General features: G+C 47.3%; 44 protein-coding genes, 2 tRNA genes and 1 pseudogene (1 of these 47 running past the window's edge). 36 read left to right on the top strand and 11 right to left on the bottom strand.

Annotated features, from left to right (window positions below):
• Window positions 1–56: 56 nt before the first annotated feature.
• Window positions 57–224 (top strand): IS66 family insertion sequence element accessory protein TnpA, encoded by a 168-nt coding sequence (gene tnpA / locus ACLTOQ_RS12440; protein ID WP_412319568.1) that lies wholly within the window; start codon window positions 57–59, stop codon window positions 222–224.
• Window positions 225–393: 169 nt separating this feature from the next.
• Here tnpA and ACLTOQ_RS12435 read toward each other — a convergent pair.
• Both ACLTOQ_RS12435 and ACLTOQ_RS12430 read right to left on the bottom strand, forming a co-directional pair.
• Window positions 394–466 (bottom strand) — tRNA-Thr (locus ACLTOQ_RS12435).
• Window positions 467–564: 98 nt separating this feature from the next.
• A tRNA-Thr gene (locus ACLTOQ_RS12430) sits at window positions 565–637 on the bottom strand.
• Window positions 638–936: 299 nt separating this feature from the next.
• Between ACLTOQ_RS12430 and ACLTOQ_RS12425 the strand changes: the two genes are divergently transcribed.
• The gene (locus ACLTOQ_RS12425; protein WP_412269912.1) at window positions 937–1,689 is read left to right on the top strand and encodes an endonuclease/exonuclease/phosphatase family protein; all 753 of its coding nucleotides are present in this window, start codon (window positions 937–939) and stop codon (window positions 1,687–1,689) included.
• Window positions 1,690–1,880: 191 nt separating this feature from the next.
• Window positions 1,881–2,204 carry a hypothetical protein gene (locus ACLTOQ_RS12420; protein WP_412279818.1) on the top strand — a complete coding sequence of 108 codons (324 nt, stop codon included), beginning with the start codon at window positions 1,881–1,883 and terminating at the stop codon, window positions 2,202–2,204.
• Between the two features lie 231 nt (window positions 2,205–2,435).
• On the opposite strand, the gene ACLTOQ_RS12415 is transcribed toward ACLTOQ_RS12420, so the two are convergent.
• Window positions 2,436–4,202, bottom strand: coding sequence for a DUF6669 family protein (locus ACLTOQ_RS12415; protein ID WP_412319567.1), 1,767 nt, complete (start codon window positions 4,200–4,202; stop codon window positions 2,436–2,438).
• Between the two features lie 73 nt (window positions 4,203–4,275).
• Window positions 4,276–5,307 carry a glycoside hydrolase family protein gene (locus ACLTOQ_RS12410; protein ID WP_412319566.1) on the bottom strand — a complete coding sequence of 344 codons (1,032 nt, stop codon included), beginning with the start codon at window positions 5,305–5,307 and terminating at the stop codon, window positions 4,276–4,278.
• A 205-nt stretch (window positions 5,308–5,512) separates the two neighbouring features.
• Between ACLTOQ_RS12410 and ACLTOQ_RS12405 the strand changes: the two genes are divergently transcribed.
• The 6 genes from ACLTOQ_RS12405 (at window position 5,513) to malQ (ending at window position 13,061) form a co-directional block, all read left to right on the top strand.
• Window positions 5,513–5,824 (top strand): hypothetical protein, encoded by a 312-nt coding sequence (locus ACLTOQ_RS12405; RefSeq protein WP_412279821.1) that lies wholly within the window; start codon window positions 5,513–5,515, stop codon window positions 5,822–5,824.
• Entirely contained in the window at window positions 5,722–6,438 is a 717-nt protein-coding gene (locus ACLTOQ_RS12400) for a carbohydrate kinase family protein (protein WP_412319569.1), read from the top strand. The genes ACLTOQ_RS12405 and ACLTOQ_RS12400 overlap by 103 nt, the downstream gene beginning before the upstream one ends.
• On the top strand, window positions 6,435–7,799 hold the full coding sequence (locus ACLTOQ_RS12395; protein ID WP_412319565.1) for a glycoside hydrolase: 1,365 nt from the start codon (window positions 6,435–6,437) through the stop codon (window positions 7,797–7,799). The genes ACLTOQ_RS12400 and ACLTOQ_RS12395 overlap by 4 nt, the downstream gene beginning before the upstream one ends.
• A gap of 200 nt (window positions 7,800–7,999) precedes the next feature.
• Window positions 8,000–8,992, top strand: a complete 993-nt coding sequence (locus tag ACLTOQ_RS12390; RefSeq protein WP_337673257.1) for a LacI family DNA-binding transcriptional regulator — start codon at window positions 8,000–8,002, stop codon at window positions 8,990–8,992.
• Window positions 8,993–9,071: 79 nt separating this feature from the next.
• The gene (locus tag ACLTOQ_RS12385; protein ID WP_117962601.1) at window positions 9,072–11,381 is read left to right on the top strand and encodes a glycogen/starch/alpha-glucan phosphorylase; all 2,310 of its coding nucleotides are present in this window, start codon (window positions 9,072–9,074) and stop codon (window positions 11,379–11,381) included.
• A gap of 210 nt (window positions 11,382–11,591) precedes the next feature.
• On the top strand, window positions 11,592–13,061 hold the full coding sequence (gene malQ / locus ACLTOQ_RS12380) for a 4-alpha-glucanotransferase (protein WP_021915102.1): 1,470 nt from the start codon (window positions 11,592–11,594) through the stop codon (window positions 13,059–13,061).
• 113 nt (window positions 13,062–13,174) lie between these two features.
• Here the strand turns inward: malQ and ACLTOQ_RS12375 are convergent, their stop codons facing one another.
• Entirely contained in the window at window positions 13,175–13,615 is a 441-nt protein-coding gene (locus ACLTOQ_RS12375) for a CYTH domain-containing protein (RefSeq protein ID WP_337562855.1), read from the bottom strand.
• Between the two features lie 279 nt (window positions 13,616–13,894).
• On the opposite strand from ACLTOQ_RS12375, the gene ACLTOQ_RS12370 reads away from it, so the two are divergent.
• The 10 genes from ACLTOQ_RS12370 to codY all read left to right on the top strand — a co-directional run bounded on the left by ACLTOQ_RS12370 (window position 13,895) and on the right by codY (window position 26,053).
• Window positions 13,895–14,446: a DJ-1 family glyoxalase III gene (locus ACLTOQ_RS12370; protein ID WP_412319564.1), complete on the top strand. Its 552-nt coding sequence runs from the start codon at window positions 13,895–13,897 to the stop codon at window positions 14,444–14,446.
• Between the two features lie 13 nt (window positions 14,447–14,459).
• Window positions 14,460–14,870, top strand: coding sequence for a CBS domain-containing protein (locus ACLTOQ_RS12365; protein WP_021915105.1), 411 nt, complete (start codon window positions 14,460–14,462; stop codon window positions 14,868–14,870).
• Between the two features lie 198 nt (window positions 14,871–15,068).
• Window positions 15,069–16,886, top strand: a complete 1,818-nt coding sequence (lepA, locus tag ACLTOQ_RS12360; RefSeq protein WP_021915106.1) for a translation elongation factor 4 — start codon at window positions 15,069–15,071, stop codon at window positions 16,884–16,886.
• Window positions 16,887–16,890: 4 nt separating this feature from the next.
• A complete protein-coding gene (gene hemW, locus ACLTOQ_RS12355) occupies window positions 16,891–18,183 on the top strand; it encodes a radical SAM family heme chaperone HemW (protein WP_412319563.1) in 1,293 nt (430 codons plus the stop codon).
• A gap of 14 nt (window positions 18,184–18,197) precedes the next feature.
• Complete coding sequence (locus ACLTOQ_RS12350; protein ID WP_412319562.1) at window positions 18,198–19,247, top strand: tRNA dihydrouridine synthase; 1,050 nt, start codon at window positions 18,198–18,200, stop codon at window positions 19,245–19,247.
• A 168-nt stretch (window positions 19,248–19,415) separates the two neighbouring features.
• Window positions 19,416–20,048, top strand: coding sequence for an RNA polymerase sporulation sigma factor SigK (gene sigK / locus ACLTOQ_RS12345; RefSeq protein ID WP_337598303.1), 633 nt, complete (start codon window positions 19,416–19,418; stop codon window positions 20,046–20,048).
• 176 nt (window positions 20,049–20,224) lie between these two features.
• On the top strand, window positions 20,225–21,793 hold the full coding sequence (locus tag ACLTOQ_RS12340; RefSeq protein WP_412319561.1) for a YifB family Mg chelatase-like AAA ATPase: 1,569 nt from the start codon (window positions 20,225–20,227) through the stop codon (window positions 21,791–21,793).
• 57 nt (window positions 21,794–21,850) lie between these two features.
• Window positions 21,851–23,071: a DNA-processing protein DprA gene (gene dprA / locus ACLTOQ_RS12335; protein ID WP_412319560.1), complete on the top strand. Its 1,221-nt coding sequence runs from the start codon at window positions 21,851–21,853 to the stop codon at window positions 23,069–23,071.
• Window positions 23,072–23,152: 81 nt separating this feature from the next.
• Window positions 23,153–25,237: a type I DNA topoisomerase gene (topA, locus tag ACLTOQ_RS12330; protein ID WP_117962627.1), complete on the top strand. Its 2,085-nt coding sequence runs from the start codon at window positions 23,153–23,155 to the stop codon at window positions 25,235–25,237.
• A gap of 21 nt (window positions 25,238–25,258) precedes the next feature.
• Window positions 25,259–26,053: a GTP-sensing pleiotropic transcriptional regulator CodY gene (codY, locus tag ACLTOQ_RS12325; RefSeq protein ID WP_412319559.1), complete on the top strand. Its 795-nt coding sequence runs from the start codon at window positions 25,259–25,261 to the stop codon at window positions 26,051–26,053.
• 438 nt (window positions 26,054–26,491) lie between these two features.
• Here the strand turns inward: codY and ACLTOQ_RS12320 are convergent, their stop codons facing one another.
• Window positions 26,492–27,799 carry an IS30 family transposase gene (locus ACLTOQ_RS12320; protein WP_412319097.1) on the bottom strand — a complete coding sequence of 436 codons (1,308 nt, stop codon included), beginning with the start codon at window positions 27,797–27,799 and terminating at the stop codon, window positions 26,492–26,494.
• Window positions 27,800–28,168: 369 nt separating this feature from the next.
• Between ACLTOQ_RS12320 and rpsB the strand changes: the two genes are divergently transcribed.
• From rpsB to ACLTOQ_RS12265, 11 genes and pseudogenes are all read left to right on the top strand, one after another.
• Window positions 28,169–28,930, top strand: coding sequence for a 30S ribosomal protein S2 (gene rpsB, locus ACLTOQ_RS12315; RefSeq protein WP_021915115.1), 762 nt, complete (start codon window positions 28,169–28,171; stop codon window positions 28,928–28,930).
• A 53-nt stretch (window positions 28,931–28,983) separates the two neighbouring features.
• Entirely contained in the window at window positions 28,984–29,910 is a 927-nt protein-coding gene (gene tsf, locus ACLTOQ_RS12310) for a translation elongation factor Ts (RefSeq protein WP_117962634.1), read from the top strand.
• Between the two features lie 262 nt (window positions 29,911–30,172).
• On the top strand, window positions 30,173–31,843 hold the full coding sequence (locus tag ACLTOQ_RS12305) for a cobaltochelatase CobT-related protein (protein ID WP_412319558.1): 1,671 nt from the start codon (window positions 30,173–30,175) through the stop codon (window positions 31,841–31,843).
• 9 nt (window positions 31,844–31,852) lie between these two features.
• A complete protein-coding gene (locus ACLTOQ_RS12300) occupies window positions 31,853–32,587 on the top strand; it encodes a hypothetical protein (protein WP_021915118.1) in 735 nt (244 codons plus the stop codon).
• Window positions 32,588–32,874: 287 nt separating this feature from the next.
• Complete coding sequence (locus tag ACLTOQ_RS12295) at window positions 32,875–33,093, top strand: DUF5348 domain-containing protein (RefSeq protein ID WP_021915119.1); 219 nt, start codon at window positions 32,875–32,877, stop codon at window positions 33,091–33,093.
• A 98-nt stretch (window positions 33,094–33,191) separates the two neighbouring features.
• Window positions 33,192–34,349: pseudogene (locus ACLTOQ_RS12290) on the top strand (AAA family ATPase); the annotation flags it as partial.
• Window positions 34,350–34,663: 314 nt separating this feature from the next.
• Window positions 34,664–35,401 (top strand): hypothetical protein, encoded by a 738-nt coding sequence (locus ACLTOQ_RS12285; RefSeq protein WP_021915121.1) that lies wholly within the window; start codon window positions 34,664–34,666, stop codon window positions 35,399–35,401.
• 20 nt (window positions 35,402–35,421) lie between these two features.
• Window positions 35,422–36,060: a hypothetical protein gene (locus ACLTOQ_RS12280; protein ID WP_021915122.1), complete on the top strand. Its 639-nt coding sequence runs from the start codon at window positions 35,422–35,424 to the stop codon at window positions 36,058–36,060.
• A gap of 245 nt (window positions 36,061–36,305) precedes the next feature.
• Window positions 36,306–36,758, top strand: coding sequence for a hypothetical protein (locus ACLTOQ_RS12275; RefSeq protein WP_021915123.1), 453 nt, complete (start codon window positions 36,306–36,308; stop codon window positions 36,756–36,758).
• 174 nt (window positions 36,759–36,932) lie between these two features.
• Window positions 36,933–38,300, top strand: a complete 1,368-nt coding sequence (locus ACLTOQ_RS12270) for an AAA family ATPase (protein ID WP_021915124.1) — start codon at window positions 36,933–36,935, stop codon at window positions 38,298–38,300.
• Complete coding sequence (locus tag ACLTOQ_RS12265) at window positions 38,284–38,982, top strand: HNH endonuclease (RefSeq protein WP_021915125.1); 699 nt, start codon at window positions 38,284–38,286, stop codon at window positions 38,980–38,982. The genes ACLTOQ_RS12270 and ACLTOQ_RS12265 overlap by 17 nt, the downstream gene beginning before the upstream one ends.
• A gap of 187 nt (window positions 38,983–39,169) precedes the next feature.
• On the opposite strand, the gene ACLTOQ_RS12260 is transcribed toward ACLTOQ_RS12265, so the two are convergent.
• Both ACLTOQ_RS12260 and ACLTOQ_RS12255 read right to left on the bottom strand, forming a co-directional pair.
• Window positions 39,170–40,387 carry an IS256 family transposase gene (locus ACLTOQ_RS12260; RefSeq protein ID WP_412319120.1) on the bottom strand — a complete coding sequence of 406 codons (1,218 nt, stop codon included), beginning with the start codon at window positions 40,385–40,387 and terminating at the stop codon, window positions 39,170–39,172.
• A gap of 213 nt (window positions 40,388–40,600) precedes the next feature.
• Window positions 40,601–42,175 carry an IS1182 family transposase gene (locus ACLTOQ_RS12255; protein ID WP_412319557.1) on the bottom strand — a complete coding sequence of 525 codons (1,575 nt, stop codon included), beginning with the start codon at window positions 42,173–42,175 and terminating at the stop codon, window positions 40,601–40,603.
• Between the two features lie 253 nt (window positions 42,176–42,428).
• Between ACLTOQ_RS12255 and holA the strand changes: the two genes are divergently transcribed.
• The 3 genes from holA to ACLTOQ_RS12240 all read left to right on the top strand — a co-directional run bounded on the left by holA (window position 42,429) and on the right by ACLTOQ_RS12240 (window position 44,634).
• On the top strand, window positions 42,429–43,424 hold the full coding sequence (gene holA / locus ACLTOQ_RS12250; RefSeq protein ID WP_117962795.1) for a DNA polymerase III subunit delta: 996 nt from the start codon (window positions 42,429–42,431) through the stop codon (window positions 43,422–43,424).
• Window positions 43,421–43,972, top strand: a complete 552-nt coding sequence (locus tag ACLTOQ_RS12245) for a hypothetical protein (RefSeq protein ID WP_412319556.1) — start codon at window positions 43,421–43,423, stop codon at window positions 43,970–43,972. The genes holA and ACLTOQ_RS12245 overlap by 4 nt, the downstream gene beginning before the upstream one ends.
• Before the next feature lie 215 nt (window positions 43,973–44,187).
• A complete protein-coding gene (locus ACLTOQ_RS12240; protein WP_117962791.1) occupies window positions 44,188–44,634 on the top strand; it encodes a GatB/YqeY domain-containing protein in 447 nt (148 codons plus the stop codon).
• Window positions 44,635–44,851: 217 nt separating this feature from the next.
• On the opposite strand, the gene glmS is transcribed toward ACLTOQ_RS12240, so the two are convergent.
• Complete coding sequence (gene glmS / locus ACLTOQ_RS12235) at window positions 44,852–46,678, bottom strand: glutamine--fructose-6-phosphate transaminase (isomerizing) (RefSeq protein ID WP_118495981.1); 1,827 nt, start codon at window positions 46,676–46,678, stop codon at window positions 44,852–44,854.
• Window positions 46,679–47,000: 322 nt separating this feature from the next.
• On the opposite strand from glmS, the gene ACLTOQ_RS12230 reads away from it, so the two are divergent.
• The 3 genes from ACLTOQ_RS12230 to ACLTOQ_RS12220 are packed head-to-tail and all read left to right on the top strand — an operon-like array spanning window position 47,001 to window position 49,122.
• Window positions 47,001–47,948 carry an adenosine deaminase gene (locus ACLTOQ_RS12230; protein WP_308728664.1) on the top strand — a complete coding sequence of 316 codons (948 nt, stop codon included), beginning with the start codon at window positions 47,001–47,003 and terminating at the stop codon, window positions 47,946–47,948.
• Between the two features lie 47 nt (window positions 47,949–47,995).
• The gene (locus ACLTOQ_RS12225; RefSeq protein WP_117962785.1) at window positions 47,996–48,547 is read left to right on the top strand and encodes an HD domain-containing protein; all 552 of its coding nucleotides are present in this window, start codon (window positions 47,996–47,998) and stop codon (window positions 48,545–48,547) included.
• Complete coding sequence (locus ACLTOQ_RS12220) at window positions 48,544–49,122, top strand: hypothetical protein (protein ID WP_412319555.1); 579 nt, start codon at window positions 48,544–48,546, stop codon at window positions 49,120–49,122. The genes ACLTOQ_RS12225 and ACLTOQ_RS12220 overlap by 4 nt, the downstream gene beginning before the upstream one ends.
• Before the next feature lie 229 nt (window positions 49,123–49,351).
• Here ACLTOQ_RS12220 and ACLTOQ_RS12215 read toward each other — a convergent pair whose 3' ends face one another.
• Both ACLTOQ_RS12215 and ACLTOQ_RS12210 read right to left on the bottom strand, forming a co-directional pair.
• Entirely contained in the window at window positions 49,352–50,455 is a 1,104-nt protein-coding gene (locus tag ACLTOQ_RS12215) for a glycoside hydrolase family 130 protein (RefSeq protein ID WP_412319554.1), read from the bottom strand.
• A gap of 333 nt (window positions 50,456–50,788) precedes the next feature.
• Window positions 50,789–51,637, bottom strand: partial view of an ammonium transporter gene (locus ACLTOQ_RS12210; RefSeq protein WP_412319553.1) — the final stretch only. 945 nt of this gene lie beyond the right edge of the window; only the last 849 of its 1,794 coding nucleotides appear in the window; its start codon lies beyond the right edge, outside the window; the stop codon is at window positions 50,789–50,791.

Below are 51,637 nucleotides of genomic sequence, written 5' to 3'. Positions count from 1 at the left end.
GGTGGCTCTCAAAGTCCGGACAGGTGGCTCAGAGATCCCCGGAATAATCAGAATGGATGAAACTGGTGACTGAGTGCAGGCAGAGCGGTCTGACGGATGCGGCATGGTGTACTGAGCACGGGATCTCTCCCAGTTCTTTTTACAATGCGGTTACGCGTCTTCGTAAAAGAGCCTGCCAGATACCGGATCCGGTTGGAAAAGCCAATACCCTTGACTTTACATAACAAAATCCCTAAAAACCATGTGGACACAGAGTGAAATCTGGATTTTCCACCACAAATCACCATTTGCACACCGTAATACACCGGTCTGATATCAATAGAATGCACGCTCTGCGAGCATTCTATTGTCATGAACTAAAAAGCACCTCAGATTCCTCTGAGATGCTTGAAAAGCTGCTGACGGGAATCGGACCCGTGACCTCCGCACTACCAATGCGACGCTCTACCGACTGAGCCACAGCAGCATATGAAATTGTAGCAGTCACTGTTAGATATCTTATCAGACAAAAACGAATCTGTCAATAAGAAACTGCTTTATTCTGTTCTTTAAAAGAAACAGAAGAGCTGCTGACGGGAATCGGACCCGTGACCTCCGCACTACCAATGCGACGCTCTACCGACTGAGCCACAGCAGCTTATGAAGTGTGAACCATCATATGTTTCACAGCGAATAAAAGTCTATCATAAGATAAGCGTTGTGTCAATTAGAAAAATGTAATTTTTGGAGATTTTTTGTTCTTTTATCCACATTGCATTTCCGAAGGGACAGGGATATAATTGTTACAGTTCACTCGTGCCATTTTATGAGAAAAAATGAGCTGCGAAGCAGCGGAAAGCATCGAAGATGCGCTTTTGCGAATGGTGCGAGTGAACTGTAACATATAATCGAAATCATAAGAAAAGACTCGAAAAAGGGGAAATGGGAGGATTCATCATGAAACTGGTGACATTTAACATCCGCTGTGATTTTGGACAGGATGGGGAGAACAATTTTGAATACCGCAAGGATTTGATTTTAAAGAAAATCGCGCAGGAGAAGCCTGATATGATCTGCTTTCAGGAAGTGCTGCCGCATATCGCAAAATGGCTGAAAGAAAACCTGACAGAGTATTATGTAATCGGCTGCGGACGCAGCCCGGAGCTGAGAGACGAGCAGGTCAGCATCGCATACCGCAAGGACCGCTTAAACCTGATGGAGATGCAGTCTTACTGGCTGTCTGAGACGCCTTATGTGCCTGCATCCCGCTACGCAGAGCAGAGCATCTGCCCCAGAATCTGCAACGAAGCGCTGTTTGAGGATCTGGAAACCGGAAAGGTATTCCGCATTGTAAACACCCATCTGGATCATATCGGCGCACAGGCGAGAATCCTGGGACTTCGTCAGATCCTGGAAAAATTAAAGACCGAGAAACTCTATCCCGACGCAGCGACGATGATCACCGGCGACTTTAACGCAGAGCCTCAGGATCCGGAATTCGAAATCTTAAAAGAGTATCCGGAATACACTAACGTAACCGAGCATATCGGAATCACCTATCATGGATTCACAGAAGAGGATCATCCCTGCAGCATTGACTTTTTGCTGGTGAAGGGCGACATCAAGACCGGCGAGCCTGTGAAGTGGACAGACAAAGAGGGCAACGTATGGCTGTCCGATCATTATCCGGTTTGTGTGGAAGTAGAGTAAAGATGTTGTTGGGGTCAAAAAGTATTTTGACCCCTTTGATACCGGATTGCTCCGTGCGCAGCACTTGACATAAACTCGTTATGCGCAAAAAGCGTGCGCAGAAATAGAAATGAGAGGAAAAGATAAAAGGATTTTGCAGAGCCGGGCGCAGTAAAATTTGATAGAAATGCAAAATAATCGGAGGCATTATTATGACAGAAAAAATCGTCGGACTGATATCGTGTCTTTTATGCGCGGTTCCGTTTTTGATTATCGGGATCTTTGAAAAAAACAGCAAAGAGCCCATCACTTTCTGGAGCGGAGATAAAACGTTAAAATCGAAGGTAAAAGATGTCACGGCTTACAATCTGGAAATGGGGATGCTGTATCAAAAGTGCGCGTTTGCATTTATGCTTTCCGGGATCTGCTGCCTGATTTCGTTAGGCTTTGGAATTGTGATGCTTGTTTTGGACTGCACGGCAGGGGTTTATCTGATGTATCGAAGCTATAAAAGAATTCTGGAACGGAATTCGTAATTGACAGCGCCTGCAGGAAAGCGATGGCTCAAATACATGACCGCCGATACGTTGCATACCTGCGCAATGAGGGGCGAATTGTCAGATCCTAAAACCGTCCGATCCGGTGAAAATCAGACGAAAATAGAGAGCGCCCGCTTACGCTGTGTTTTTCACAGAATAAGCGGGCGTTTTTGAAATGTCGCTGTCGCAGCGTAGGGCAGCGTTTTAAAAGCTGTTTTCCAAAGAACCTCAATCCCTGTAAAGAACCGGGCTGACGCAGAGCAGTCCTTCGATTGCAGGAAGCGCGTCGATTCCTTTCAGCTGCCCGGCAGCAGAGCTGGCATCTGCAGCGCTGCCGCAAGATGTCGAAGCAGCAACATGCGCAGCGTTGGATACAGTTGCCGCACCGTTAATTCCCGGAGCTTCGTACAGCAGCGGAATGATCGGATCGGTTCCGGAGAGCTGGTTGAGGGAAACGCGTACCGGTTTGTCGAGCGAAACGCTCGTTGTGAATGTTTTGTCTTTTCCTTTTAAAACGACCTGAGCTGTTTTTGGAACAGCAAATCCGGTCTTGTGGGCATCTGTAAACGTCAGAAGCAATTCGTTTGTTTCCGGGAGAACCTCCGTCAGCAGCAGAGCGCCTTTGGAAACCCAGGTGCGGTGCGTGTGAATGGCGGTATCGAGCTCGGAAGCGATGTTGTCGCCGCTTTTGCCTTCGATGTAGGTTGCATAGCAGCCTGCCAGCTTCGCACGGTTGTGTAAGTCCATGCCGCTGGTCGCGGTGATTTGATAGCCTGAAAAAATCAGGGACATCCAGAGATTCGTGCCGCGTTCGTTTACTTCGTGGAGCGATTCCGGATTGTTGAAAATCTCGATAAAGTCAACCTTTGAGTAGTCCGAGATGGTCATTTCAAAGCGGCAGCCGCGGGCAAAAGGATCGCCATAGGAAAACGGATGCGCGATGCCGACGAGCGCGCCTTTTTCGCGGGCAGCTTCGAACAACAGCTCGGGACGGTGCTGGTCGATCGAGTTCCAGGGAACATATTTTGCGAGGTTTAAGCAGAGGATATGCCCGAAATAAGTCGTATATTCCATGCCGCGGATCAGGCTGATCGGATAATGCTTTTCTTCCAGCAGCTGTTCGATCTTTTTCTGACCGGAGGTGGTGTTGTGGTCGGTGATGGCGAACGCATCGACATGGTCGGCTGCCAGATATTCCGTCAGCTCCTGACAGGTTAAGCTGCCGTCGGATTCGACCGTGTGGTTGTGCAGCTCAAGGCGTTTGAAGCGGGTGGATGCAGTGACGGTATTACCAGCAGAAGAACTGCCAGTTGTGCTCGAATCGCCAGCCGTGGCAGCAGAGCCAGCGCCGGAGACGCCCGAACTGCCAGCCGTGGCAACAGCGGAGGCAGGAGCACTCTCAGCGTCGCACGAGTTGTCAGCGCTCCCGGCAGCATTCGAAGCCCCCGCATTTCCTGCTGCAGTCTTTACCGTATCCATTAGATTAAAGTTCGGTGCGATTACACCCTGTCCGACCGGATGTCCGGAAACGGTCAGCGTGTACTGCGTGTTGTCCAGCAGCACGTTGAAAACAAGGACGGTCACTTTTAAAACGCCGGAAAAGGTGTCCTGTGCCAGACAGCCGTCGCTTGTGAATTCTTTTGTGTATAACATGTGGCGGTCCGTCAGCTGGCGGTGGATGCAGCCGATGAAATTGTCGTTTAATTCCGCCATTGTGTGAATTTCTGTTTTCATTTCGTGCAGAATGGTCTGCCTGAACTCCTCGACGGGATAGATCGGGGCGTCGTATTTTGCAGTGCAGAGCGTCTGAAGTCTGTCAATGAGCTCAGGCGTAACGTCGCTTTCACTGTAGAGCCGCTTGTCAAAGCTAAAATGAATGTCCAGCTCGTCATAGACCTGATCGAGGCTGATGGTGTAGGTGATCTGTCCTACAAAGCCTGAGTCCAGCATGCCGCCGACACGGTAAATTTGTTGATAATTCTGATCGGTTGTCATACGTTCCTCTCCAAAATGTATAGTTGCAGTCAGACGCTTCCAAGACAGATGCGGAAGCGTGTCAGCTCGGCGCTTAGCGCAGCGGAATCACCATGTTCCAGGTTCTGGAAAACTGGTAGGGTGCAGGACCTTTCCCGGTTGCCAGAAACAGATGCGTGGGATGGTTATTTTCATCAAGCAAAAAGTAAGGGCGTTCGCAGTTTGCCTGATCGGTCTGTCTGCCATCGGACCAGGTAACGTGGCGGGAGTAAACGACGGGATTTTCGGCGAATTCCCAGTGAATGCAGTCGGCGCTTTCAGCGTACAGGCCTGCACCCCAGATGCCGCTGATGCCGGGACCTCCGTTTTTGAAGTCGTCTTTGATCAGCAGGCGGAATTTTCCGTCCTCGTACCACAGGTACGGATCTTCCAGATGGATGTTCGGGTCCTCGAAATTAAAAATCGGGTCGTCCAAAATCCGTTCAAAGGGACCATCCGGGCGGGGCGCTTTTGCGACACCGATTTTTAACGGACCGTTTGCGAAGGAACGCGATTTGTAGAGCATGTAGGTCGTTCCGTCGGGCTGGATTGCGACTGCAGGATTGGTCGTTGCAGTGCAATCCCAGTGGGAGCAGTCTCTGGGAGAAATCAGCGGCTCATCGCACCGCGTCCATGGGCCAAAAACAGACGGTGCGGTTGCAAGACCGATTCGTTTGCGGTTCCAGACCTCGGTAAAACGCGAGCTGTCCACCTCGTCACCGGGACCGGGAATCGGACCGCCGAAGGTCGTTCCCATATAATAAAGGTAGTAGGTTTGATTCCATTTACGGATGTACGGATTGTGCACGTTCATGCCGTCAAAAAAAGTGCGTCCCCGGCGTCCGAGCACGACCTCCTGAAAGGTATAGGGACCTTCCGGATTTTTGCTGGAAGCCCGGACGATTTCGCAGTTAAACAGCCAGTTTGCACCAAAGCCGAGATCTTTCGGCCAACGGGACGCAAACATGTGATAGGCTCCGTCTTCCCCCTGTACGACGGAGCCGCACCAGATCCAGTAGCCCGGGTCGGAATAACCGCCGCCGACCGGAGCCGGCAAAAGCGCGTTCTGATAAGGATTCTGTACCATATTCTTTTTTATAAAACCTCCCTGTAAATGCTTCGATAGCCCATTTCAATACAATGGAACTCTGATCTCTTTTCCTTAGCGTATAGAGAATTTTTGGAAAAGTCAAGGGATTGTCTGCCCTGAGATGCTTTTGGTTTTCCCGGTGCTTTATGGTATGCTGAAAAAGAATGAAAAATAGAGATGGAGGGGACTATGAAGGGAAAAAATGGGACGTCTATGTTTAAATATAGACCTTGTTGTTCCGGGCGTTTCCAGTCTGCCAAAGCCCGGGCAGGAGGATGAAGTGCCGGTTATGGATACCTATGTAGGCGGCGGCGCGGCGCTGTTTGCGCTTGGCATTGGAAAGCTCGGTCTGCATCCGGAATTTCAGGGAGAGGTCGGGGACGATTGCTACGGGGAGCTGATCCGCAAAGAATTTGCCGCAAAAATATCGACGACAGCTTACTTGAAACGAGCAGGACGGAGAAAACCGGTATTTCGATCAGTTTTACCAATGAAAAGGATCGGTCGTTTCTGACGTATCGCGGCACGAACGCGGGAATTTCCATCGACAAGGTGGATATCGAGGGCGTGAAAAACGCTTCGCATATCCATATGACAGGCTACGAGGGAAGCAAAAACCACGCGGCGTATCTTTCTTTATTAAAACGCGTCAAAGCAGAGACGGAGGCGACCGTTTCGTTCGATCTGGGCTGGGATCCAACCGGGGAATGGAATCCTCAGATCAAGGAGCTGTTTCCGTATATCGACGTGCTGTTCATGAACGAGACAGAAGCGATTCACTATGGCAGGACGAAGACCGCACAGGAAGCGGCACGGGAGTTTGCGAAGGATTGCGACAGGGTGGTCATCAAGCTCGGCAGCAGCGGTTCTCTTGCAATCGAAAACGGAAAAGAGGTCTTTCTCCCGGCGTACCGGGTAAAGGCTGTGGATACGACTGGCGCAGGGGATTCGTTTAATGCGGGCTTCGTATACGGATTTCTGACCGGAAAAGGTCTGGAAGAATGTCTGGCCTGCGGCAATGCCTGCGGCGCGTTAAACGTGACAGCGTACGGCGGCAACACCGGATTTCCGGACAAAGAGGGACTGAAGGAATTTATGGGAAAAAAGAAAGTGGAGGAAACAAAATGAAAATCGCAGTCATCGGGGGAGCAGGCGCCAGAACCGTCATTTTTATCAACGGCCTGCTGGCAAGATACAAGGCACTTCATATTGACGAGGTAGCGCTCTATGACATCAATCAGGAGAAACAGCAGATCATCACAAAGCTATGCCGCCATGTGGTAAACAGAAATCACAAGGATCTGATTGTAACGGAATCTGCGGATGTGCGTAAGGTATTGCAGGACGCGGATTATGTGGTAACAACGCTGCGCGTCGGCGGCGACCATTCCCGTGTTATGGATGAAACAATCGCATTAAACGCAGGCGTAATCGGACAGGAAACGACCGGTGTCGGTGGATTTTCGATGGCAGTGCGCACGATTCCGATTTTGCTGGAGTACTGCAGGCTGATTAATGAAATTGCACCGAACGCATGGATTTTCAATTTCACGAACCCGTCCGGTCTGGTGACACAGGCGTTAAAGAGCGCAGGCTATGAAAAGGTGATCGGCATCTGCGATGCGCCCAGCAGCACAAAATTCCGTATGGCAGCAAAGCTCGGCGTGGATGAAAAAGACCTGTATGTGGAATTCTTCGGATTAAATCATCTTTCCTGGATTCGCAGCGTGAAGATCAGGGACGAGGAGATTCTGCCCAGGCTCCTTGCGGACGACGCATTTTTAAAGAGCATTCAGGAATTTTCCATGTTTGATCCCGATTTGTTGCGGATGATCGGATTTTTGCCGAATGAATATCTCTACTACTATTATCATCGGGAAAAAGCGCTCGCCAATATCTTAAAATCCGGTGCGACCAGAGGTCAGACGATCGAGCAGGTCAACAAGCAGATGATGGAAGAGTTAAAGGCGATGGATATGGACGCCGATCCCGAAGGCGCACTGCAGATTTTCCTGTACTATATGCAGGTTCGTGAGAATTCCTACATGAGTATCGAATCCGGTCTTGCAAAGCGCCCGCTTCTGGAAAAAGGGCAGCTGGAAGTGCCTGATGGCATGGGATATGCAGGCGTTATGCTTGACTGCATCGAGGGGCTGCAGAGCAAGGACGGACGCGATCTGGTGCTTTCCGTGGAAAATCAGGGAAGCATCCCAGGTCTTGAGGATCGTGATGTGGTGGAAGTTACCTGTCATGTGGATGAAACCGGGATTCATCCGGTGAGGGTGGAGGAAGTTCCGGAGCACTGCTATCTGCTGATGCGTCTGATTAAGATGTACGAAAAGGAAACCGTAGAGGCGGTACAGGAACAGTCCGAGGAAAAAGCGGTCCAGGCGCTGATGCTGCATCCGCTGGTCAATTCCTACTCGTTGGCAAAAGAGCTTGTTGCAGCTTACAGCCAGGCATACGGCGGACTGTTCCATAAGGCATAAGGATGCACGAAAAGAGAACAAGGAGGAAGATACAACACAGGACATGCCCGCTCGAGGAGTGCAGGAGCGAAAGCTCCTGCCGCCTTTTTTTACAAAAAATTGACATGATTCTTAAAATATTGATATTGACGGAAAACGTTTTCTGATCTATGATATGAGTGTATTTAGAAAACGTTTTCCAACAGAGAGGAGGAGAAAGCTTGGCATCCATAAAAGATGTGGCGAGACAGGCAGGCGTGGCGATCTCCACGGTGTCGAAGGTGCTAAACGGCTATGAAGGCGTCAGTGAAAGCACGAAAGACAAGGTAAATGCGGCGATCGAAGCGTTGAACTATACGCCCAATGCGGTTGCAGCAGCACTTTCCTCCAAACAGTTTGGGCGGGTTGCCCTGTTGTTAAAGCTGGAGGAAACAGTTGGCTGCGTGGATGAGATCAACCTGCAGTATCTTTCCGGCGCGATCCACCGGGCAAAGGAATTAAAGCTTGATGTGGTGACGCTGTTTTTTTCCATGGTAGCGGATATGGGACTGGATGAGCTGACCAGCTATTTAAAAGCTCAGAGCGTCGAAGGAATTATCGCATATGGGATGAATGAGGAAGATGAATTTCTAAGAGAGCTGATAGCGTCTGGTGCGTTTAAAATCGTGCTGGTTGACGCACCCTATCATGACAGGAATACGTCTTCGGTCTGGATTGACCAGAAAAATGCCCAGTACGAAATCGCAAAAAAGACGATCCTCGGCAATGAAAGCTGTTCAAAGGTCCTTTATATCGCAGGGGATAAAAAGTCCTTTGTAACCGGAGAACGGATTGCAGGGATGAAGAAGCTGGCAGAGGAGCTTGCGCTGGAGCTGACCATCGAATACGGAGATTTCAGTGAGAAAAAAGCGAGGGAGCTGACCTTCTCTTATGCAGACAGAATGGATGTGTTTGTTTGTGCATCGGATCTGATGGCTATTGGCGCGATGCGGGCATTGATGGAGCTGGATGTGTTCCATCCGGTTTGCGGCTTTGACGGAATCCCGCTCATGAGCTATGCGGGCAAGCAGATGAATACGGTGCGTCAGGATTTTTATGGCGTGTCGGCTGCTGCGGTGGAAGAGGTTGACCGCCTGCTGCATCTGGAAGAGGGAAGAAACGTAGTGCTAGGATATGAACTGGTGCGGATGCGCTACCAGGACATTGTAGAGTAAACAATAGAATGCATGCTCTGCGAGTATTCTATTGTCATGAATCAAAAGTTGCCGCCAGGCGGCAGAAACGGAGGAAAGAATGAGACAGGAAGAAACGATCCGGAGAGAAATTCTGGAGCAGAGAATTGACAGGGAGCTGGAAGCTCTGTCTGAGAAGCTCTTCGGCAAAAAGCTGGAGGATGCAAGCGATGAGCAGGTTTATGTTGCACTGCTGTATCTGGTAAAGGGACTGGAAGAGGCAACCGTACCCAACGACGGTGACAAGAAAATCTACTATATTTCTGCCGAGTTCCTGATCGGCAAGCTTTTGTCCAACAATCTGATCAATCTGGGAATCTATGAAAAAGTAGAAAGTGTATTAAAGAGCAAGGGCAAGGAGCTGTCCAGAATCGAAGAGATCGAGCCGGAACCGTCTCTTGGTAACGGTGGTCTGGGACGTCTGGCTGCCTGCTTTATGGATTCCATTGCAACCCTGGGTCTTCCCGGCGAAGGCATCGGCTTAAACTATCACTTCGGTCTGTTCAAGCAGGTATTTAAGGATCGCCTTCAGACCGCAGAAAAGAACGACTGGATCGAGAAGGATTCCTGGCTGAATAAAACCGATGTTTCCTTTGATGTCTTTTTCGGTGACAGAAAGGTAACCTCCCGTCTGTATGATATTGACGTAGTCGGCTACAACAATGGTGTCAATAAGCTGCGCCTGTTCGACATCGAGAGCGTAGATGAAAGCATCGTAAAAGAAGGTATCACATTTGATAAGGAAGCCATCGAAAAGAACCTGACCCTGTTCTTATATCCCGATGATTCCGATGAAGCCGGCAACCTGCTTCGTATTTATCAGCAGTATTTCATGGTCAGCAACGCTGCACAGCTGATCCTGATGGAGATGAAGGAAAAGCAGTACGATCTGAGAAAGATGTACGATTATGCAGTCATCCAGATCAACGATACCCATCCGTCCATGATTATTCCGGAGCTGATCCGTATCCTGGTAAACGATAAAGCGTTTACAATGGACGAGGCAATCGAGGTTGTCAGCAAGACCTGCGCATACACCAACCACACCATTCTGGCAGAGGCTCTGGAAAAATGGCCGCTGTCCTATCTGGAAAAGGTGGTTCCTCAGCTCGTTCCGATCATCAAGGAGCTGTCCGCCCGTGTTGCTGCAAAATACAGCGATCCGAAGGTACAGATCATCGACGATCAGAACCGCGTGCACATGGCTCACATGGATATCCACTACGGCTTCTCCGTAAACGGCGTTGCTGCGATCCACACCGAGATCTTAAAGGATACTGAGCTGCATGCATTTTATGAGATTTATCCTGAAAAGTTCAATAATAAGACAAACGGCATTACCTTCCGCAGATGGCTGCTTTCCTGCAACCGTGAGCTGGCTGCCCTGATTACCGAAAAGATCGGAACCGGCTATCAGAAGGATGCGATGGAGCTGGAAAAGCTGCTTGCATTTAAGGATGACGAGGAATTCTTAAACGATCTGGTAAAGATCAAAAGAGAGAAGAAAGAAGCACTTGTTGCTCATATCAAAGAGCACGAAGGCGAGGAATTAAATCCCGATTCCATTTTCGATATTCAGATCAAGCGTCTGCATGAGTACAAGAGACAGCAGATGAACGCACTGTATATCATCCACAAATACCTGGAGATCAAAGGCGGTAAAAAGCCTGCCCGTCCGCTGACCTTTATTTTCGGCGCGAAGGCAGCTCCGGCTTATGTCATTGCACGGGATATCATCCATCTGCTCTTAGTCCTGCAGCAGATCATCAATAACGATCCGGATGTAAAGGACTACATGAAGGTTGTTATGGTAGAAAACTATAACGTAAGCTATGCAGAGAAGCTGATCCCTGCCTGCGATATTTCCGAGCAGATCTCTCTGGCTTCCAAGGAAGCATCCGGTACCGGCAACATGAAGATGATGTTAAACGGTGCGGTGACACTGGGCACAGCTGACGGTGCAAACGTTGAAATCCACGACCTTGTTGGTGATGACAACATCTATATCTTCGGCGAAAACAGCGAGCAGGTTATCGATCACTATGCAAAGGCAGACTACGTGTCCAGAAGCTTCTACGAGAAGAGCCCTGTGATCAAAGCAGCAGTGGACTTCATCGTAAGCGATCAGGCACTGGCAGTTGGTCATAAGGAGAATCTGGAGCGCCTCTACAACGAGCTGCTGAATAAGGACTGGTTCATGACCCTGCTTGATCTGGAAGACTATATTGCAACCAAAGACCGTATGTTTGCAGACTACGAGGATCAGGAAAAGTGGAAACGTATGATGGTGGTAAATATCGCCAAAGCCGGATTCTTCTCTTCCGATCGTACTATCGCAGAATACAACCGCGATATTTGGAAATTAAAATAAGGATACCAGAGGAAAAAGGTCTAAGCACCCAGGAGCCTGCTCCTGGGTGGGGGAAAGACCTCTTGACCTGTCAGACATGAGAAATCGGAGATTTCAAATGATGAAAAGGGCGAAAAGTCAGAAGACCGACTGTGCTTGCACGAGGGTTCTGATCTTTCGCCCTGCATGGCGTGACAAAACATATCGTTCAAAGGATGAGAGGAAAAAAGAATGAGAAGAAGCGGTGTTTTATTACCTGTTACCAGCCTGCCATCCCGATTCGGCATCGGAACCTTTTCCAAAGAAGCCTATGCTTTTGTGGATTTTCTGAAGGAAGCGGGACAGAAGCTGTGGCAGATCCTGCCCTTGGGACCCACCGGATATGGGGATTCCCCCTATCAGGCATTTTCTACCTTTGCTGGCAATCCCTACCTGATCGATCTCGAAGAGCTGATCGAAAATGGATGGCTGACAGAAGAAGAATGTGAGAATACAGACTGGGGCGGCAGCAAGTCCTATGTGGATTATGAAAAAATGTATCAGGGACGTTTTCCCCTGCTGCGCAAGGCATACCACAACAGCCATATCGCAGAGAATGCTGAATTTATTGCATTCTGTGAGGAAAATGACTGGTGGCTTTCTGATTATGCGTTGTTTATGGCGATCAAGGATAGTCAGGGCGGCGCAAGCTTCCTGGAATGGGACGCACCTTTAAAGCTGCGGGAGCCTGAAGCAATCAGACGCTGCAGACATGAGCTGTCCGATGAAATCTGCTTCTGGCAGTTTTTACAGTATTTATTTGCAAAACAGTGGCAGGCACTCAAGGCCTATGCCAATGGAAAAGGGATCTCTATTATCGGAGATATCCCGATTTACGTTGCACTTGACAGTGCAGATACCTGGTCTCATCCGGAGCTGTTCCAGCTTTCTGAGGGCTGTGTGCCCAAGGCAGTTGCAGGGGTTCCGCCGGATGCCTTTTCTGCCACCGGTCAGCTGTGGGGCAATCCTCTTTATGACTGGGAATATCACAAAAAGACCGGCTATGACTGGTGGATTTTAAGAATCGGTTACAGCTATCGCCTCTACGATATCGTCCGCGTAGATCATTTCCGTGGCTTTGAGGCATATTTCTCGATTCCCTACGGAGACGAAACTGCAGTCAATGGTCACTGGGAAAAGGGACCTGACTTCGAGCTGTTTGCAGCAATGAAGATGAAGCTGGGCAAAAAAGAGATGATCGCAGAGGATCTGGGTGTGATTACACCTCCTGTTCGCAAAATGATCAAAAAATGCGGATATCCGGGTATGAAGGTATTGCAGTTCGCATTTGACAGCTACGACAGCGAATACCTGCCGCACAATTATGATAAGAACTGTATTGTTTACACCGGAACCCATGACAATCAGACGACCCGCGGCTGGTACGAAGAAAACAACCGCAAGGTGCAGAAATACATTCGTGAGTACCTGCGGGTAAAAAGCGGTAAAGATGTGGTGGAAGCGATGATCGCAACAGCGATGTCCTCAACCGCAGGAACCGCAGTGATACCGATGCAGGATTGGCTCGGACTTGGACGAGAAGCCCGCATGAACTTCCCGTCCACCCTTGGAGACAACTGGAAATGGCGCCTGACGGACGGACAGCTGACGGATGCACTGGCAGCACATATGAAGGACGTGACAGAGACCTATTGCAGGTGATCTGCCCTGACAAACAAGAAATCCCGGAGAGCTGAAGCTCTCCGGGATTTCGTTTGTGTTGACCGTGAACACTTATATCCTTTGCCTGATCCTATAATAGTATGGCGACGATCCTATTTCAAGATCAAATTCGAATTATGATACGCCGGATCCTTCGTCACATCCTGGTCGAACCAGTCCGGTGGTGTGAATGCGTTTGCTTCCTCGATGGATGGAAATTCTACTTCTGCGATGATAAGCGGCGCCAGAGACTTCTCAAAAACATCCAGCTCGATGGTATAAGGATCCCAGGGGATCAGATATCGTTTTTTGGAAATACAGATGCCGTCGGCTTTCGGAAGCAGATGCTCATAGGAGGACTGATTGAGCGGAAGATTATATTCTTCCCGCGCCATCAGTCCTTTTCCTTTGTAGGTCAGATAATATTCATCATCCTGTCTGCGGATGCGCAGAACGGGGTCGGTGTTTAAATAAGCCTGCTCGATGAGGTGGAAGGGATAGCTGTCCAGATTTTCCGGCAGAGCTTTGACAGTAAATTTTCGTTCGATTTCCATAGGGGGCATAGAGTTACTCCTTTGTGTGTTTTAGATGCTCGACAGGTTTAGTATACCACAGACGCGCGGAATTTGTGAATTATGTTGTGGAAGTACTCTGATTTTTGTCATTCTTTAGAAAATATTCATACTTTTCCCCTTTTATGAAACAAAGATTTCTGCTAAGATAGGGATGGTTCAAATGGCGGGCTGCGGAAGCGCTCAACGGAGAACGGGGACGTTTAAGCAGGCGGCTGCCAGACATCAGAAAATGGACGTAAGAAGAAAGGGGACATACAGATGGCGAAAATTGGTGTATTTTTTTCGGCTGGTTATGAAGAAATAGAAGCGTTGACAGTAGTGGATCTTTGCAGACGGGCGGGCATTGAGGTGACGATGGTTTCCGTGGATGAGACAACGGCGGTGACCGGTTCGCATCATATTACCGTGCAGATGGATCAGCTGCTTTCCGAGACGGATTTTGATGCGTTTGATATGCTGGTGCTTCCGGGGGGAATGCCTGGAACCCTGCATCTGGAAGCCTGTGATGCATTAATGGAACAGCTGGATCGTTTTTACAGCGCTGGCAAATGGGTTGCAGCGATCTGCGCGGCTCCGCAGATTTTCGGACATCGCGGATATTTGAAGGGCAGAAAGGCGACGAGCTTCCCTTCTATGGAAAAGGAGCTGGATGGTGCGATTGTGACGCACGGCGCAGCAGAGGTGGATGGCAATGTAATCACCGGACGCGGCATGGGCTGTGCGATCGATTTTGCACTGAAAATCATTGGCAGCCTGATTTCGGAAGAAGAGGCGGCAGCGCAGGCGGAGAGAATCGTATACGAAAGGTAGACAGAATTTACAGATGAATATTTTATTCTTTTTGACACCAAAGAGCGAGGTCGCTTATGTGGAGGAAACTGACACACTGCGCCAGGCGCTTGAAAAGATGGAGCATCACGGTTATGCTGCAGTTCCGCTTTTATCTACGGAGGGCAAATATCTTGGCACGCTGACGGACGGGGATGTGCTCTGGGGATTAAAAAAACTGAATTTTCCCAGCCTGTATCAGATGGAAGAGATTCCTGTCATGCAGGTGAACCGTTCCCGGGACAATAAGCCGGTTCATGTGGATGTGGATATGGAAGGACTGCTGGAAAAGGTCAGCGCCCAGAACTTCGTGCCGGTTATTGATGATGAAAAGGTCTTTATTGGGATCATTACGAGACGGGACGTGATTCATTATCTGGCGAAACAGTGCCGCAGTCGGGAATAAGTGTTACAAAAACAGCGCTTTCATTTACCAGACTGAGGGCGCTGTTTTTGTGTTCGAAAATTCCTTGCCCACAGCCTGTGAGTTTGATATACTTAAATGCAATCAGATTGAAAAATGGCGAGTATGGCGTCGGCGCAGCAAACGGTTTTCATTTTCTAAAATGCGGCGGTTGACGACAGGAATCAGAGTGAGGAAAGAATGTCCAAAATAAAACAGAGCAATATCAGAAATTTTTGTATCATCGCGCATATCGATCACGGCAAATCGACGCTGGCAGACCGAATTATCGAAAAGACCGGTCTTCTGACGAGCAGAGAAATGCAGGAGCAGGTGCTTGATAACATGGAGCTGGAGCGGGAGCGCGGTATTACGATCAAATCCCAGGCGGTGCGGACGATTTACCGTGCAGAGAATGGGGAAGAATATATTTTTAACCTGATCGACACTCCCGGACACGTGGACTTTAACTATGAGGTCAGCCGTGCACTGGCAGCGTGCGACGGCGCAGTTCTGGTCGTGGACGCAGCACAGGGCATCGAGGCGCAGACGCTGGCGAATGTGTATCTTGCGCTGGATCATGATCTGGAGGTATTTCCGGTCATCAACAAAATCGACCTGCCGAGCGCAGAGCCTGAGCGCGTAAAAGAAGAGATCGAGGATGTGATCGGTCTGGATGCGGAGGATGCACCCTTGATTTCCGCTAAAAACGGATTAAATATCGAACAGGTGCTGGAGCAGATTGTGAAAAAAATTCCCGCGCCGGGCGGCAGCTTAGAAAACCCGCTGCAGGCGCTGATTTTTGATTCCCTCTACGATCCCTACAAGGGCGTGATTGTCTTTTTCCGAATTATGGAAGGACAGTTAAAAAAAGGTACCAAAGTCCGTATGATGGCAACAGGTGCAGAGTTTGATGTTGTGGAGGTCGGTTATTTTGGCGCAGGTCAGTTTATCCCCAGCGAGGACGGGCTGTCTGCAGGAATGGTTGGCTATCTGACGGCTTCGATCAAAAATGTCAAGGATACCCGCGTCGGCGATACGATTACAGATGCAGCCAATCCGTGTGCAAAACCGCTTCCCGGTTATAAAAAGGTCAATCCGATGGTGTACTGTGGATTGTATCCGGCAGACGGTGCGAAGTATCCTGATCTGCGGGATGCGCTGGAAAAGCTGCAGTTAAATGATGCGTCCTTATTTTATGAGCCGGAGACATCCATTGCCCTTGGCTTTGGATTCCGCTGCGGATTTCTGGGACTGCTGCATCTGGAAATCATTCAGGAACGTCTGGAAAGAGAGTACAACCTTGATCTGGTGACAACGGCGCCGGGCGTTGTGTACCGGGTGCATAAGACCAACGGGGAAGTGATCGAGCTGACCAATCCGTCCAATCTGCCCGACCCGTCGATGATCGAATATATGGAAGAGCCTGTGGTTTCGGCAGAGATCATGGTGACGACGGACTACATCGGTTCCATTATGGAGCTGTGCCAGGAGCGCCGAGGTCAGTATCTCGGCATGGAATATATGGAAGAAACCCGTGCATTGCTCAAATACGAGCTGCCGTTAAATGAAATCATTTACGACTTTTTCGATGCGTTAAAGTCCCGTTCCAAGGGTTATGCGTCGTTTGACTATGAGTTAAAGGGGTATGAGCAGTCAGAGCTTGTAAAATTGGATATTTTGATTAACCGGGAAGAAGTGGATGCACTTTCATTTATTGTACATAAGGACAGCGCATACGAGCGTGGTCGGAAAATGTGCGAGAAGTTAAAGGATGAAATCCCGCGCCATCTGTTCGAAATTCCGATTCAGGCGGCAGTCGGCGGCAAGATTATCGCCCGGGAAACCGTCAAGGCGATGCGCAAGGACGTGCTTGCAAAATGCTATGGCGGCGATATCAGCCGTAAGAAAAAGCTTCTGGAAAAGCAGAAGGAAGGCAAGAAGCGGATGCGTCAGGTCGGCAACGTGGAAATCCCGCAGAAGGCTTTCATGAGCGTCTTAAAGCTGGATGAGAACTGAGCCTATGACACCGAAAAAAGATCTGGAATTATATCTGCACATTCCGTTCTGCAGGCAAAAATGTCGCTACTGCGATTTCTTGTCGGCACCGCTGGCAGTGGGCACGCCGGGTGACGCAGACGTGCGCGGCATGGATGCGCGGCGAGAGATTATCCGGAATGCCGGGAGCGGACAGCAGAGCGCTTCTGCTACGGATGCGCACGTCCCGGAGTCCTACGTCGACGCCCTTATCACGCAGATCGTGCAGGAGAGTCAGTTTTATCAAGAGCGCAGAGTCACTACGATTTTCTGGGGCGGCGGTACGCCGTCCCTTTTGCGCGTCATGGATATGGAACGGCTGATGGATGTGATCCGGGCGCATTTTTGCGTTGCGGACGACGCAGAAATTACGCTGGAAAGCAACCCGGGCACGCTGGATTTTGAAAAACTCGCCGGATATCGGCGTGCCGGAATCAACCGGCTGAGCATGGGGCTGCAGTCGGCGTGTGACAAAGAACTTGCCATGCTTGGCAGAATTCACAATTTTGATACCTTTGTCCAAAACTATAAGCAGGCGCGGAGAGCTGGGTTTGAAAACATCAACGTCGATCTGATGTCCGCGCTGCCGGGACAGACGGTGGAGAGCTGGGAGCAGACACTCGTGAAAACTGCAGAGCTTGCGCCGGAGCATCTGTCGGCCTACAGCTTGATCATCGAAGAAGGTACGCCATTCTGGAACTGGTATGGTGAGGACGCAAACCAGACGCTGCGCCCGAAAGAAATGCTGCCGCTTCCGTCGGAAGAGGACGAACGCCGGATGTATGCCCGAACGCGGGAAATTCTGGAACAGTATGGCTACCATCGGTATGAAATTTCGAATTATGCGAAGGACGGGTATGCCTGCCGCCACAACATCGGCTACTGGAACCGGACGGATTATTTGGGGATCGGGCTTGGAGCGTCGTCTTTGATTGATCCGATGCGCTGGAAGATGACGTCTGATTTATCGGACTATCTGGAATGCGGTAAAAATCAGGGAGATTTTGCAAACCTTCGGGAAGAGGTGCAGACGCTTCGTGTGTCGGAACGAATGGAAGAGTTTATGTTTCTGGGGCTGCGCCTGACAAAAGGCATTGAACTGCAAACATTTGAACACCAGTTTGGAAAAAGCTTCTGGGACGTTTATCAGGACGCAGCGGATAAGCTGTTTTCCGAACAGTTACTTTGTCTGGATGAATCGAAAAAAAATCTGCGCCTGACGGATTATGGCGTGGACGTCAGCAACTATGCGCTGGCGGAGTTTTTGCTGGATTATTAGATCGGGAGAGTTGCATGCAGTATGAATTTGCCCCGCTGGAGGGGATTACAGGATATATTTACCGGAACGCGCATCATGCGTGCTTTCCGTCGATGGATCGCTATTACACACCGTTCATCACGCCGAAAAAAGGGAAAAGCTTCACGACGCGGGAGTGGAACGACATTGCAGCAGAGCACAATCAGAACATTGCGGTCGTTCCGCAGATCCTGACGAATCAGGCGGAAGGCTTTTGCAAGGTTGCGGGGATGCTCAAAGAACAGGGCTATGAAGAAGTGAACTTAAATCTTGGCTGTCCGTCTGCCACCGTGACGGCGAAGAAAAAAGGCGCCGGATTTTTGGCTGATCCAGACGCACTGGATGCGTTTCTGGAGGAAATTTTTGCACACAGTCCGCTGAAAATTTCGATCAAAACGAGAATTGGCGTGGAAAACCCGGATGAATTTGAGCGCCTGTTGGATATTTTTTCCCAGTATCCGATTCAGAAGCTGATCGTGCATCCCCGCGTGCTGAAAGAGTTTTATAAAGGAAACGTGCACCGGGAAGCCTATGTGCGGGCGAAAGAAAGGCTGAGCGCAGCTGCAGCAGATGAAGAAACTGTGGAACGGACCATTCCGGTCTGCTACAACGGCGATTTATTCAGCGTTTCCGATACGGAGAGATTTTTGGTGGAGTATCCGGGTGCGGATGACCTGATGTTCGGCAGGGGAATGCTGATTGACCCGGCGCTGGTGATGCGGCTGCGCGCCCGAAGAACTGATTTGGCAGAAAAAAACGCTGCAAAGAAACTGCGCCTGGAAAACGGAAGCACAGTCTGGGAGGACGCTGCGAAGCGAGTATCGGATATCCGCGATTTTTATGGGCGATTGGCGGAGGATTACGCAGCGGTGCTGTCCGGAGAACGGGACGTACTATTTAAAATGAAGGAACTCTGGGGCTGGCAGGGACAGCTGTTTGAGGGCTCCGAAAAATATCTCAAAAAAATCCGCAAGGCGCAGAAGATGACGGAATATAAGTCCGCAGTGGCGGCGCTGTTTGCAGACTGCCCGATCAAAGACGCGTGAATACAGCGCGCCAAAAACAGCTGCGCCGCCAGATAGCCGCTGCGCGCCAAAATCGAGCATATCGCTCAAAAATAGGGACAGATGGAAAGGCACGGGACGAAAAAGGTTTTCATAAAATAAAGTAAATTGCAGGAGGCCGGAGCATTGGCAACGGCTGGGGAGCTAGGAGTGAAAACCTTTCAGAAACCTCTGTCGAAGGAAGAGGAAAGCCTTTGCATACAGGCATTGCAGGCAGAAGATGCCGGAAGAAAAAGCGAGGCGAAACGGCTCCTGATTGAACGGAATTTAAGGCTGGTCGCGCACATTGCAAAAAAATACAGCAGCGAGGAAGAACTGGAAGACCTGATTTCAATCGGGACAATCGGGCTGATCAAGGCGGTGGAGACCTTTGACCCGCAGAAAAACAGCCGTCTGGCAGCCTACGCTGCCCGATGCATCGACAACGAGCTTCTGATGATGCTGCGCAGTAAAAAAAAGACATCGCGGGAAGTATCGTTATATGAGCCGATCGGAACGGACCGGGAGGGCAACGAGATCAACCTCCTGGACGTGATGGAACAAAAACAGCCGGACATTGTGGAAGAGATGGAAAAACAACGGCTGAACCAAAAGCTCTATGAGCTGATGGAAAGCGTGCTCAGCCTACGGGAAAAGGAGGTGCTGTATCTTCGGTACGGACTGCCCGGAGGAACGGAACTTACGCAGAAAGAGGTAGGAAAACGGCTGGGGATTTCCCGAAGCTATGTCAGCCGGATTGAAAAACGAGCGCTCTTACGCTTACGGGATGCGGCGTGGGGATGAAAGGCTGATTTTTGAAAAGCAGCGGTGCAAAAAGCAGTGAGTCGGAATGCACAAAAAACGGTTGACAGCATGCTGCGGCATGCGGTATGGTTAAAACAGTTATGATAGTTGGAGGGCAGAGGAAAAATCTGCCCTTTTTCTGGTTGGCTGAATTTCCCGGGACGGAAAGGGGAAAGATGTATTGTCAGATCAATGCAGGCGGACTTTATGGCCTGCAGAGCTATGTTGCGCAGGTGGAAGTCGATATTTCAAAAGGGCTGCCCTGTTTTGATATGGTAGGACTTTTAGACAGTGAAGTGCGGGAGGCGCGGGAACGTCTGCGCGTTTCCCTGCATCACATCAACGCGGCGCTTCCGGCGGAAAAGATTACGGTAAATTATTCTCCGGCAGGAATCGTGAAATCCGGGACATCGTTCGATTTGCCGACCGCACTCGTCATCCTTGCGGCGCAGGGAAAAGTGCCGCCGGAGCGGTTGAGGGAGCTCTGGGCGGTGGGCGAGGTCGGGCTGGATGCGCGAATTAAGCAGGTTCGGGGCGTACTGGCGATGCTGCATGCGGCAAATCAGAGCGCTTTTCGAAGCTATTTGATTCCGTTTGAAAATCTGGGAGAAGGGCTTGCGGTTGGAAAACTGCCGGTCATGGGCGTTTGCAGCCTGGAAGAAGCAATGGAGTATGTAAACGCGTCGGCGCAGGAACAGGAACGGATGCGGCGGGATGCGGAAGACAGATGGCAGAGTCAGGCAAAAGGCAGGACGGAAAAAGAAAAGAAAACGCCGGACTTTGCATTGCTGTGCGGAATGGAGGAAGCAAAGCGCGCTGCAATGATTGCAGCTGCCGGAGCCCATAATCTGCTTTTGGCTGGACCGCCCGGCACCGGAAAGACGATGCTTGCGAGGTGTCTGCCGGGAATCCTGCCGCCCATGAGCGAGGAAGAAAAGCAGGAGGTGTCTGCAATCTACAGCGCGGCAGGGCAGCTGGAGGATGGAACGCTGATTCAGGAGCGACCGTTTGTCAGCCCGCATCATACGGTATCTGTTTATGCAATGACCGGAGGCGGCGCTGTTCCAAAACCGGGAATGGTGACGTTGGCGCACCGGGGCGTGTTGTTTTTGGATGAAATGACGGAATTTAAACGACAGACGCTGGACGTTCTGCGGCAGCCGATGGAAGAGGGAAAGATTTTTCTTGCCCGGAGCCGGGGAAACTTTGTGTATCCGGCGGATTTTATGCTGTTAGGAGCGACGAATCCATGCCCCTGCGGATATTATCCGGACAGAAACCGCTGCAGATGTCAGGACTGGGAGGTGCACCGGTATTTGGCGAGACTTTCGGGACCGCTTCTCGACCGGATGGATTTATGCTGTCAGATCAAACAGACGCCGATTCGAAAGCTGTGGGAAAAAAGAGAAGCTTCCTATATAGATAGCGACAAAAACGGAAGCAAATGGATGCGGGAACAGGTGCTGGAGGCAAGAAAGCGGCAGCAGATGCGATGCCGTGGCGCAGCAATGCGGGAAAACGGTCGGTTGAGTCCGGGGGAAATTTTAAAATACTGTCCGTTGGGACTTGAGGAACAGGAGTTTCTGGAACAGGCCAGCGAGCAGGCGGGGCTTTCCATGCGGGGATGCCACCGCGTTATCCGTGTGGCGCGGACGATTGCAGATCTGGAAGGAAAAGACCGGATTGGTGTAGAGCATCTGGGACAGGCGCTCTTTTTCCGAAATCAGAATGTGCTGCGGGAATGAAGCGCCGCGGGCAGAAGGGAGCATAGAATAGAAAAACAACAGAATTGTAAAAGTCAAATGGAGCAGGAGCGCACTCTGGCACTTGCCCTTTGCCGGGTGGAAGGGATCGGCGCTGTCAGCATTCGAAAGCTTCTGGAAAAGGCAGGAGACGTTTCCGAAATCCGAAAGCTTCCGGCGGAAAGTCTGCAGAAGCTGCTGGGGGAGAAAAAAGCGGCGCTTTTGAAAAACTGGGATGCGCCCGAAAATCTGGAACAGGCAAAGCGACAGGAGGAGCAGTGGAAGAAAAAAGGAATTTCCTTCGATTTTTTGTGGGAAGAAGCGTATCCAAAACGGTTGAAGGAAATTTCCGATCCACCGCTGGTACTGTACAGGATCGGGAAGCTGCCGGAGCCGGAAAAAAAGATGGCAGCCATCGTCGGTGCGCGCGCCTGTTCCTCCTATGGAAAAGAAATGGCGGAATATTTCGCCAGGGGACTTGCGAAGGAGGGGATCGGAATTGTCAGCGGTATGGCGCGCGGAGCAGATGGAATCGCGCAGCGGGCGGCGCTGTCAGCAGGCGGATATTCGGTTGCGGTGCTGGGCTGCGGTGTGGACATCTGCTACCCGGAGGAGAACAGACCGCTGTATGAAAGGCTGTGGGAAAACGGATGTATCCTGTCGGAATATCCGCCGGGGACGCAGCCACATTCGCGACTGTTTCCGCCGCGCAACCGGATCATCAGTGCACTTTCGGATCTCGTACTCGTTATCGAAGCGCGTGAAAAGAGCGGAACGCTGATCACCGTAGATATGGCGCTGGAGCAGGGAAAGGATGTGTTTGCTGTGCCGGGACGTATTACGGATACCTGTAGTCGCGGCTGCAACCGATTGATCGGAAATGGCGCAGGTATCGCGGTGAGTGTGGCACAGCTGCTGCAGGAACTGCAGGGCAGCGTACCGCACGCAGGTAGAGACGAAGCGTTTTCCTTAGCCCAGGCAGAACGCCCGAACGCTGCCAAGGCTGCCGGTGTGATTGCAGACAAAATGCTGTGCCCTGTGACAGACGCTCTCAGCTCTACCGCCTCATCCTCCTGGCCGCCTCTGCGCAAAACGATCTGGCAGGCGCTGGATACAATGCCGCAGAGCATGGACGAAATTGCGGATACCCTTGTGAGACAGAAGATATCCATAAATGTGCAGATGCTGATGCAGGAGCTTGTTTTTCTGGAGCTGGAGGGCGCTGCAGGAAGCGTAATGGGGCGATATTACAGGAAAACTTTTGCTTGCAATGACGGATGATATGGTGTATAGTGGTTCACGATCACTGCACAGGACCAAAAATGTGCGTAATAGCAGTAATGAAAATTGGGGATATCAAATATGGCAAAATATTTAGTGATCGTGGAGTCACCGGCCAAAGTCAAAACGATCAAGAAGTTCTTGGGGGCGAACTATGAAGTAGCAGCCAGTAACGGGCATGTGCGTGACTTTCCCAAGAGCCAGTTCGGCATTGATGTAGAGCATGATTACGAACCGAAGTATATCACGATCCGCGGCAAGGGTGACATCCTGGCGAACCTCCGCAAAGAGGTCAAAAAAGCAGAAAAAATCTATCTCGCAACCGACCCGGACCGGGAGGGAGAGGCGATTTCCTGGCATCTGATGGAAGCGCTCAAGCTCTCCGGAAAAAAGGTGTACCGTATTACCTTTAACGAGATCACGAAGACAGCAGTGAAGGAATCGTTAAAGCATGCGAGAGAAATCGATATGAATTTAGTGGATGCGCAGCAGGCGCGCCGGATGCTGGACCGTATGGTTGGCTATCGGATCTCCCCGCTTCTGTGGGCAAAGGTGAAGCGGGGACTTTCTGCCGGGCGTGTGCAGTCTGTTGCCCTGCGCATTATCTGTGATCGCGAAGAAGAGATCAATGCGTTTATTCCGGAGGAATACTGGACCCTTGATGCAGCATTCCAGATTCCAGGGGAAAGAAAACCCCTGATAGCCAAATATTACGGGGAGCAGGATACCAAGCGTATTCTAAAAACCGCAGCGGAAGTAGAAGCAGTCAAAAAGGATTGCGAAAAGGCAGAGTTTCAGGTGAGCGACGTCAAAAAGGGCGAGCGCATCAAGAAGGCTCCCCTTCCCTTTACCACCTCTACCCTGCAGCAGGAAGCCAGTAAGGTGCTGAATTTTTCCACACAGAAAACCATGCGGCTGGCGCAGCAGCTGTACGAAGGGGTAGATATCAAGGGAAATGGTACAGTCGGTATCATCACCTACCTAAGAACCGATTCCACGCGTGTTTCCGAAGAGGCGGAAAACATGGCGCGCAGCTATATTACTGAGAAATACGGCGAACAGTATGCCGGAGAAGGCACCGTGAAAAAGGGCGGACAGAAAATTCAGGATGCCCACGAAGCGATCCGTCCGACGGACGTTGCACGGACCCCTTTGGAAATCAAAGAATCCTTAAGCAGGGATCAATTTCGTCTCTATCAGCTGATCTGGAAGCGCTTTATGGCAAGCCGCATGACGCCAGCCAAGTACGAGACAACCTCTGTGAAGATTGATGGCAACGGACATCGTTTTACGGTTGCGGCCAGCAAGGTGATCTTTGACGGTTTCATGAGTGTATACACGATGGACGACGAGGATAAGGCAGAAAACCGCACCCTCGCAAAAAGCATCGACAAGGATACGAAGCTGTCCTTAAAGGAATTTGACGGGGAGCAGCATTTTACTCAGCCTCCCGCACATTATACAGAAGCGTCCCTTGTCCGGACGCTGGAAGAACTGGGTATCGGTCGTCCCAGTACCTATGCACCGACGATCACTACGATCCTTGCACGTCATTATGTCATTAAAGAAAACAAGAACCTGTATGTGACGGAGCTGGGGGAGGTTGTCAATAAGATGATGAAGGAGGCGTTCCCGACAATTGTGGACGTCAACTTTACAGCGAATATGGAAGCACTTTTGGACGGCGTTTCCGAAGGAACCGTAGACTGGAAGACAATTGTTTCCAATTTCTATCCCGATCTGGAGGAGGCTGTGCAGAACGCGGAGAAGGAACTGGAAGAGGTCAAGGTGGGAGACGAGGAATCAGATGAGGTTTGTGAGCTGTGCGGACGGCGCATGGTAATCAAATACGGACCTCACGGCAGATTCCTGGCATGTCCGGGCTTTCCGGAATGCCGCAATACCAAACCTTATTACGAGAAAATCGGCGTAGCATGCCCCAAGTGTGGCAAGGATATCGTCCTGAAAAAGACACAGAAGGGCAGAAAATACTATGGCTGTATCGGCAACCCGGAGTGCGATTTCATGGTATGGCAGAGACCTTCCAATGAAAAGTGCCCGGTCTGTGGCTCCATTCTTCTGGAAAAGGGCAACAAACTCGTATGCTCGAAGGAGGGCTGCGGTTTTGTCAAAGAGAAGGAAAAAGAAGAAAACGGCCAGGGATAAATTTGTGGAGGAACAGAAAAGATGAGCGGGATTCAGCTGCTGGATAAGACAAGAAAGATCGGGAAGCTGCTGCATAACAGCCATTCCAGCAAAGTTGTTTTTAACGATATCTGCAAGGTGATGCAGGATGCGCTGCAGTCAAACGTGCTGGTGATCAGCCGAAAAGGAAAAGTACTGGGCATTTCCGGCAAGGACGGCGGTGCAATCCGGGAGCTTTCCGGCTGCAACGTCGGAAGCTTTCTTGATCCGCTGCTGAATGAGAGAATGCTTTCAATTTTGTCCACCAAAGAAAACGCAAGCCTTGCGACGCTGGGCTTTGATGGCGAAGAGGACGAAGAATTTTCCGCGATCGTGACACCGATCGAGATCGCAGGGGAACGCCTCGGCACGCTGTTTTTATACCGCAGGGGGCAAAGCTATACGATCGACGATATTATCCTGTGCGAATATGGCTCCACGGTGGTGGGGCTGGAAATGCTGCGGGCCGTGACCGAGGAGAGCGCGGAGGAAGACCGCAAAATCGCAGTGGTACACGCCGCACTCGGAACCTTATCCTATTCCGAACTGGAAGCGATCAGCCTGATCTTTCAGGAGCTGCATGGGACGGAAGGCATTCTGGTCGCAAGTAAAATCGCGGATCAGGCGGGCATTACCCGTTCCGTTATCGTCAACGCGCTGCGCAAATTTGAGAGCGCGGGAATCATCGAATCCCGTTCCTCCGGCATGAAAGGCACTTATATCAAGGTCTGCAACGAATTTGCCTATGGGGAAATCCGCAAAATGACGTCACTTGTAAAAGTTAATTCCACTTTGTAAGGGTAACTTCCACCTTGTAGGACTAACTTCCACGGGGTGGAAGTTTTTTCTTACAAAAATGGTGGTATTTATGTCAAAAAGCATCTATAATAAACCAAAAGCCGGAAAAATGCGCATCAAAATGAGAAGTCGAATTCACGTGGTCCTGGTAAGAGTTAGTGAATTCCACCCCTTAAGGTAACGATAGGAAACTCATCCAACTGCGTAGGACTCCGGCCTTTTGATTGTTTATAAGGAAATTTCTGCAGATGCAGAAATCTTTATCCTTACTTCGCCGGGGTACTTTTTATCTGATGAAATTAGCTGTGTCAAGGCCAAAGCTTTAAAAAGGTGCCTGCGGCAGCCTTGACACAGTTAATTCTCATCAGAATTGTATTAATCAAGCGAAGTAAGGATAGAAGTGTGCAATGCACACAGATAAAGAGAGTGCTTCTTTCTTTATTTGTGTTTCAATAATTCCGGTTTCAGAATGATTTCATTTGCAGGTATTTTGTGAATACCGAGTAAGTCTAATATTTCCTTGCCATAGTAGAATTCAAACATTTCATAAGGTGATTTATCACCAAGTTCAGGTCTTCCATAGGAATTGATGTGATCCATCATGAGATTGATTTCCGCCTGAGCGTACTGCCCAAGATCCGTGAATTTTGGAATGATTCTTCTTATGAATTCATGGTTATTTTCACAAGCTCCCTTCTGACCGGGAGAAGAGGGATCACAATAAAATACCCGAGACCTTATCACACCATCTGAGTCAACTTCAATACCGAAAGGATCTGAAAACTCGGTTCCGTTGTCGGCCAGACATAGGGGGAATAGTTTGGTGAAGTTATCAAACCCAAGTAATTCGTATAGATGATCAAATATGTCAGTCACAGATTTAGAGTCATTTGCTTCCCGCAAAAATGCCAGTTGAAGCTTTGGAAGTACAAAGTGAATGGTGAGTAATACAGAACCGCCCTTTATCCCTTCTACAGAATCAAGTTCAGTAACAGGGAGCGAAGGATTGTTCATTCTGTAAAGCTTATAATCATCATAGGTTCTGCCTATTCTGCAGGATTTATCAACTTTGAGAGGGACTGACTTTTTCTTTCTGGGCTTAAATCGGACCTTTCTGGGCATGTCTATGTTTCTGGCAGAAAAAAGACCACTATCGGCATAAATATAAGCGGTTTTTTCACAGCAGGAAATCTTGTCCTGATTGTTAGCAAGTATGTGATGGATAGATTGACCGTTTTTGAGTAAAGGACTTATTACGGAATCAAGCTGTTTCAATTCATCTTCGCAGAGATTAAAGCCTGAACGTGATTCGCTGCGCACCAATTCATACTCTTTTTGCGCGGAAAGAGCTTTATAGAATCTTTTCTCAAGGGTGCAGCTGTTTAACAGATCACAACCATTACATACGTAGGGAGCCTTGGATAGTTTGGGACATTCCTCTTTGGAGTAGTCCGAACAGGAGGTTGTACAATGCCCACAGGCACTGCATTTGTTACGGTTTTTATGACGTTCGCAGGCAAGGCATATATCGCCGTAATGGAAACAGTGCTTTCTGTTCAGGCAGTCGTTAAAAGGTCTATAAGGAGCACCTTTCTTTTCAAATATGATATGAGCTTTCACTTCTTTGGATACAGTGGTACAGTCCTTAAGAATCTGTTTGCCAATGGCTTTAAAACTCATATTTTTATTAAGAGAATGCTCAATTACGTATCTTTCATCAAAAACTAAATGTTTATTCTTATTCATATGTTTCTCCAGTTCCGGCCGGAGCTTAGAGATGGACGAATAAGAATAAGATAGCATTAAGAATAAGTAACTTCCACACCTGATGTTTGGAGGTAGTAAGTTCCACATCGAATTAGATAGGGGTGGAAGTAAGTTTTACAAATGAGTATCCGCAAAATGAAGGAAAAGAAGTAAATAATAGTCTTGCAAGTCATCAGCATTTATGATAAAATCCTAATGTTGTGACCATAAAACATGTGTCTGGTTCCGTCACCGGTGTCCTTTAACGCTTTGGATGGCTGGCGGGTGGAAATGGTGGATCCTGTGAATTGAGCTTTACAGGATGTTTCTAAAAAGGCACAGAGGAAAAAACCAATGGAGGTAAAAACAATGAGCGTTATTTCTATGAAACAGTTACTTGAAGCAGGTGTTCATTTCGGACATCAGACCAGAAGATGGAACCCTAAAATGGCTCCTTACATCTTCACTGAGAGAAACGGTATCCACATCATCGACCTGCAGAAATCTGTAGGCAAAGTGGACGAAGCTTACAAGGCAGTATTTGAGATCGCAGCACAGGGCGGCACTATCCTGTTCGTCGGCACCAAGAAGCAGGCACAGGACGCTGTTAAGACCGAGGCTGAGCGCTGCGGTATGTATTTTGTAAATGAGAGATGGCTGGGCGGTATGCTGACCAACTTCAAGACCATCAGAAGCAGAATCGAGAGACTGAAAGCAATCGAGACCATGTCCGAAGACGGTACCTTCGATGTTCTGCCTAAGAAAGAAGTTATCCAGCTGAAGAAGGAATGGGAAAAGCTGGAGAAGAACCTGGGCGGTATCAAGAACATGACCAGAATCCCGGATGCAATCTTCGTTGTTGACCCTAAGAAGGAAAAGATCTGTGTACAGGAAGCTCATGCACTGGGTATCACACTGATCGGTATCGGCGACACCAACTGCGATCCCGAAGAGCTGGATTACATCATTCCTGGTAACGACGATGCAATCAGAGCCGTTAAACTGATCACTTCCAAGATGGCAGACGCTGTTATCGAAGCAAATCAGGGCGAAGAAGTTTATACCGAAGAAGCAGCTGCACAGGGCGAAGCTTCCGATATCGAAGAAGTAGCTGCTGCAGAAGAGGCATAAATACTTTTTGACAATAGAACCCAATAAACTGATTTTATATGGAGGAAAGTAAAATGGCTGTTACAGCTGCAATGGTAAAAGAGTTAAGAGAAATGACCGGCGCTGGTATGATGGACTGCAAAAAGGCGCTGACCGCAACAGAAGGCGACATGGACGCTGCTGTTGAATTCCTGAGAAAGAACGGACAGGCAAAGGCTGAGAAGAAGGCTGGCCGTATCGCTGCAGAAGGTATCTGCCGCATCGCTGTAAAAGACGAAGGCACCGCTGCTGTCGTAGAAGTAAACTCTGAGACAGACTTTGTTGCAAAGAACGAGAAGTTCCAGAACTTCGTAGCTGCAGTTGCTGAGCAGGCAGTAAATTCTGACAATACAGAGCTGGAAGCATTCCTGGATGAAGCATGGCATGAGGAACCCTCCAAGACTGTAAAGGAAGTTCTGGTTGAGCAGATCGCAGTAATCGGCGAGAACTTAAAGATCAGAAGATTCCAGAAGGTTACCGCTCCCCTTGTTGTTTCCTACACACATGGCGGCGGACGTATCGGCGTTTTAGTAGAAGCTGACACCGATGTAAAGAACGATGCGGTAAAAGAAGCACTGACCAACGTAGCAATGCAGATCGCTGCACTGTCTCCGAAGTATGTTTCTACTGCTGACGTTTCTGAAGAGTACAAGGCTCATGAGAAAGAGATCCTGATGGCTCAGATCCAGAACGATCCTAAGATGGCTGGCAAGCCTGAAAAGGTAATCGAGGGCGCAGTAAGTGGCCGTCTGAACAAAGAGCTGAAGGAAGTTTGCCTGTTAGAGCAGGTATACGTAAAGGCAGAGGACGGCAAGCAGACCGTTGCTCAGTATTTGGCTCAGGTAGCAAAAGAGAACAATGCAAACCTGACTGTAAAGGGCTTCGTTCGTTTCGAAACCGGTGAAGGTATCGAAAAGAAGGTAGAAGACTTCGCAGCAGAAGTTGCAGCTCAGCTTGGCTGATCACGGCGCATTCTGATAAGACTTGCACCGCAAAGGGAAAAACAATAGAATGCACGCTCTGCGAGCATTCTATTGTCATGAATAAAGGACTGTCGCATTAGCAAATAGGTTTGCTGGGCGACAGCCCTTTTTTTATCGTATAGGAAACTTCGTTTCCATACGATAATAAACGCGCTACGCGGATCGCACTGCAGCGGAATGGAAGAATGTCGCTTACGCGACCCGCCGCAGGCGGAGGAGCCGGGAGCAGAAAGTGCTTGGCATGATCGGGGTGGCAGCACATGAATGCGGACACATCAATTTCAGTAATTTTGAAAAGCGCAGGATTTATGCTTCCGGAATCCGGGAGGGAATCTTATATCCGGAACTGCCAGAGCCAAAAAATGAAGAGGAAAAACAGGTACTTGGGGAATTGCAGGTATGTCTGGAGCAGAAAAAGGAGAAGGAATTGAGAGTGATCCGGGAAACGCTTTTGTATCTGCATAACATTCTGGAAGATATGTATATCGAAGCAAGGCAGTGTGCGGAATATGGCGGGATTGTACAAAAAGCCATCCGGTTCCTTGGAAGATGGGACATGGAACGGGCAGAAAGCATCCGGCAGATGCAGGAATACGGGATGGACAGCCTTTCCATCATGAAAAATGTCCTCCTGCAGTATCTGAGGAGCAAAAAAGTAAATGACTGGGAGCGCGCAGGCGGAATTTATATGGAAATGCTGGAGCGGTGCAAGGAGACGCTGGATGAAGTGGTAATCCCGGCAGACGAAGATGTGCGCTTCCGGGCGGCAAACAGGCTGCTTCTGATTCTGTGGGAGTTTGTAAAGGAGGCTTTTGAACAGGAAGAGAGCGGAAAAGAAGATACAGAACAAATTCCCCCTGAATATGAAGGCGGCGATGGAGCTGGGAAATGGAAAGAGTCCGCAGCCACAGATACAAAGGAAGGGGAAGAAAAAAGAAGACGTGCGGCTGCCGTTCTGGGCGGGGAACAGCAGGAAAAGGCAGCCGCGGAGGATAGCGTAAAGGAGATTAGCGACGAAATCGGAAAAATTGTGACAAAAATGGAACAGGAAATGCTTGAGCGGGAACTAAAAGAGAACGCAGATAAGATGGATCTGGGAGAAATCCATAACGGGTATAGGCTGCGGATCATAAGACCAGAGCCAACATTGGAACAGATTGCACGATATGAAGTAATGAAAAAGAAGGTGGATGCAGCTGCAGAAAAAATGGTACGGTTGATTGCCCCGCATTTGGAGGAACAGGAAAGATTTCAGAAAGGGATGGTACAGGGGAAAAAAGTCTGTGGGAGCCAGATTTACCGCAGGGATGGCAGGATTTTTAGGAGCCGGAATATTCCGGGCAACCAGGACGCGGCGGTGGGGGTATTGATCGATGAGTCCGCATCCATGGATATCCATAACCGGATTGGCAGTGCGCGATATACCGCCTGTGTGATATACCGCTTTTGCCAAAGGCTCGGGATTCCCGTGCTGATTCTTGGTCATTCCACAGGAATTGGCGAGAAAAAAGAGAGTGTTGAGCTGTATTCCTATGCAGAATTTGACGCATGGGATCAAAAGGACTGTTTTCGCCTTACGGGAATCCGTTCCAGATGGAACAATAGAGACGGGGCTGCCTTGGCATACGCAGGGATGCGGCTTGGAAAAAGAGCTGAGGGACAGAAGCTTTTATTTGTTATTTCGGATGGGCTTCCTCTTGCGGAGGGGTATCGGGGGGAAGCAGGGATAGCGGATACCAGACGGGAAAGAGAAAAGCTGGAGCACAGAGGAATCCATGTGATGGCAGCGGCAATCGGGGAAGACAGGGAACTGATTAGACGGATTTATGGAAAAGGATTTTTGAACATATCGGATACGGAACGGATACCTGCGGCAATGGCGGGGATCATCCGGCAGTATATGGGAAAGTAGGTGAAAGGCTTGGAAAAGAATGGTGGAAAAACCGATTACAGCAGGATCACTTCGCGTCAGATCGCAGTATATAAGACAGATAAGGCACTTTTGGAGCTGGTAGACAGCTTGAAACCGGCGGGAGCTTCTTATCCGGCACACATCCATGCATCCGGGGAAGAGGATGAGGAAGGATATTCCCTGATCCGTCTTCAGATGGTGGATTATTCTGCAGGAACTGGTCAGAAGTCTGTCAGTGTGTATGCAAACATCAGCCCGGATGAGGCACTATACCTGTATTCCAGAATATTCAGCGGTGTGCAGACTTTTTTCATGTCCCGGCAGAAGATATTTGGGGAAGCAAAAAAAGAAGGGTATGCCAATGTGACAAAGCTTATGGTCAGCAGGTATGAAACAGACAGCGCTGGAAAAAAGCGGGCATATCCGTGGTCAGTCCAGATCCAGAACGGGATTGGAATCAAAGGGAAAAACAGCAACGGGGGGACATACTGTAAAAAGGATAGTTTTGTTTCGGATGGAGCTGCAGAAATCTTTTTAACGGATGCGGACATGTTCCACATGTTTTCGCGGGCAGAGGCATGGATCCGGGCATTTGAACGGGAACAGACAGGAAGAAAGCAGAGAAAGGAGAATTTTGGCAGTCTGTACCGGCTGCTCAATAAGGAACTGGAAGGGCATTTTGCGGGGCTCTATCAGAGATTTGAGGAAATGGGGCTTTTGGAGCCAGATGAAAAGGCAGCCTGAATTTTTTAGAATCTAACTTATTGTAATGGTATCTATATTCAGGGACGATAAGAAAGATTTTATGATACAGACCAGTTTCAGATTTAAGAAATAAATAAATTCCCGGGTGTCGAAAAGGCAGCGGCAGGGCAGATATAAACGGATTGTTTGTACCTGCCCTTTTTATTCCCGTGAAAAATTTGGGGGAAAATTCAACTTGAGAGAAGAGGGATGTGTCTTCTGAAATAGGAACTTACTTCATATATGGAGGATTTGTATAATATCGAGATTTACCGGAGGAAAGCAGAATGGAGAAAAGACAGGGAGCATTGTATTTTGACAGGGAAGAGGAGCGCTATAATATTCGTTTCGGCTTGGAAGAATGTTATCATGGCCTGTACTGCGGGGAAGGGCTGGAGGTGCTGGTAGGAAAAAGATGGGTGCGTACCCGGATTGAAAAGGCAGCGGACTGGTATCTGGTTGGGATTGATACGGACTGGCTGGACGGGCTGCGGGTAAGGGTATGAGTAAGCTTGCTATTTGCAAGTGTGGATGGTAAAATTACAGGTAACAGGGAGAGCATAGAAAGGGAAGGAATGACAACTGTAAGGAAGGGGCTGAACAGATGGGAAGATTCTTAAATCCGGATAACAGTGCGTTTCAGGTAGCGTTAAATTCAGAAATTTATGTTGATAAGACAGGACTGTTAGAATATACGAACAGGGTAATGGGGACAAAGCAGGGGTATATTTGCAACAGCCGTCCGAGACGGTTTGGAAAATCCATTACGGCTGACATGCTCACGGCATATTACAGCAGGGGTTGTAGTTCTAGAGAAATGTTTGAAAAATTAAACATTGGTAAAAGTACGGATTTTTTGGAACATCTTAACCGGTATGATGTGATTCATCTGGATATCCAGTGGTTTCTGGCAACAGTGGACAGCGTTGATGAGGTCATAAACTTTATTACGGACAGCGTGCTTGTCGAATTGCGGGAGAGTTATCCGGATGTTTTGCCGGAAGAGGTAAATACAGTACCGGATGCGCTTTCGCGGCTCAGGGAAGAAAACGGTCAGAAATTTGTTGTAATCATTGATGAATGGGATGTTCTGATTCGGGATGAGTCGGCAAATGGCAAAGTCCAAAAAGCTTATATTAATTTTTTAAGGGGAATGTTTAAAGGATCGGAACCGACAAAATACATCCAGCTTGCGTATTTGACAGGAATCTTACCGATTAAAAAAATCAAAACCCAGTCGGCGTTAAATAATTTTGATGAATTTACGATGCTGGATGCCGGCAGGCTGGTTTCATTTGTAGGTTTTACAGAAGATGAGGTAAAGACACTTTGTGAAAAATACCGGATGGATTTTGAACAGGTAAAAAAATGGTATGATGGGTATTGTTTGGGGGAATGCCATATTTATAATCCGATTGCAGTAGTAAACCTTGTAACAAAAGGAAAATTTAAAAGTTATTGGTCAGAAACCGGCACCTATGAGGCAATCGTGCCTTTGCTTAATATGGACTTTGAAGGTTTGAAAACAGCAATTATTGAGATGTTGGGAGGAAGTCGGGCAGAGATTGATGTATCTTCTTTTCAGAATGATATGGTAAGTTTTGCAAACAGAGATGATGTGCTTACGTATCTGATCCACCTTGGGTATCTGGGCTATGACGAGGATGCAGAGGCGGCATTTGTGCCGAATGAGGAAATCAGGCAGGAACTGACAAAAGCGATTAGAAGAAATGCGTGGGATGAAATGATCCAAAATCAGAGATGTTAGGATTGATTGTTGGAATATGCATATTTTTGTAATGGAATGGTAATTGATAGGGAGTGAGATGCTTTGTCAGAGTGTCAGAAACTTGAAAGGGTTTCTGGCACTTTTTAAATTCATTCGTATTAAATTTGACCAAAAATGAGGGGAAAATGTCGTTTCGTGCATAACATGTTGAATTTGTAATAAATTTATGTATAATAGAAATTGAAATAGAATTTAAGGTATTTTGAAAAGGGAGGCGAATCCGATGCACAACGAATTTTTTTTAGTAGTACTTAGAAAACAGAAGAATTGTGATGAAGGAGGTCTCTATGAAAAATATTATTAAGTATTTGGGGTGTTTGGCTCTAGGATTATTGATTTTGAACAAGGTAGATTTTTCGGTATATGCGGCAGAACCCTCTAAAGTTGTAAGGCATGTAGAGTATGATGAAATTACAGATGTGAATCAGCTGTTACAGATGGGGATTGAAGAATATCAAAAAACTCCTAAAGTAAGAAATCAAAGCGAAAATGAAGAAATAACTGTGAAACAGTTATTAAGTATTACAGAATATGATGATGGTACGATTGAAAAAGAGTACTGTGTTACAGGTTTGGGCATGGTTGATAAGTCCGGTAAAAATGTGTCTGCAGCTCAAATCGCGAGGGCAGATTCTCCGGTAAATAAGGATAAGCAGGTGTCTAATTATGGAGTAACATTAGTGTGCTCACTTTATACAACAATGAGGCTGGATAGTGTATTCGATATGCCACTATTTAGGGTTGATAAGGTAACCACTACTATTTTAAGGACAGGTAGTGTATATCCGGGAAATGGAAGCACGCGGTATAATCATCAGCGTGGAAATGAATTTAAGTCTGTGCCTTTTACCGCCAGCACGGCATCAAATCAAAGTTTTACGATTCCCGGAAGCGCAAATTTCTACCATTCAAGTCCAGAGCCTCTTGCAGGAGGGTTAGTAGCACAGTCGGATGTTTCTTTATCGAATGGTAAGTCTTTATCTGTAATTGTAGGTGTCCCTTCAGATGATCCGTATGCAAAATAAATTGGGGAGAAGAAAGTAAAATGAGGGTAAAAATTTTTAATAGAATTATTATTCTTTTATGTATGATTTTGCTTTTATCTGGATGTGGACAAAAAACCAATACATTTCCTCAAATAGAAGATTTATCTCTTTTTGGTAGCAGCGTTAAGGAGGCTGGTAAATTATTAGGAATAAACCTTTTAGATATATCTCCTACTATATCAGAAAATTCAGAACAACTGGAAGTATACCAGTTACCTGGAACATGGATGATTGGAGAAGGAGAAGCGGAGGTTAGCCTTCATTTTTTGACCACGTCAACACCAAAAGGAAATCCAATGGGTTTGGAAATGGTTACCATGGAATTTTCAGAAGGAACGGATTTAAAAAAACTGTGGGAGTATATTTCTGAAACATGGAATTTGAAGGATAATCCAGATTGGGATAAGGACGAAAGAGGAAATGTTCAAGAGTTTTCATGGATGTCGGAACCTTTGGATGCGGAGACGACAGAGAAACTTGAAAAAATATCAGAAGAAACTTTTGGTAATTCGATGATTTATGTTATGCCATATATTTATATGGAAGGACGTATACGAAAAGATGGTTCAGTTCTATTTTATGTGTTTAGCGCCAGTGGTGCATTAAAGCATCATGAGGATGACTGGGACATAGATTAGCAGAAATCGGAAGATAGATTGACTTTAAAGTAAATATCATTTTTGAAAAATGTAAAGGAGTTGTACATGGTAATAAATGTGCAACTCTTTTATATAGGCAGGCTAACAAGTTCATGTTTTCAAAACAAGAATTGAAAGTTTGAGATATATGGAAAAGGGTGATACTGAGAGCGGCTAAAAGAAATAGTAGTTATCAAGATAGAGCTGGATGATTGAAGTACATTTAGAGTTAAAAAGGGGAAAATATGGGAAAAAGAAAAGAATATAGAAAAATAATAAAAAATTACAAAGAACAGAAAATAGTTTTTCAAGAAGAGATGAAATTGGATTATAGTAAATTAGAGGAAACAATTGCAGAGGCAATAAAAATAGAGAAAGAGAGGGAGAATGAAAACAAGAGAAAACATAGTAAAAAAAGGGAACTCCTATATAAAACTCTCAATATAATTTTTTATATGGTATTGATGATAATAGTTCTGTCGCTATTATATTCTATTTGTATGGCTTTTATAAGCGGAAAAATTGATGATATAGTTGGTTTTTTGATAACAATTGCAACGCTGATTATAATAATTATTATTATGATTTTGTGTTTTGATGAGTCATTTCAAGATGATGTTGAAGAAGCAGCAAATCATTTAGGGGTTAATGTTGCGGTGCTGGCACTTATTCTTTCGCTAATTAGTTTGATAAAGTAGATGCATAGATATTACAAAAATTTGTATGATAAAATTTTTATCCATCTACTTCCAAAATAGTCGAAAATCAATTGATTTTTTCGAAAAGATGTCAATCAGGAAAATTGACAATCATCTACAGAGAATGTTATAGTTGATACTATAAAAAAGAGTGATTGAAAGGCAGCAAAGGCTATGTGTGAATTTAAAATTCAGGAATTGGCTCTTTTGAATTACAGAAGATTTGAAAATGAAAAATTTACGTTAAATCCCAGAATGAACGTTTTTGCTGGAAAGAACGGGTCTGGAAAAACGACCGTATTAGAAGCTGCAAATGTAATGCTGGGAGCATATCTGGCAGCCTATAAAACATACGTTCCGTCCCGGTTTGTATACAATATAAAATCGGCAGATGTGCGGCAGAAAGCACAGATTTCTGAAGACAGTACGATTTTTACCACGGGGACGATCTCTCAATATCCTTGTAAAATCAGCTGTATAGCAAAATGGGGGGAGCAGGATAAAACGATAGAATTTCAGCGTGTAATCCTGAAAGAAGATGCCAGAACAAAATTTGGCGGTTCAAATCCGATGCAGCCGACAGTAATAGCGTGGGAAGAAGCAATATCAAAAGCAGATCATTCAGATATTGAAGTTGTTCTTCCATTGGTACTTTATCTTAGTACAGCACGTTTATGGAAAGATGGAAATAAAAAAGCGACAAAAAGGGGGGTATTCAGCAGGACGGATGCCTATAACCATTGTCTGGATGCGCAGCATGGACTGGATATTGCATTTCGATATTTGGATACACTAAAAGCAGTTTCGATGGAAGAAAATGGTGGAATACTGTTTCCGGCATATCAGGCGATTTTAGAAGCAGTAAATGAGGCATTTAGCGAAGAACTGCAGCCAGGGGAAGAGATTATATTTTCGACCAAATATGAGGATGATATGATTGCCCTTAAGACAGCAGAAGGAACAATTCTTCCATTCCGAATGCTTAGTGATGGTTATCGGAATGTGATAAAGATTATTCTTGATATTGCAACTAGGATGTGTATTTTGAATCCGTATTTGAAAGGGGATGCTCTTAAAAAGACACCGGGAGTTGTTTTGATCGATGAGGTTGATTTAAGTTTGCATCCGACCTGGCAGAAGCGCATTATAAGAATCTTGAAGGAACAGTTCCCAAGGATTCAATTTATCTGTGCGACACATTCGCCGTTTATTATTCAGTCTCTTGAAGACGGGGAACTGGTTACTTTGGATCAGCCGTTAGATAGTGAATATTCGGGTGAGGGGATTGAAGATATTGCGGAAGATATTATGGGCGTGGTACTGCCTCAATATAGTGAAAAAAAACGGAAAATATATGAAGCCTCACGAGAGTATTTTTCTGCGCTCAAAGAGGCAAAGACACAGGATGAAATTGAGAAGTTGGGAAAACGATTAGCTGAACTGGAAGCTGAGTACAGCGAAAATCCGGCATATATGGCATGGGTTCACCAGCAATATACGGAGAAAGCATGGAAGGTTAAAAAAAATGAGGGCAATAGATAAGGGCGGATCGCCTTATAAAGAAATAGACGAGTATCAGGATGCAATACCGTATTTGGAAAAGAAAATTGGTTTATATTGTTCTTATTGCGAAATGTCAATTAAACATGTTCCGGAAGTAGAGCATAAAATTTCCAGAAAGAATGGCGGAGACTGGACGGCATGGAGCAATTTGCTTTTAGGATGTAAATATTGTAATACCAGAAAAGCAGCAAAGATAACACCACAAAATGTGGGGGAGTATTTATGGCCAGATTCTGATAATACAGCGGTGGCTTTTTCCTATACGAATGGGATTCCAAAGGTAAATGAAGATATATTGAGTGCGTTAGATCCAACTGGGATTTGCTGTGAAAAGGCGAAAAATACATATGAAATGGTTGGATTGGGAAATATACCGATACAAAAGGATGATAAAGACAGAAGGGCTACAAGCAGGAATAGTGCGTTTATTAAAGCAAGGGAATCTTTGGAAGGATGGCGCCAGATTAAAGATGCGCCAGAAACGTATAAAAGCGTTATGAAAACACAAATTATGATAACAGCTGTAGCAGAGGGATTTTTTTCTGTTTGGATGACAGTTTTTGCGGACGAACCACAGATTTTGCAGGCATTGATAGAAAGTTTTCCGGGTACTAATGGGGCATATTATGGTAAGGATGGGAAAATAAAGAAGATTATGTAAAAAGAAAAAGGGCGTGTGAAAAAACGAGAAATCGAGACCGTTTCAAGTTTTGTGTAAACGTTAAAAACTGATATAAGATTTGTGAATAGTTACAAATGGGCAGAGCCGATTTTCCGGATTCTGCCCATATCTGCATTATACAGTAGTTTTTAGGCATGTCAATAAAACCTGCCTAAAATTGACTGTTTTACAGGTTCCGTCCTGCCAGACGTTCTTCAAAATAAATTTCAAGCTGGGAATGGATCTGTCCCCAGTCCTGCCTGTGACCGGTCCATTTTTTCGTGATATCCATGGTTGCCAAATACAGCATTTTCAAAAGGCTGTCATCCGACGGAAAAACCGTTTTGCTTTTGGTCACTTTCCGGAGCTGACGGTTGAAGCCTTCAATGGCATTTGTGGTGTAAATCAGGCGTCTTACTGCCTCTGGATATTTGAAATAAGTGGACAGGGTTGCCCAGTTATCATTCCAGGATTTATAGATTTTCGGGTACTTGGAATCCCATTTATCTTTGAACAATTCTAACTCATTTAAAGCTGTTTCTTCCGTTGGAGCCGCATATACAAGCTTCAGATCAGCCATCAGTTTTTTGATATCTTTGTAGGAGACAAACTTCGTTGAATTGCGGATCTGGTGGATGATACACTGCTGAATCTCTGTTTTTGGATAAACAGCCTCGATTGCCTGTGGAAATCCATTTAAACCATCAACGCATGCAATCAGGATATCCTCAACGCCTCTGTTTTTTAATCCATTCATGATAGAAAGCCAGAACTTCGCACTTTCGTTCTCTCCAACATACATTCCAAGGACATCTTTTTTTCCGCTCATGTCGATACCAAGAGCAATGTAAACCGCACGTTTTACGATACGTCCTTCGCTGCGGACATGATAGTGGATCGCATCCATAAATACTACAGCATACACTTCTTCCAGAGGACGTTCCTGCCATTCTTTTACAATCGGCAGGATTTTGTCTGTGATCCGGCTGATTGTGCTGTCAGAAATATCAATATCGTATAATTCACGCATGTGGGATTCAATGTCTCCGGTTGTCATTCCCTTGGCATACATGGAAAGTATTTTTTCTTCCATGTCCTGAGTTACGGTATTTTGATATTTTTTAATCAGCTGTGGTTCGTAATCACCGTTACGATCCCTTGGGATCGCCACATCCATATCTCCATAACTGGTGTGCATGGTTTTGCTGGAATGACCGTTTCTGCTGTTGTCTGTTTCTTTGTTACGATAATCATACTTGGAATATCCTAATTCTTCATCCAGTTCCTCATCCAAAGCACCTTCCAGAAGAACAGACATCATGTCACGCATGATACTGTTTACATCGGTGCCGTCTTTGATGCTGATATCATTATTTTTCAGATAGTCGCGCATCATTTCTCTCATTGCTGCTTTTTGTGGGCTGTCTTTTCTTCTTGCCATAAAAATAACCTCCAAACTGAGTAATTTTATCTTACATCAGTTTGGAGGTTTACACAAACTTTGGGATACTCCCGAGAAATCATTTTTTACACGCTCTTTTAGACTAAAAAATTATAAACGAAGTACTCTCTAAAAGCGCATTTCCCCCTTACCCCATAAATTTGTTGATTTTCAAATCTATGCAACTGATTTTATTTTCATCTGTTTGTTGTGGAATTTATAAAGATTGTGTCCCAGTGAAACAAGGTATACTTCAAGTTGAACGGATTTTATCCCTCTTCGCACAATCCGTTTATACCACCGGTCATTTTTTATAATACCAAAAGTACCTTCTGCCTGGATGGAACGGTTCATTCTAAGCAGCGCACCCTGGATACTCTCAAGGTTTTGAATCACTTCCTGATGCATCTTTGTTAGTTCCTGATTGACACGCACGGTACGGTTTCCTTCTCCCTTTTTACATTTTTCCGCATAAGGACATCCACTGCAGTCTTCGCACTGATAGATTTCCTCTTCCCGTCCATACGCGTTTCCTTTTATTGCCTTACGGTACTGCAAATGAAATCCCTTTCCGTTAGGGCACCGCATTTTTCCATCTCCGTCGATCTTGAAATTAACTGCCCGGAATGGGTCTTCATGATAGTTTTTGTCAGTGGTTTCTTTCTTAAACATTGGGAATTTCATATATTTTTCCAGCCCATTCTGTTCACAGAAAATATAGTTATTATACGAGCCGTAACCGGCATCCGCTACCGGATATTTGGGGTAGAATCCATAAATATCATGGAACTTATTCATGAGGGGGATGAAACAGTCCATATCTGAACGGTATTGGTTCACATCAACAACCGCTATATACTCATCCGCCACACCGACCTGGACATTATACGCCGGGAGCAGCTGGTCATTTCCCATATAGTCCTTTTTGATTCGCATGAAAGTAGCGGAATGATCAGTCTTGGAATAGCTATTGCGTCCATCTCCACAGATTTGGATCTTTTCTACATATTCATTCAGCTTTGACAGATATTCCTTAAGTTTTTCATAATGGCGCTGCTGGACGGACTTTCGATGTCCTTTACCAGCGACAAACGTTGCTTCATCCAACTGCCAGATTTCTACGTATTTCGATGCGGCTTCCTTTAAGTATTCTGGCGAGTATTCCGTATTAATACGGAACTTTATCCCCGTGTATTGAAGCTCAAGATTAATTTCCTGAAACAGGGAAGTGATCTTCTCAAACAGGCGGTATCTGGATTTTTCAGTCGCCTTCTTCCATACCCAGGAATACTTGTTTGCGTTGGCTTCAAACTTAGAACCGTCAATATATAAATGTTGCAGGTCCGTATGTTCTTCCTCAAAAATTTTTTGATTGATATCACAGAATAGTTTCTCAATAGAATCGCTGAGTATCTCATTGATAAAATATCCAAAAGTCCGATAGGATGGGACTTCATGATCCATCAGATACATGAACCTTAGATTCACTTTGCAGCTGTCTTCCAGCTCACGAAGAGAGACATATCCATTTGTCATAAATCCGAACAGGATTGTTTTCAGCATACTGACCGGGTTATACCGAAGTCTTCCCACCTCATGTTTCGGGATTTCCTTCAGGTATTTCTCCAAATCGATTTCTCCCATAAATCGATCAAATGTCAGCACCGGATCACAAATGTCCAGATAATCTTGAATTAGTATTGGCAAAACTGCCTGTTTTGGGTTAGAATAAGTACGTGTTATTTTTTTCATTGCAGATTAATTTTAACACAAAAAGAAGGACCTTGGAGTCATTATGAATCCTTGGTCCTTTTTTTTATAGGCTATATTTTTTCACAGCCCCTTTTTGATAATTCCGTTCAATATGTTGTAGAGAATGCAAAAAAGTGCTATGGTAATATAGAATAATGCCAGGATCAAAAGGCCTAAACCTGCAGGAGCTTGCTCATAGGTGGGAGAAAGACCTTTTGCCCCCGACTTTGAGAATGAACAGGAGGTTGTTAGGTTGCAGCAGCTACTGGAGGATATCAAAAACGGCAGCTTTGCACGGGTTTATCTGCTTTACGGAGAAGAAACCTACCTGAGACTGCAATATCGGGACAAATTGAAAAAGGCGCTGATTCCGGACGGGGACACGATGAACTACCACTATTTTGAGGGAAAGGGTGTCGAGACAGCGCAGCTGATCGATCTGGCGGAGACGCTGCCCTTTTTCGCGGAGCGGCGGGTGATTGTCGTAGAAAACAGCGGTCTGTTCAAAAAGGCGACAGAGGATCTCGCAGAGTATTTCAAAGCCCCTGCGCCGAGCGTCTGCTTTGTGTTTGTGGAAACCGAAGTGGATAAGCGCGGACGGCTGTATAAGGCTGTCAGGGATACCGGGCGCGTTGTGGAGTTTGCACGGCAGAATGAGGCGACACTGCAGAAGTGGATTTTGATTCAGCTGAAAAAAGAAGGCAAACGGATCACACAGAACGATCTTCAGTTTTTTCAGCAGCGGGTCGGTTCGGATATGGAAAATATCAGCCGGGAGCTGGAAAAGCTGTTCTGTTATACGATGGGACGGGATGTGATTACGGCGGCAGACATTGAGGCGGTGTGCACGAGGCAGATTGGCAATCAGATTTTCGATATGGTCGAGGCGATTGCGATGCGCAGACAGAAGCAGGCGCTGGATTTATATTATGACCTGCTGACGTTGAAGGAGCCGCCAATGCGGATTCTGTTCCTGATCGCACGGCAGTTCAATCTGCTGATGCAGGTTCGGCAGCTGAAACGAAAAGGTCTGGATGAAAAGCAGATCGCGGAAAAAACGGGACTTCGCAGCTTTGTGGTGCGCAAATATGTATCTCAGAGCGCACGTTTTACATGGGAAGAGTTAAAGGAAGCGCTGACCGCCTGCGTGGAAACGGAGGAGGCAGTCAAAACCGGGCAGATGAACGATCGGATGAGCGTAGAGCTTTTGATCATTGCCTATAGCGGAGAAAAGGAGAGAAGAGCATGAGCAGTTTGATATTTTTTATTTTTATGATTTGGTTTATTATGCGGATCGTAAAAAACAAACAGAAGGCTACAGGGCAGAACGATCCGAAACAAACACAGGGCAGCAATACACCTGGCTCTGCTGCAACCCGCACGGGAAGCACTTATTCCACAGCGGCCGGCAGAGCAAAAAAATCCGCTTATGAAAGCGCAATGGCATTTCAAAAGACCGCAACCGGATCAGGGGCAGGCAGCAGTCCATCCCGTTTGGGCAACAGCACCTTTGGCTCTGACGGCAGTTCATCGTCTTCTACTTCCACAACGGCGTATCTGGAACGGAAAGCGAAGGAGGATGCCAGGGATCATGCGCAGGAAAAGCGCGAGGAACAGGCGCGTCTCCATCAGGAAACCGGCGGACGTATGGTCGGCGTGCGGTATTATGAGTGGGACAGCATTCCGAAGGGAAACCGGGTTGTCAAGTGCAACTATTGCGGTGCAGAGAATCTGATTTCGGAGCGCTATAAACCGAACCGCTATACCTGCTATTTCTGCAGGGAGATTCTGGAGTGATTTTTTCCGGAACCGGAGGCAGCCCAAGGCAGCATGCCTGTTTGAACCAGTGATCATTCAGATAATCAATTGGCGGATGGATTTCAATCACTGGATAATCTGACGTGCAACTTTTTCCATTTTGTGCTATACTTGTAGCAGACAGAAAAAAACGAGCGACGTCTGGAACGGATAAACCAGGCAGTGCCCAAGGCGGCATAAGGAGGATTTTCGAGATGAGTATGATTGACACTGTAAGAGCTGCTATGGTAACAGCAATGAAGGAACATGATAAGGAGCGTAAGGAGTCCTTATCCATGCTGCTGTCCGCCCTGAAAAACAAGCAGATTGACAAAAGAGAAGATCTGACAGAGGCAGAAGAATTTGAGGTTGTCAAAAAGGAAATCAAGCAGACCAAAGAGACGATGGAGCTCGCGCCTGCAGACAGAGAGGACATCAAAGAGCAGTGCAGCAAGCGTCTGGCGGTGTATTCCGAGTTCGCACCGGAAGAAATGTCAGAGGACGAGATCAAAAATACGATTCAGGCTGTTTTGAATGAGCTCGGTATCGCAGAGCCTTCCGCAAGGGACAAAGGCAAGGTGATGAAAGAGCTGATGCCCAGAGTAAAGGGAAGAGCGGATGGAAGCCTTGTAAACCGTATCGTTGGAGAATTATTGAAATAAATTGTGAAAGATGGCTGTCGCGCCGGCAATCGTTTGCCGGGCGACAGCTTTTTTCATTCTGTGAAGCAGGATTTTTTTATCGTATAGGAAACTTCGTTTCCATACGATAAAAACGCTCCGCGAGGATGCGCACTCGGCGCAGGGGTAGATGGTTGCCGAGGCAACCGCGCCTCGGCGCGAGAATGTGCCAAGGCACATTCTTTTATCCATGGACGTTTCATTCCACCGTTACAGATTTTGCGAGGTTTCTGGGCTTATCGACATCCAGACCCCGTCCGAGAGAAACGTAGTAAGCAAACAGCTGCAGCGGGATGATGGCAAGGGATCCGGCAAACAGGTTTTGGGTTTCCGGGATATAGAGGACGTAGTCGGCGTATTTTTCGATGTCCGGATGCTTTTTGGTGCTCAGTGCCATCACGAAGGCACCGCGGGTTTTTACCTCGATCATGTTGCTGACTGTTTTCGGATAAAGGGCATCCTGAGTAGCCAGGGCAACCACAAGGGTACCATCCTCCATTAGGGAAATTGTGCCATGCTTTAATTCTCCGGCAGCGTAGGCTTCGGAGTGGATATAAGAAATTTCCTTTAGCTTCAGGGAGCCTTCCATGGAAATCGCATAGTCGATACCCCGTCCCATGAAGAAGATGTGCTCTGTCGCAAGGTAGTGGTTTGCAAAGAACTGGATCTTTTCTTTCTGAGAAAGAAGTCCTTCTATCTGGTCAGGCAGCTGCTTTAGAGCAGTCAGTAAGGTCTGGAAGGTATCCGGTGTAATGGTGGAACGGATTTGGGCAAATTTTAAGGCAAGCAGATAAAACACGGCAAGCTGGCAGCTGTAGGCTTTTGTTGTTGCAACGGAGATTTCAGGACCTGCCCAGGTGTAGAGCACTGCATCAGATTCGCGGGCGATGGAACTGCCGACAACATTGACAATGGAAAGAACCTTGCAGCCATGGGCCTTTGCGTCACGGAGAGCAGCAAGGGAATCGGCGGTTTCACCGCTTTGGCTGACAATGATGACGAGGGAGTTTTCCTGATAGATCGGATTTCGATAGCGAAATTCGCTTGCAAGATCGGTTTCAACCGGGATGCGGGCCAGTTCTTCGATCACATATTTTCCGGCTGCACCGGTATGATAGGCGGAGCCGCAGGCAACGATGGATATTTTCCGGAGATTTTTGATTTCTTCGTCTGTCATGCCGATTTCGCCCAGGTCGATTTCCTTATCGTGAATGCGGGGAGAAATCGTGTCACGGACCGCCTTTGGCTGCTCGTGGATTTCCTTGAGCATAAAGTGTTCGTAGCCGCCTTTTTCTGCAGCGTGGATATCCCAGTCTATGGTGACGGGCTGTTTTTCAAGGGGCTCGCCGTCGATATTACAGAAGCGCGTATGTTCATTGGAAAGGCAGACGATTTCTTCATTTTCCATATAATAAACCGTCCGGGTATACTGCAGGATGGCGGGAACGTCGGAAGCAATGAATTTCCCGGTATCGTTTATGCCAACGATCAGCGGGCTGTCCTTGCGGGCAGCGTAGATGTGATGCGGATGATCCAAAAACATGATGCCGAGAGCATAGGAGCCCTCTACGCGGTGCATGACCTTTTCAATCGCTTCGACCGGATCGCCGCGGTAATATTCAGTCAGCATGTGTGCAAGCACCTCCGTATCTGTTTCAGATACAAACCGATAGCCTTTCTTTTCCAGACGCTGCTTGAGCTTTTCATAGTTTTCGATGATGCCGTTGTGGACGACAGCAATGGTATGCTCCTCGTTCATATGGGGATGGGCATTTGTGTCAGAGGGACAGCCATGTGTCGCCCAGCGGGTGTGTCCGATGCCGCAAAAACCGGGCAGCAATGCGCCGTGGTTTATTTTTTCATCCAGAACGCGAAGCCTGCCGACTGCTTTTTCCATATGGATTTTTTGACCATCAAAAACAGCGATCCCGGCAGAGTCATAGCCTCTGTATTCCAGCTTGGAAAGCCCATCCAAAATGATAGGGGCCGCCTGCTGTTTTCCGATATAACCTGCAATTCCACACATGATATTTTCCTCCTGTCATAAAAACAGACGCAGTTATCCTGTCTGTGGATAAAAGCGCCATTGCTTCTCTACATATCTTATGCCTGTCGAGCTTTTACAGATAGAAAAGATCAAAGATCCGACAAACATATTGTTCAGTATATATAATTCGAAGAAAAATGTCAAGTTTTTGATATATAGAATAAGGTTTTTGGTGTATAAAATTCGCAGGCTGAGGACGAATGGGAACAATCGGAGAGATCGCATCGCTTGATGGAGGGGGTGGATTATGGTAAGATGGGGATACAGGAAAAATCTAAACATTTAAGGGGAAAATTGATTTATGGACCGGTTTATGGACGCATTGGAACAGGGAAATCTGGAAACATTAAGAAAATATCCCAAGGCAGACTTGCACAATCATTTTGCGCTCGGTGGAAGCAGAAGGTTCTTATATCAGGCAACCGGTAAAAAAATTGAGCCGTTAGTGCATCCTTTGGCATCCATGGCAGAGATGGATCAATGGAGTCAAAAATATATCGGTCAGTATTTTAACAGCACCGAGGGAAGAAAACTTTTAATCCGTGCGACCTTTCAACAGGCGAAAGAAGATGGAGTAACGGTGCTCGAAATCGGGGAGGACGTTTGGGGCTTAAAAGAATTTTTTCATAATGATATCGATGAGCTGGTGGAATCTTTTACAAGTGCACAAAGAGAAATCGCTCCCGAGATAGAATTAAGGCTTCAGATTGGGTTATCAAGGCATTGTCCGATCAGTTATCTAGAAGATTGTTTGTCTTATTTTTGGGGAAATAAAAATTTTTATTCGATTGATTTGTATGGGGATGAATTCGCGCAGCCGATTGAAAATTTTAAAGGAATTTACCGAAGGGCAAAAAAAGAAGGATTACGCCTGAAAGCCCATGTTGGAGAATGGGGAACCGCGAAAGACATCAGAACGGCAGTAGAAGAATTGGAGCTTGACGAGGTTCAGCATGGTATAGCGGCGGCTGGAGACGAATCCGTCATTCGCTTTTTGGCTGAGAATAAAATCAGATTAAATATTACGCCAATGAGCAACGTTTTACTGGGAAGGGTTGCGGATATGGCGGAGCATCCGATTGGAAAACTGTATCGCAGTGGCATCGATGTTACGATAAATTCGGATGACGTATTGATTTTTGATTCCGACGTATCAAAAGAATATTTGCAACTTTATGAGGCACAGTGTCTGACGGCAGAAGAATTGGAAAATATAAGAAAAAATGGACTAAAGCCTGCCATGCTGTAGAGGCCGGGTCTGTGGATGCGTTTACGCAATAGAAGGAGAACTGACAAATGAGCTACATTACAACCTACACCGGAAAACATTTTGACCCGATACAACCGGAGCCGGGGTTATTTGATTTAACGGATATTTCCCATGCGCTGTCGCTTTTGTGCCGCGGCAACGGACACATGAAACATTTTTATTCCGTGGCGCAGCACAGCATCGCATGTGCGGAGGAGGCGAAGGCACGCGGATATTCGGCAAGGGTGCAGCTTGGCTGTCTTTTGCACGATGCGAGTGAGGCATATCTGTCGGATGTGACCAGACCGGTAAAAAAAGACCTGGACTATTATCTAAAAGTGGAAGCGCTGCTTCAGGATCGTCTGTGGGCGTTTTTTATTCCGGGACGGGTTTTGAGCGAAGAGGAACGCGGACAGGTTTTTGAGATTGATGATGCGATGCTTTCCTGGGAGTTTAGGGAGCTGATGGCGGAAGAACTCGGGGATGGCTGGAAGCAGTTAAAGACCGTGCCGGATTGCTCCTTTGCAGGAATGGAAGATGTGGAAAAGCGGTTTAGCGTCTGGTATCGGGACACGATCGGGCAGGTGGAAAGAAAATGAAAAAATTACTGGTGTTGTTTCCGGGCATCGGATATTCGACTGCGCGTCCGCTTTTATATTATGCGAAACGGATGGGACAGGAAAAGGGCTACGAAGTTCTGGAACTGGAATATAGCCGGATGCCGGAGCATCCGTTTGATAATTTAAAAGAGACTGCCAAAACAGTTTGCGCCTGCGCAGAAGCATGGGCGAAACATGTGGATTGGGAAAAATATGATAAAATTGCGTTTGTTTCAAAAAGTGTAGGAACCGTGGCGGCGGGCTTCCTGACCCGAAGATTGGCAGAAACAGGCGGATGTGTGCAGATCGTCAACCTTTTCCTCACGCCGATTGAGCCGACGCTTAAATATCTGACCGAAGCAAAAAACGGCACAAAAATGGGTTCGTCCCAGATCGTCTTTTCCGGCACAGCGGATCAGTGGATGGAGCCGGAACTGCTGGCAGATTTTTGCAGGAAGCATGGAATCGAGCATCACGCTTATGCAGGAGGAAATCATTCGATCGAAACAGGGCATGTGCTGCGGGATGTGGAGATTGCAAAAGAAATCGTGGGATTCTATGAAAAATTGCTGTAGGAGAGAAACGGAGAAAGTGGGCCAACAGGACAGTAGTGGCGATATATTGTGATGTCATAGAGAAAATGGATATTGGAGAACGTTTTGAAGAAAGCGCTGTGTAACGGAAGTGAGAGATAATCTCCGGTTGCACAGCGCCTTTAGGTTAATCGGAATTTCTATGAAAAATGAGACGTCTGCGTAGGCTGCAGAAGCTATGCACATCCCCGCCACGTTTGCAGGGTCTGCCTTACTTCTGCGGCGCAGATGCAATGGCTACCTTGGAGTCCGCAGTGCCGTAGTACATGTAATAGCGTCCGTGGAAGCTGACAAGACCCTCCAAAAAGCAGGTCGGCATGACCTGTCCTTCCAGCTCAAAGGCTTCAGACGGGCTGATGAAGGGACGGGTGGTGCGTGCGATCAGACAGGTCGGATTTTCGGGATCGATCAGGAGCTGACCGCCCTGATACATAGTGTCATGTCCCCCGAGACGTTCCGGGTTGTCACCCTTGCCGTTGTAGATTAAAACGATACCGGCATCTGTCAGGATTGCCTGAGGGCCCGGCTCGCACAGAAATTCATCATAGTTGCCGACTCTGGGGCGGATGATGGGAAGCAGGACTCTTGCAACTTCATCGTTATCTTTGCAGCGGGAATCGTGCTGACTGAAGGAATGGGACGGGTCTGCACCATCTGCAAGAAATTCCACCGGTGTCCAGTGGATCAGATCATCGGAGGTGGCAGCATAAATGTCGCTTTCTCCCCAGTACATCCAGTAGGTTTCCTTGAGCTTGACCGGATAAAAGTGATCACCCTCCTGCCTGCAGACAACTGCGCCGGATTTTGACCAGAGGTTTTTATATTTCCCATTCATTGCATCCTTGAAGATCGGTCCGTGCTTTTTCCAGTGGACGAGATCGGTGCTTTCTGCGCAGCAAAGCAGTGCAACCTTTCCGTTATAGGAAGTATAGTAGAGAAAATATCTTCCGTCCTTTGTTTCTACAATACGGGGATCCTCGCAGCCGCCCTCCCATTCATAGACGGAAAATTCGTCCTTTTCGGGATACAGGACGGGCTCCGGCATGGTGGTAAAATGCAGCCCGTCGTCGCTGACTGCCAGACCGATGCGAGAGGTTCCTGCATATTTTCCCTCGTGATCTTCTGCGCGGTAAAGCAGGTAAACGCGGTCATCCTTTACAACGGCAGCAGGATTAAATACATCCTTTGCTTCCCAGCCGAGTTCCTTTTCCTGAACCGGGCAGAAAAAACGGGATACTGTATTGGGAACCAGACAGGGATTGGCTTCGGCAGCCTTTTCAAAAGGGCCGAGCATCCAGGGATATTCTTTTGTCATTGGTAAGTCCTCCTTTTTATAGGGAAAACAGATCGCAGCGTGCGGTGTTTTCCCGGATTGTGATATTCCCCCAAGAGCGTTAAAGGCTATTTACGCTGACTATAGCATAGGAGAAGGGAAAAGTCTGTGTAGAAAATGTCAGAAAAAGAGGAAAAGGAATGTGATTTTCTGGAGTCTTATAGTTACGAGATGAATGATGAAACAATAGAATGCACGCTCTGCGAGCATGCTGTTGTCATGAATTAAAAATCCCGGCCTCCTGTTGTTTGGAACAGGAGACCGGGATTTTTTATACGACATGCTGCCGTGTTTATGGATTGTTTTGCTGTGTTATCATTCTACATCCTGCAGTGCAGCGGTATTTTCTTCGCCGGTGCGGACCTTTACGACTCTGTCAACATTGTATACAAAAATCTTGCCATCGCCGATGTGACCGGTAAAGAGTACCTTCTTTGCAGTTGCAATGACGGAATCAACAGGGATCTTGCTGACGACAACCTCGATCTTTACCTTAGGCAGCAGGGTTGCATCGATTTCTGCACCACGGTACATTTCGCCTGCACCCTTCTGGATGCCGCAGCCCATTACCTGTGTCATGGTCATACCGGTTACACCAAGGTCGTTTAATGCAGTCTTCAGTGCTTCGAAGCGAGACAGCTTTGCAATGATGACAACCTTGTAAATGCCGCTTGCAGAAGCGGTGATCGGAGCTTCCACAACCTTGACAGCTGCATCCTTCTGGAACTCGGAAGCCTTGTCGTAATCCGAAACACCGAGATCGGTATTTTCGTTGACATCCATTGTCATAGTGTTGGAGATATCCATGATGGAGAAGCCGGCATATGCGGACGGAAGACCATGTTCTTTTGCATCAAGACCAATAATTTCCTCTTCTTCGGAAACACGAAGACCGAAGAGCTTTTTGATAATAATAAATGTGATCGTGATGGTTACAGCAGTCCATGCGATGGTAGCGAACATGCCAAGGAGCTGTAAACCAAGCTGTTTGAAGCCGCCGCCGTAGAAGAGACCTGCACCTGCGATCTGGTTTGCGCCGAAGCTTATACCATCACCGAAGCCTCTTGCAAAGGCAGGAGCGGAAGGAGTAGCGAAAAATCCGACTGCAACTGTGCCCCAGATACCGTTTAAGCAGTGTACTGCAACTGCTCCGACAGGATCATC

The sequence above is a fragment of the Gallintestinimicrobium sp. genome (assembly GCF_046968865.1).
In the GTDB taxonomy this organism is placed as follows: Bacteria; Bacillota; Clostridia; order Lachnospirales; family Lachnospiraceae; genus Gallintestinimicrobium; species Gallintestinimicrobium propionicum.
Note: the sequence above shows the minus strand (reverse complement) of the source record. Positions and strands in the feature narration are given on the sequence as shown.

Coding starts and splice junctions, on each gene's coding strand:
- ACLTOQ_RS12305 (WP_412319558.1), top strand. CDS start 30,173: ATGATCGGGGTGGCAGCACATGAATGCGGACACATCAATTTCAGTAAT.
- dprA (WP_412319560.1), top strand. CDS start 21,851: ATGGAGCAGGAGCGCACTCTGGCACTTGCCCTTTGCCGGGTGGAAGGG.
- ACLTOQ_RS12245 (WP_412319556.1), top strand. CDS start 43,421: ATGAGCAGTTTGATATTTTTTATTTTTATGATTTGGTTTATTATGCGG.
- ACLTOQ_RS12265 (WP_021915125.1), top strand. CDS start 38,284: ATGAGGGCAATAGATAAGGGCGGATCGCCTTATAAAGAAATAGACGAG.
- ACLTOQ_RS12255 (WP_412319557.1), bottom strand. CDS start 42,175: ATGAAAAAAATAACACGTACTTATTCTAACCCAAAACAGGCAGTTTTG.
- ACLTOQ_RS12285 (WP_021915121.1), top strand. CDS start 34,664: ATGAAAAATATTATTAAGTATTTGGGGTGTTTGGCTCTAGGATTATTG.
- glmS (WP_118495981.1), bottom strand. CDS start 46,678: ATGTGTGGAATTGCAGGTTATATCGGAAAACAGCAGGCGGCCCCTATC.
- malQ (WP_021915102.1), top strand. CDS start 11,592: ATGAGAAGAAGCGGTGTTTTATTACCTGTTACCAGCCTGCCATCCCGA.
- ACLTOQ_RS12405 (WP_412279821.1), top strand. CDS start 5,513: ATGGGACGTCTATGTTTAAATATAGACCTTGTTGTTCCGGGCGTTTCC.
- ACLTOQ_RS12425 (WP_412269912.1), top strand. CDS start 937: ATGAAACTGGTGACATTTAACATCCGCTGTGATTTTGGACAGGATGGG.
- ACLTOQ_RS12420 (WP_412279818.1), top strand. CDS start 1,881: ATGACAGAAAAAATCGTCGGACTGATATCGTGTCTTTTATGCGCGGTT.
- ACLTOQ_RS12350 (WP_412319562.1), top strand. CDS start 18,198: ATGCAGTATGAATTTGCCCCGCTGGAGGGGATTACAGGATATATTTAC.
- ACLTOQ_RS12225 (WP_117962785.1), top strand. CDS start 47,996: ATGAGCTACATTACAACCTACACCGGAAAACATTTTGACCCGATACAA.
- hemW (WP_412319563.1), top strand. CDS start 16,891: ATGACACCGAAAAAAGATCTGGAATTATATCTGCACATTCCGTTCTGC.
- ACLTOQ_RS12280 (WP_021915122.1), top strand. CDS start 35,422: ATGAGGGTAAAAATTTTTAATAGAATTATTATTCTTTTATGTATGATT.
- lepA (WP_021915106.1), top strand. CDS start 15,069: ATGTCCAAAATAAAACAGAGCAATATCAGAAATTTTTGTATCATCGCG.
- ACLTOQ_RS12375 (WP_337562855.1), bottom strand. CDS start 13,615: ATGGAAATCGAACGAAAATTTACTGTCAAAGCTCTGCCGGAAAATCTG.
- ACLTOQ_RS12395 (WP_412319565.1), top strand. CDS start 6,435: ATGAAAATCGCAGTCATCGGGGGAGCAGGCGCCAGAACCGTCATTTTT.
- tsf (WP_117962634.1), top strand. CDS start 28,984: ATGGCTGTTACAGCTGCAATGGTAAAAGAGTTAAGAGAAATGACCGGC.
- ACLTOQ_RS12295 (WP_021915119.1), top strand. CDS start 32,875: ATGGAGAAAAGACAGGGAGCATTGTATTTTGACAGGGAAGAGGAGCGC.
- ACLTOQ_RS12215 (WP_412319554.1), bottom strand. CDS start 50,455: ATGACAAAAGAATATCCCTGGATGCTCGGCCCTTTTGAAAAGGCTGCC.
- topA (WP_117962627.1), top strand. CDS start 23,153: ATGGCAAAATATTTAGTGATCGTGGAGTCACCGGCCAAAGTCAAAACG.
- ACLTOQ_RS12275 (WP_021915123.1), top strand. CDS start 36,306: ATGGGAAAAAGAAAAGAATATAGAAAAATAATAAAAAATTACAAAGAA.
- ACLTOQ_RS12370 (WP_412319564.1), top strand. CDS start 13,895: ATGGCGAAAATTGGTGTATTTTTTTCGGCTGGTTATGAAGAAATAGAA.
- codY (WP_412319559.1), top strand. CDS start 25,259: ATGAGCGGGATTCAGCTGCTGGATAAGACAAGAAAGATCGGGAAGCTG.
- ACLTOQ_RS12260 (WP_412319120.1), bottom strand. CDS start 40,387: ATGAGAGAAATGATGCGCGACTATCTGAAAAATAATGATATCAGCATC.
- ACLTOQ_RS12365 (WP_021915105.1), top strand. CDS start 14,460: ATGAATATTTTATTCTTTTTGACACCAAAGAGCGAGGTCGCTTATGTG.
- ACLTOQ_RS12320 (WP_412319097.1), bottom strand. CDS start 27,799: ATGAATAAGAATAAACATTTAGTTTTTGATGAAAGATACGTAATTGAG.
- ACLTOQ_RS12415 (WP_412319567.1), bottom strand. CDS start 4,202: ATGACAACCGATCAGAATTATCAACAAATTTACCGTGTCGGCGGCATG.
- ACLTOQ_RS12270 (WP_021915124.1), top strand. CDS start 36,933: ATGTGTGAATTTAAAATTCAGGAATTGGCTCTTTTGAATTACAGAAGA.
- tnpA (WP_412319568.1), top strand. CDS start 57: ATGAAACTGGTGACTGAGTGCAGGCAGAGCGGTCTGACGGATGCGGCA.
- ACLTOQ_RS12410 (WP_412319566.1), bottom strand. CDS start 5,307: ATGGTACAGAATCCTTATCAGAACGCGCTTTTGCCGGCTCCGGTCGGC.
- ACLTOQ_RS12340 (WP_412319561.1), top strand. CDS start 20,225: ATGTATTGTCAGATCAATGCAGGCGGACTTTATGGCCTGCAGAGCTAT.
- ACLTOQ_RS12230 (WP_308728664.1), top strand. CDS start 47,001: ATGGACCGGTTTATGGACGCATTGGAACAGGGAAATCTGGAAACATTA.
- ACLTOQ_RS12385 (WP_117962601.1), top strand. CDS start 9,072: ATGAGACAGGAAGAAACGATCCGGAGAGAAATTCTGGAGCAGAGAATT.
- rpsB (WP_021915115.1), top strand. CDS start 28,169: ATGAGCGTTATTTCTATGAAACAGTTACTTGAAGCAGGTGTTCATTTC.
- ACLTOQ_RS12220 (WP_412319555.1), top strand. CDS start 48,544: ATGAAAAAATTACTGGTGTTGTTTCCGGGCATCGGATATTCGACTGCG.
- ACLTOQ_RS12240 (WP_117962791.1), top strand. CDS start 44,188: ATGAGTATGATTGACACTGTAAGAGCTGCTATGGTAACAGCAATGAAG.